Genomic DNA, 55,678 nt, shown 5'->3' on the forward strand with positions numbered 1-55,678 from the left:
GCGACCTCGAACAGGTGCGGCAGGCGTACCGCTTCGCGGACGAAGCCCACCTCGGCCAGCTGCGCAACAGCGGTGAGCCCTACATCACCCACCCCATCGCCGTGGCGGGACTGTGCGCCGAGTGGAAACTGGATGCCCAGGCCCTGATGGCCGCGCTGCTGCACGATGCCATCGAAGATTGCGGTGTGACCAAGCCAGAGTTGATCGAGCGTTTTGGCGCGCCCGTGGCCGAGTTGGTGGACGGCTTGACCAAGCTGGACAAGCTGCAATTCAGCACGCGCGAGGAAAACCAGGCGGAGAGCTTTCGCAAGATGCTGCTGGCCATGGCGCGCGACGTGCGCGTCATCCTCATCAAGCTGGCCGACCGCAGCCACAACATGCGCACGCTGTCCGACGTGCCGCGCAGCAAATGGGCCCGCATCTCCTCCGAGACGCTGGAGATCTACGCTCCGATCGCTTACCGGCTCGGCCTGAACCAGACCTACCGCGAGCTGCAAGAGCTGTCCTTCAGCCATTTGCGCCCCTGGCGCCATGCCGTGCTGTCCAAGGCCCTGGAGCGCGCGCGCAGCCGCCGGCGCGATCTGATCGGCAAGGTACAGAAGGAAGTCGAGGCCGCCTTCGAGGCCGCCCACATCCCGGTACGCTTGGCTGGCCGGGAGAAAACCTTGTATTCCATCTACAAGAAGATGGACGAGAAGCACCTGAGCTTCGCGCAGATTTCGGACATGTATGGCTTTCGCGTCATCGTGCCCAGCCTGGCCGATTGCTACACCGCCCTCGGTGTGCTGCACCAGCTCTACAAACCGGTTCCAGGGAAGTTCAAGGACCTGATCGCCATCCCCAAGGCCAACGGCTACCAGTCCCTGCACACCATGCTGGTGGGGCCCTCGGCCGTGAACGTGGAATTCCAGATCCGCACGCAAGCCATGCACGTGGTGGCCGAATCAGGCGTGGCGGCACACTGGCTCTACAAGGCCAATGAACCGGACAGTCCGGTGGCCGCGCGCCTGGGCGCGCAGTGGCTGCAATCGCTGCTGGACATCCAGAACGAAACCCGCGACGCCGCGGAATTCCTGGACCACGTGAAGGTGGACCTGTTCCCCGAATCGGTCTACGTCTTCACGCCCAAAAGCAAGATCATCTCGTTGCCACGTGGCGCCACGGTGGTCGATTTCGCTTACGCCATCCACAGCGACGTGGGTGACCGTGCCGTCGCCGCGCGCATCAATGGCGAGCAGGTGCCGCTGCGCACCGAGTTGCAAAGCGGCGATGCGGTGGAGATCGTCACCGCCACGGTCCCCGCGCCCAATCCGGCCTGGCTGAGCTTCGTGCGCACGGGCCGCGCGCGCAGCAAGATCCGCCACCACCTCAAAACCCTGGCCCAGGCCGACAGTGAAAAACTGGGCGAGAAACTCCTGCTGCAAGCCCTGCGCGGCGAGGGGGTGGAACGCTTCCCGGCGGACGATGAAGCCGGCAGCACCGCGCTGTGGAGCAAGCTGCTGCACTTCACGGGCAACCGCAGCCGTGCCGAACTGCTGGAGGACATCGGCCTGGGCAAGCGCGTGGCGGACATCGTGGCCAAGCGCTTGGCCATCCTGATCGCCGAAGGTTTGGAAGGCGCGAAACGGCCTGACGCGATCCGCGTCAGCCAGGAACAGTTCCTGCGCCGACAAGAGCGTCAAGCCCCGATCACGGTGGATGGCAGCGAAAGCGCCTCGGTGCGTTATGCCCCCTGCTGCCGTCCTATTCCCGGCGACGCCATCATTGGCTACCTGGGTCGGGGGGAGGGTTTGGTGGTGCACACCGCCGACTGCGCCACCGCCCGCAAGCTGCTGAACAAGGACAGCGACCGCTTCATTGGCGTCGAATGGTCGGACGAACCGACGCGCGCCTTCCAGACCGCCATCGTGGTCACGCTCAATAACGGCAAGGGCGTGCTGGCGCGCGTGGCCTCGGCCCTCGCCGGGGCGGAAGCCGACATCGTCCACATCGACATGGGCCAGGAAGGCCCGCAGGAAGTGACCGATTTGCGCTTCATCATCGCCGTGCGCGACCGTGTGCACTTGGCCGCGGCGCTGCGCGCGCTCAAGCGCACTCCGGCGGTGTTGCGCGCGCGGCGGGCGAGCTCCAGTTGAACAGGCGACTGCATCCACAGTCCATCACTCCTCACGCAGGCCCTTGGGCTTTTGGGGATCCCGACAATTTGGATTTGCGCAGCAAATCGTATGAGGAGCGGTCCCCAAGCCCAAGGGCCTGCGTGCCGCCTGCCACTCAGGCTCCCGATTTGGGGTAGCTCACTTCCAGCACCTCGATCTCCTCGACGCCAGCCGGTGTCACCAGCTTGAGCACATCACCCACGCGCGCCTTCAGCAGCGTACGCGCCACCGGCGAGATCCAGCTCACCTGGCCGCGCAGATTGTCCGCCTCGTCGATGCCCAGGATGGTGATGGTGCGCTCCACTCCCGCGCCATCGGCGTAAGTCACCGTCGCGCCGAAGAACACCTGATCGCTGCCATGGTGCACGCTCGGGTCCGCCACTTCAGCGATCTCCAGGCGCTTGGTCAAGAAGCGGATGCGCCGGTCGATCTCGCGCAGGCGCTTCTTGCCGTAGAGGTAGTCCCCGTTCTCGGAACGGTCGCCGTTGCTGGCCGCCCAATGCACCACCTCCACGACCTTGGGGCGCTCCTCGTCAATCAGCTGCATCAACTCGGCGCGCAGCCGCGCGTAGCCGGCGGGTGTGATGTAGTTCTTGCCACCCGCGGGCAGGGCGGGCAGGCCGATGTCCTCGTCGTCATCGGCGTCGGTTTCGCGGGTGAAGGCTTTGCTCATGGCGCAAGAATCGGGCGAGTCGGGCAAATGGGGCGATCAAAGGAAATATCCCAAAAGGAAAAAGCCCGCAACCTTGCGGTTGCGGGCTTTTTTTTTGGTGCGGCTGGCAGGAATTGAACCCACGACCCCTTGGTTCGTAGCCAAGTACTCTATCCAACTGAGCTACAGCCGCGAAGCTGCGCATTGTAGCAGAAGTTTTTCGGCTTTCGCGCTCAGTCTTCCAACAACAGGCTGCTGGCGATGGCGGCCGCGGCGGTGCGGGTCTCCACGCCCAGCTTCTCGAAGATGTGCTCCAGATGCTTGTTGACCGTGCGCGGGCTCATGCCCAGGATGTCGCCGATGTCGCGGTTGGTCTTGCCCTTGGCGAGCCAGGACAGGACTTCGGTCTCGCGCGGGGTGAGCGCCGCGCCGCTCAGGCGGCGCTGAGACGGATCACGGGCCACGGCCTCGGCGGCGGCGAGCGGCAGATGCCGCAGCAACACCATACGCTCGCCCGGTCCGCCCGGCCCCAGGTGACGGGCCTGCAACTGACTGCCGTCGGACAAGGTCACCAGCGCCTCGCCCTGCTCCAGCAGCTGCAGCAGCCAGTGGCGCACGGCGGCCTCCCCTTCAGCGAGCGCCGGGATCTGCTGCAACCAGCGCGTGGCTTGGGGTGAACGCCAGGCCACGCGGCCCTGGCTGTCGAGCAGCAGCACCCCCAGACCGGCCACGTCCACGGCTTCGCGCGCCAGCCGGCTCACGTGCGCATTGCGCAGGTGCGTGGCCAGCCGCGCCAGCACCTCGGGGATGCGCAGGGGCTTGACCACGTAGTCCACGCCGCCGCAGGCAAAGCCCTGCAGGATCTGCTCGGTCTCGGCCAGACCCGTCATGAAGATCACGGGCACATGGGCCCAAGACGGTTCGGCCTTGAGCCGGCGGCAGAGGGAGAAACCGTCTTCCCCGGGCATGAGCGCGTCCAACAGCACCGCGTCGGGCACGCCCATCTCGAAACGCTCCAGCGCCTCGGTGGCGTCGCGCGCGACCAACACGGTGTAGCCCTCCAGGGCCAAGGCGTCGCACAGCATGCGCAGGGTTTCGGGCGCATCGTCCACCACCAGCACCACGTGGGATATCGGTGAAGCAGCGGCAGCGGACTCAGACAGGGGCAGCATCTTCGGTCTCTCTCAGACGGGCGATCAGCGCGTGAAAGTCGAAACGGTCCACGTAAGCGACCAGGACCTGCAGCGTCTCGGCCAAGGCTGGTGCCTGCTCGGCGTATCCCCGCAGCAGGCTGCGCAGGCCACTGGCATTGCCCTGGCGGGCCAGCGCGATCAGGCGCTCACGCAGTTCCTCGGGCAGGGGCAGGGCCCCCACCGAGGCCAGCGCTGCGAGGGGCTGGGCGTCGACGCGTTGCGCCTCGTGCACCCATTCGAGCTGAAGCACGCGCGCCAGCAGGTCCAGCAGCTCGGACTCGATCACGGGTTTGTTGACGAAACCACGTGCGCCCACGGCGGCCAGCAGCTCGGGGCGGTTCTCGAAGGGATCGGCCGAAACCAACAGGATGGGCAAGATGGGCGCGACGTCACGCATCAACTGCGCAGTCTGCCAACCATTGAGGTCGTCCATGTTGATGTCGAGCAACACCGCATCGGGCAGGCGCTGCTGCACGATCTCCAGCGCCTCGCGTCCGCTCGCGGCTTCGCGCACGACGAAACCCAGAGGCAGCAGCAGGCTGGCCAGCAACTGGCGTTGCACGGGCTGGTCGTCCACCACCAGCAGGGTGCGGCGCGGGTCCAGGTAACCCGCGATGGGCCGCAGGGCATTGGCAACCGGGCGGGCCGGCGGTTCGATCTCGCGCAGGTACAGGCGCACGCTGAAGGTGCTGCCGTGGCCAACCTCGCTTTGCAAGATCAACTCGCCCCCCATCAGCTCGGTCAGCAGATGGGTGATGGCCAAGCCCAGGCCCGTGCCGGCCTCGCTGGAACGACGGCCCGCGCTGCCGCGCTCGAAGGGCATGAAGATGCGCTCCTGGTCCTGCGGTGCGATGCCGATGCCGGTGTCCTCGATATCGAAGCGCAGCACCTCGTGCCGGCAGTCCACGCGGAACACGATGCGCCCCCGATCCGTGAAACGCACCGCGTTGGCCAGCAGATTGATGAGGATCTGACGCAAGCGCTTGGCGTCGGCGCGCACCCAAGCGGGGACTCGGCCCAGGGTTTCGAGCCGGAAGGCCAACCCCTTGCCCTCGGCCTGGGGCTGGACCATGCGCGCCAGCTCGGAGAGGAACTCCTGGAAAGGCAAGGGGGCCGGATCGAGTCGCAGGCGGCCGGCCTCGATGCGCGCCAAGTCCAGCAGCCCATCGATCAGCGCGTGCATGTGTTGGCCGCTTTGCTGGATGGTGGTGACCGCCTCGCGGGCGCCCCCCTTCAGCGCGTTGCCGCGCAAAAGGATTTGCGCGTAGCCCAGGATGCTGTTGAGCGGCGTGCGCAACTCGTGCGTCATGCCCGCGACGTAACGGGTCTTGGCTTGGCTGGCGGATTCCGCGGCTTCCTTCGCGCTCTGCAACGCCTCGTCGGTGCGCTGGTGGGCATCGATTTCCTTCTGCAGCAACTGGGTCTGGCGCTCGGACTCATCGTGCGCCATGCGCCGGCTCTCGGTGGCCAGCACCACCCACCAGGCGCAGACGGCGGCCAACACGGCCATCAGAGAGAAGGCCTTGATGAAGGGCAGGCGCAAGGCCTCGGCATGCGCCGCGCCTTGCAGGCTTTCCTGCACGTAGACCACGCCCAGCAGAAACGCCATCAGCGCGGACAGCCCGAGAAAAACGGCGAAGTACTGCGCGACGCGGAAGTTGAAGCGGTTGTTCAAGCTGGCCGGCAGCACCCAGGTCAGGGCCAAGCGCACTTGGTCGGCCGCGCGCGCCTCGCTCTTGCAGCGATCGTGGCAGCGTGACTCGAGCGAACAGCACAAGGAACAGATGGGGGAGCCGTAGGCCGGGCAATGCGCCATGTCGGCGCTCTCGAAGTGGTTGTCGCAGACGCTGCAGCGCACCAGCTCGCCCGGCTTCCAAGGCGAAGGGTCGTGGCGCGCGAGGTAGTAACGCCCCCGCGTGGCCCAGGCCAACAGCGGTGCGGTGAGCATGGCCGTGAACAGCGCGATGAAGGGCGCGAAGGCCTCGGCCCAGACGCCCAGCAGGCCCGCGTAAGCCACGCAGGCCACGGCCGCCGCCAGCAGCATCGCGCCCAGGCCCACGGGGTTGAGGTCGTACAGGTAAGCGCGGCGGAACTCCACGCCCGGCGGGCTGAGCCCCAGGGGCTTGTTGATCACCAGATCGGCCACCAGCGCGCCGACCCAGGCGATGGCCACGTTGGCGTACAGGCCCAGCACGTGTTCGAGCGCGCCGAACACGCCCAGCGTCATCAGCAGCATGGCGATGATGACGTTGAACACCAGCCAGACCACGCGCCCCGGGTGGCTGCGCGTGATGCGCGCGAAGAAATTGCTCCAGGCCAGCGAGCCCGCGTAGGCATTGGTCACGTTGATCTTGACCTGGGAAATGATGACGAAGATCACCGTCAGCCACAAAGCCAGCGTCGGGCTGTCGACCGCGCGCATGTAGCCCACCAAGAACATTTGCGTGGGTTCAGCCGCCTGGCCAGGCGAAGCGCCGTACTGCAAGGCGACAAAGGCCAGGAAGGCGCCAGCCAGCATCTTGAGCATGCCCATGACGATCCAACCTGGGCCGGCCAGCAGCACGCAGCCCCACCAGCGCCAGCGGTTGGTGCGCGTGCGCTCGGGCATGAAGCGCAGGTAGTCCACCTGCTCGCCCACCTGCACGATGAGCGAGAACGCCACGGTGGCGGCGGCGCCGAACATCAGCGGCTCGAACTCGCTGCTGCCCGAGGTCAGCCCCGACAGGCTGGTGAAATCGCGGTAGAGCTGCGGCTGCTCCAAGGCGAACCAGGCGAAGGGCCACAGCAGCAGCACGACCCAGACCGGCTGGGTCCAGGTCTGCAAGCGCGAGATGAAGGTGATGCCGTAGAGCACCAGGGGAATGATGACCAGCGAGGACAGCACGTAGCACCAGACCAGCTGCCAGCCCAAGGCCATTTCCAGTGCCAGGGCCATGATGGCCGCCTCCAGCGCGAAGAAGATGAAGGTGAAGCTGGCGTAGATCAGCGAGGTGACGGTGGAGCCCAGGTAACCGAAGCCCGCGCCGCGCGTGAGCAGGTCCATGTCGAGGCCGTGACGCGCCGCATACACGGAGATCGGCAGGCCGGTCAGGAAGGTGATCAGCCCCATCACCAGGATGGCCCACAGCGCGTTGCCAAAACCGTAACTCAGCGCGATGGCGCCCCCGATCGCCTCCAGCGCCAGGAAGGACATGCCCCCGAACGCGGTGTTGGCGACGCGCCACTCGCTCCATTTGCGTGCGCCGCGCGGGGTGTAGCGCAGGGCGTAGTCCTCCAGGGTCTCGTTGGCAACCCAGGAGTTGTAGTCGCGGCGGATCGGGAAGATGCGCTGCCGGGCGGTATTCATGAATGCGCCTCTTTCTGGGGACACGGGCATGCCCACGCGGGTGCACAAGCAAGAAGTGTTCTCGCGCTGGCGTACGTCGGCGATACGTTGATTGACGTATGGGACGGTGGCGGGGCTCTCCCTAATCTTCGGACAGCGGTGACGTCGTGTCGCGCGGCACCTGGCTGAAGGTGAAGGCCGGTGCTCTTGGTTCCCACCATTCTCAGCAGGAGTGCCCCATGAAGAAATCGTCCGTCCCCACCCCGCCGCAGGCCGCCGGCCTGCAGCGCCGCCAGTTGCTGCAGGGCCTGGGAGCCCTGTCCATCGCCGGCCTGCCCGCGCTCGGCCACGCGGCCGCGCCGCCCACCGCGGCGGTCAACACGACCAAGCTGGCCGTGACCGACACCGAAGTGACCGTGGGGCAGCTGCATTCCTCCACCGGCACCATGGCCATCTCCGAGACGGGCTCCATCCAGGCCGAGCAACTCGCCATCGACCAGATCAACGCCATGGGCGGCATCCTGGGCCGCAAGATCAAGGTGATCAAGGAAGACGGCGCCTCCGACTGGCCGACCTTCGCCGAGAAGTCCAAGAAGCTGCTGGTCAACGACCACGTGGCCGCCGTCTTCGGCTGCTGGACCAGCGCCTCGCGCAAGGCGGTGCTGCCGGTGTTCGAGAAGGAAAACGGCCTGCTGTACTACCCCACCTTCTACGAAGGCCTGGAGCAGAGCAAGAACGTGATCTACACGGGCCAGGAAGCCACGCAGCAGATCATCTACGGCCTGGATTGGGGTTCGAAAGAGAAAAAAGCCAAGACCTTCTTCCTGGTCGGCTCCGACTACATCTGGCCGCGCACCTCGATGAAGATCGCGCGCAAGCACATTGAGTCGGTGGGCAAGCTGGGCAAGGTGGTCGGCGAGGAGTACTACCCCCTGGGCAACACCAACTTCAACTCCCTGATCAACAAGATCAAGGTCGCCAAGCCGGACTGCATCTTCGCCGCCGTGGTGGGAGGCTCCAACGTGGCTTTCTACAAGCAGCTCAAGGCCGCGGGCATCACCGGCGCCAAGCAATTCCTGCTCACCCTGTCGGTGACCGAGGACGAAATGACCGGCGTGGGCGGCGAGAACTTCGAAGGCTTCTACAGCTCGATGAAGTACTTCCAGTCGCTGGACAACGAGAACAACAAAAAGTTCGTCGCCGCCTTCAAGGCCAAGTACGGCAAGGACGCGGTGATCGGCGACGTGACGCAAGCCGGTTACCTCGGCCCCTGGCTGTGGAAGGCCGCGGTCGAGAAGGCGGGCAGCTTCGACGTGGACAAGGTCGTGGCCGCTTCGCCCGGCATCGAACTCAAGACCGCGCCCGAAGGCTACGTGAAGCTGCACGAGAACCACCACCTGTGGAGCAAATCGCGCATCGCGATCGGCAACAAGGACGGCACCTTCAAGGTGGTGTCCGAGTCGCCCAAGCTGATCGAGCCCGATCCCTTCCCCAAGGGTTACCAGTAAGCAGGTACCGGACTCCGCGAGGGGTCGGGGTGGCGGCCCGGGTTGGAACGGGGAATGGTCGCCACCCCGTTTTTCCGCTTCGCGCCCGCGGACCCACACGGACGCGGGCACACGCTCAGACAGGCAGGTGACACATGGAATTCTCGGAAATACTCAACATCACCCTCATGCAGGGCTTCGCGGGACTGAGTCTGTTCTCGGTGCTGCTGCTGATGGGCCTGGGCCTGGCCATCATCTTCGGCCAGATGGGCGTGATCAACATGGCGCATGGCGAATTCATGACCATCGGCGCCTACACCGTCTTCCTCCTGTCCACGCTGACGGAGAAATTCGCGCCAGACCTCGTGCCCTTCTATTTCCCCGTCTCCATCATCGTGGCCTTTGTGCTGGCCTTCGTCGCGGGCTGGCTGGTGGAATGGGGCCTGATCCGTTTTCTCTACAAACGTCCGCTGGACACCCTGCTCGCCACCTGGGGCTTGAGCCTGGCGGTCCAGCAGGTGTTCCGCTCGGCCATCGGCCCCAAGGAAGTCAGCCCCACGCTGCCCGAGTGGCTGATGGGTTCCTGGGCCCCGCATGAAGGTCTGGACATCCCGATCAACGGACTGTTCGTGCTGGCGCTCACCGCCGTGGTGACGGGCGGTGTGCTCATCGCTCTGTACAAGAGCCGCTGGGGCCTGCGGGTGCGCGCCACGGTGAGCAACCGCACCATGGCCAATGCCATCGGCATCAACACCAGCCGGACCGACCGGCTCACCTTCGCCATCGGCTGCGGCATCGCCGGCGTGGCGGGCGCGGCTTTCACCACCATCGGCTCCACGGGCCCAACCAGCGGTTCGCTCTACATCGTCGACTCCTTCCTCGTCGTGACCTTCGGCGGCGCGGCCAGCCTGCTGGGCACCGTGGCCTCGGCCTTCGGCATCGCGCAGACGCAGTCCATCGGCGAGTTCTTCATCACCGGCTCCATGGCCAAGGTGCTCACGCTCTCGCTGATCGTCGTGATTCTCATGATCCGCCCGCAGGGCCTGTTCGCCAGCAAGGTCCGCCGCTGATCCCGCCTTTCACCTCCGGAGTCCTCTCATGAACCAATTCACCGCGTGGATCACCCGCAAGGGCCTGGGCAAGGTGCTCATCCTGGCCCTGGTGCTGCTGGTGCTCTTTCCCCTGACCTTCGACATCTTCCGCCTCAACCTCGTGGGCAAGTACCTCAGCTATGGCTTCGTGGCGCTCGGCCTGGTCATGCTCTGGGGCTACGGCGGCGTGCTCAGCCTGGGCCAGGGCGTGTTCTTCGGCCTGGGCGGTTACGCCATGGCCATGTTCCTCAAGCTGGAGGCCAGCGACCCGGTCAGCACCAAGATTCAATCCACGCCGGGCATTCCCGACTTCATGGACTGGAACCAGCTCACCGCCTTGCCGCTGTGGTGGGAGCCCTTCAAGCACCTGCCCTTCGCGCTGATCGCGGTGGTGCTGATCCCGACCCTGCTGGCCTTTGTCATTGGTTATGCCATGTTCAAGCGCCGCGTCGGCGGCGTGTACTTCGCCATCATCACCCAGGCCGTGGCCTTGATCCTGACCGTGCTCATCGTCGGCCAGCAGGGCTACACCGGCGGCATCAACGGCATGACCGACCTCAAGACCCTGATGGGCTGGGACATCCGCACCGACGGCGCCAAGTACCTCCTGTACTACCTCTGCGCCTTCCTGCTGCTGGGCACCATCCTGCTGTGCCTCTGGATCCAGAAGAGCAAGCTGGGCACTCTGCTGCTGGCCATGCGCGACAAGGAAGACCGGGTGCGCTTCTCGGGCTACGACGTGGCCATGTTCAAGGTCTTCGTCTTCTGCCTGGCCGCCGCGCTGTCGGGCATCGGCGGGGCGCTGTTCACGCTGCAGGTGGGCTTCATGTCGCCGTCCTTCGTGGGCATCGTGCCCTCGATCGAGATGGTGATCTACGCGGCGGTCGGCGGGCGCATGAGCCTGGTTGGCGCGGTCTACGGCACGCTGCTGGTGAACTTCGGCAAGACCTACTTCTCCGAGACCTTTCCCGACCTCTGGCTGTTCCTGATGGCCGCGCTCTTCATCGGCGTGACCATGGCCTTCCCCGAGGGTCTGGCGGGCCTGTGGGCGCAGAAGGTGGTGCCGTGGTGGCGACGCAAGCAGGCCGAGCGCCAGGCCATCCGCGCCGCGGTGCGCCGCGACGCCAACAGCCCAAACAGCCCCACCACCCCGGCCAGTCCTGTCGAAGGGCAAGGCGCGGCGCCCGGGCCACGCGCCACCGCCCCAGGCCCCACCACGACGCTCAGCGGCCAGCGCGCCTGAGCCGCCCAACCGGATACCCCAGGAGCCCCACCATGAGCAACACCAACTTTGCCCTGGCCGTGGAAGACCTCACGGTCTCCTTCGACGGTTTCAAGGCCATCGACAACCTCACCCTCTACATCGACAAGAACGAGCTGCGCGTGATCATCGGCCCCAATGGCGCGGGCAAGACCACGCTGCTGGACCTGATCTGCGGCAAGACCAAGGCCAGTGGCGGCAGCATCAAGTTCAAGAACGAGGAACTCACCGCGCTGGACGAACACATCCGCGTGCGCCGCGGCATCGGCCGCAAGTTCCAGACGCCCTCGATCTACGAGAACCTCAGCGTGTTCCAGAACCTCGAGGTGTCCTTCCCCTCGGGGCGCTCGGTGTTCGGCGCGCTGGGCTTCAAGTGCACCGACGAGGTGAAGGCCCGCGTGCAGGTCGTGGCCGAGGAGATCGGCCTGGCCGAGGTGCTGGACAAGGAAGCGGGCCTGCTCTCGCACGGCCAGAAGCAGTGGCTGGAGATCGGCATGCTGCTGATGCAGGAGCCCGAGCTGCTGATGCTGGACGAACCCATCGCCGGCATGAGCGCGCGCGAACGCGAACTCACGGCCGACCTGCTCCAGCGCATCTGCAAGAACCGCTCGGTGATCGTCATCGAGCACGACATGGAGTTCGTCAAGCAGATCGCGCACAAGGTCACGGTCATGCACCAGGGAAAGATCCTCGCCGAGGGCTCCATGGAAACGGTGCAGGCCGATCCCAAGGTGATCGACGTTTATCTGGGCCATTGAGGAGTCACACCATGCTCAAAGTCACCGACATGTACACGGCCTACGGCCAGAGTGAGGCGCTGCACGGCATCTCTTTCGAGGGGCGCAAGAACGAGACGGTCGCCATCATGGGCCGCAACGGCATGGGCAAGACCACGCTGTTCAAGAGCCTGATGGGCGTGCTGCCGCTCAAGTCCGGCCAGATCGAGGTCGACGGCCAGGACGTCTCGAAGGACGAAAGCTACCGCCGCGTTGCCAAGGGCATCGCCTACGTTCCCCAGGGCCGCATGATCTTCCCCACGCTGACAGTGGAGGAAAACATCCAGACCGGTCTGGAGAACGCCAAGGTCCGGCGCATCCCCGAAGAGATCTACGCGCTCTTTCCCGTGCTCTGGGACATGCGCCGACGCAAGGGCGGCAACCTCTCGGGCGGCCAGCAGCAGCAATTGGCCATCGCGCGCGCGCTCGTGACCGACCCCAAGGTGCTGCTGCTCGACGAGCCCACCGAGGGCATCCAGCCCTCGATCATCAAGGACATCGCCAAGGCGCTGAACGAGATCCGCAAGCTGCGCGAGATCACCATCGTCGTGTCCGAGCAAGTGCTCTCCTTCGCGATGGACGTGGCCGACCGCCTCTTCGTCATCGAAGGCGGCCGCTTGGTGCACGAAACACCGCGCGCGCAGACCGACGTGCAGCGCATCAAGTCCTACCTCTCCGTCTGACCACTTTCAACCGCCACCCTTAGGAGCAACACCATGGCTGACACCCTGATCAAAGTCGACCTCACCAAGCCCGCACCGAGCAACGAGATGGTGCACAACCGCTGGCACCCGGACATCCCGATCGCGGTCTGGGTCAACCCCGGCGAGGACTTCGTGCTGGAGACCTACGACTGGACCGGTGGCTACATCAAGAACAACGACAGCGCCGACGACGTGCGTGACATCGATCTGTCCACCGTGCATTACCTCTCGGGCCCCGTGGGCGTCAAGGGCGCCCAGCCCGGCGACCTGCTGGTGGTGGACCTGCTGGACATCGGCGCCAAGCAGGACAGCCTCTGGGGTTTCAACGGCTTCTTCAGCAAGAAGAACGGCGGCGGCTTCCTGACCGACCACTTCCCGCTGGCGCAGAAGTCCATCTGGGACATCAACGGCATGTTCACCAAGAGCCGTCACGTTCCAGGTGTGGAGTATGCGGGCCTGATCCACCCCGGTCTGATCGGCTGCCTGCCGGACAAGAAGATGCTGGACGAGTGGAACCGGCGCGAGGGCGAACTCATCGCCACCGATCCCAAGCGCGTGCCCGGACTGGCCAACCCGCCGTTCGCCGGCACCGCGCACTGCGGCAAGGCCCAGGGCGAAGTCAAGGGCAAGATCGCCTCCGAAGGTGCCCGCACCGTGCCGCCGCGCGAGCACGGCGGCAACTGCGACATCAAGGACTTGTCGCGCGGCTCGCGCATCTTCTTCCCCGTGTACGTGGACGGTGCCGGCCTCTCGGTGGGCGACCTGCACTTCAGCCAGGGCGACGGCGAGATCACCTTCTGCGGCGCCATCGAAATGGCAGGCTGGGTGCACATGCGCGTCAGCCTCATCAAAGGCGGCGTGGCCAAGTACGGCATCAAGAACCCCATCTTCAAGCCCAGCCCCATCACGCCCAACTACAAGGACTACCTGATCTTCGAAGGCATCTCGGTCGACGAGCAAGGCAAGCAGCATTACCTGGACGTGACCATCGCCTACCGCCAGGCCTGCCTGAACGCCATCGAGTACCTGAAGAAGTTCGGCTACAGCGGCGCCCAGGCTTACTCCATCCTCGGCACGGCGCCGGTGCAGGGCCATGTGAGCGGCGTGGTGGACGTGCCCAACGCGTGCGCCACGCTCTGGCTGCCGACCGAGATCTTCGACTTCGACATCAACCCCACGGCCGCCGGCCCGGTGAAGTTCATCGACGGCAGCATCCAGATGCCGATCTCGCCCGACGTGAAGTGAGCGTCAGTCAGCACCAGGAGCCCCGCATGCCCACCTACGACTACGCCTGTCCGGACTGCGGCGGCTTCGACGCGCTGCGCTCGGTCTCACAGCGCGACGAGCCCTGTGCTTGCCCGGACTGCGGCACGGCCGCCCCCCGGGTCTTCGTGGCCGCGCCGCGCCTGGCCTGCCTGAGCAGCGAGACACGAGCCGCGCACGAGACCAACGAGCGGGCCGCGCACGCGCCCCGCTCCTCGCGCGATGGCGACTACGGGCGAATGCGACATCCGGCGGGATGCGGGTGCTGCTCGGGGTCCTCGTCCAAGCGCAGTTCGACGGTGCGTGCCCCCGATGGCTCCAAGTCCTTCGCAGGCAAACGCCCTTGGATGATCAGTCATTAAAGCTCCCCCCAGGCTGCGCGCACCTTGTGCGCTCCGCCACCCCCTCAAGGGGCAACACCAGCGGCCCGGCCAAGCCGGTTCCGCGGTGTTCGCACATAAGACTCGCCCCCGCCCCGCATTGCGATGAATCAATGAGAGGATGAAACCATGATCCACGGCGACATATCCAGCAGCAACGACACGGTCGGCGTGGCCGTTGTCAATTACAAGATGCCGCGCCTGCACACCAAGGCGGAAGTCCTGGCCAACGCCCGCAAGATCGCGGACATGGTGGTGGGCATGAAGCAGGGCCTGCCCGGCATGGACCTGGTGATCTTCCCGGAGTACAGCACGCACGGCATCATGTACGACGCGAAAGAGATGTACGAGACCGCCGCCGCCGTGCCCGGCGAGGAGACGGCCATCTTCGCCGACGCCTGCCGCAAGGCGAAAGTGTGGGGCGTGTTCTCGCTGACCGGAGAGCGGCATGAGGAGCACCCGAACAAGGCGCCCTACAACACGCTCATCCTGATGAACGACCAGGGCGAGATCGTGCAGAAGTACCGCAAGATCATGCCCTGGGTGCCCATCGAGGGCTGGTACCCCGGCAACTGCACCTATGTGAGCGATGGCCCCAAGGGGCTGAAGGTCAGCCTCATCATCTGCGACGACGGCAACTACCCCGAGATCTGGCGCGACTGCGCCATGAAGGGCGCAGAGCTCATCATTCGCTGCCAAGGTTATATGTACCCGGCCAAGGATCAACAGGTGCTGATGGCCAAGGCCATGGCCTGGGCCAACAACAGCTACGTGGCCGTGGCCAACGCGACCGGCTGGGATGGCGTCTATTCCTACTTCGGCCACAGCGCCCTGATCGGGTTCGACGGCCGCACGCTGGGGGAATGCGGCGAGGAGGACATGGGCGTGCAGTACGCGGCCCTGTCCAAGAGCCTCATCCGCGACTTCCGCAAGAACGGCCAGAGCGAGAACCACCTCTTCAAGCTGCTGCACCGCGGCTACACGGGCAAGATCAACTCAGGCGAAGGCGACAGCGGCGTGGCTGCCTGCCCGTACACCTTCTACGGCCAGTGGATCAACGACCCCGAGGGCACGCGCAAGCAGGTGGAGTCGTTCACGCGCAGCACCGTGGGCACGCCCGAATGCCCGATCGAGGGCATACCGAACGCACCGGCGGTCCATCGCTGACATGCCCCGACACAAGCGCCGACCGTGATGAACGCGGGTGCCGATCCACTGGCGGCCTACCGCGTTGACGCCGCGCCCTGGTACCGGTCGTCAGCGCGCGAAGTCGAGCTGTACGAACGAGCCTGGGTGCACCGCCTGCCCCTGCTGCTCAAGGGCCCCACGGGCTGCGGCAAGACGCGTTTCGTCGAGCACATGGCCTGGAAGTTGGGGCGCCCCCTGGTCACCGTGGCCTGCAACGAAGACATGACGGCGGCCGACCTCGTGGGCCGCTGGCTGCTCGACGCGCAGGGCACCGTCTGGCAGGACGGTCCGCTGACGCTGGCGGCGCGCCACGGCGCCATCTGCTACCTCGACGAGGTGGTGGAGGCGCGCCAGGACACCACGGTGGTGATCCACCCGCTGACCGACGCGCGCCGTCTGCTGCCGCTGGACCGCAAAGGCGAACTGCTGCGCGCGCATGCGGACTTCCAGCTCGTCGTCTCTTACAACCCGGGCTACCAGAGCCAAGCCAAGGACCTCAAGCCCTCGACGCGGCAACGCTTCGCCGCGCTGGCCTTCGACTATCCGCCGCCGGAGGTGGAGACCGATATCGTGGCGCACGAAGCGGGCGTCACGATGGAACTCGCGGCGCGCCTGGTCGGCCTCGCCCGCCGCACGCGCGCCTTGCGCGAGCACGGTCTGGAAGAAGGCGCTTCGACCCGCATGCTGGTCTACGCGGGCCGCTTGATCCGCGACGGCATGGACCCGCGCGACAGCTGCGCCATGACCCTCACCCAGGCGCTGACCGATGACCCCGATCTGAGCGCCGCCCTGCGCGAGCTGGTGCATGCCACTTTCCCCTGACACCCAGGCACCCGGCTCGGACCCAGGTCTCACCGTGCCGAGGCTGCTGCTGCGCGCGCTCAGCCTGCGCGGCCTCACGGTGCAGCACCTGCCCACGGGTGCATCCGGTGCATCCGGTGCATCCGGTGCATCTGGTGCATCTGGTGCATCTGGTGCATCCAGCACAGCGCATCCCCAACCGTTACCCCTAGCGTTACCTGCCTCCACGCGCCCCATCCTCACGGCCACGCACCTGCTGCTGCCCGCGCTGACGCCAGCACTGCAGCGGGCCGCCGTGGCGCATGCCGCCGCCCATCTGCTGCATTCCGCGCCCGCTCAACCTCCGAATGGGCTGCGGCCTCTGGCCCAGGTCGTGGTCGGCGCCATCGAGGATGCGCGGGTCGAGCAACTGCTCGCGCGTGAGCTGCCCGGCGTGCGCGCCTGGTTCGATGCGCCGCTGCGCGCGGCCTGGCAGGCAGACGGATTGAGCTTCTTCGCCCTGCTGTCGCGCCTGGACCTGGCCCTGCATGACGAACGGTGTCCCGATGACCATCACTGGGTGAACAAGGCGCGCACCGCCTTCGATGCCGCTCGCCGCGCGCACGGGCTGGAGGACGCCGCGGCCTTTCGCCGGCTCGCGTCCATCCTCGCCAACGACCTCGGCCAGATGCGCGTGCGCCACGAGCCACGGCAGCTGGCCGTGCCCGCGCCGTATCGGGATGACCACAGCCACCTGTGGGCGCACAAGCGCAATGCCGAGGAAACACAGAACTTGCCCGCGCCCGAGGCACCTCCCCCCGTCGGGCGCCCCGCCACCGCATCGCCTCCCTTGACCCCATCACCGAGGGACGAAGCCGCAGCGGCTGGGCGAGACACGCCGACACTGCACCTCTACCCCGAGTGGGACCGGCGCCTCGAACGCCTGCGTCCCGACTGGTGCACGCTGCACGAGTGGGCGCCTGTGCAGGCCGTGGAAACGCCCAGCGATGCCGGTCTCGGGCGCACACGCCTCCCGTCGCGCCTCCCGCTGCCATCACGCCCGTCGGTTGGCCCCGGCCGCCGATTGCGCCGCCAATTCGAGGGCGATGAGCTCGACCTGGACGCGGCCATCGACGCCGTGCTGAGCCGCCGCCTGCAACAGACGCACGACGGACCGGTCTTCCAACGCCGGGCCCCTCAGCAGCCGCCCTGCAGTCTGCTGCTCCTGCTCGACAGTTCCCTGTCCACCGCGGACCAGGACGCCCAAGGACGCAGCCTGCTGGCGCTGGAACAAGTGGCCGCCTGGCAGCTCGCGCGCACCGTGCTGGCGGCTCGGGGCCGCATCGCGATCCATGCCTTCCACTCGGACTCCCGAGCGCGCGTGCATTACCGACGCCTGCTCGATTTCGGTCAAGCCCTGGATGCTCGCGCGCAAGCGCGGTTGGAAGCCCTGCAGCCGGCCTGGTCCACGCGCTTGGGGGCGGCCCTGCGCCATGCGACCCGGCTGCTGACCGCAGAACCCGCCGAACGACGCGCCGTGCTCGTGCTCAGCGACGGCGCGCCCAGCGACATCGACGCGCATGACCCGCGTGACTTGGTCGAAGACGCTCGTCAAGCCGTGCGGGAAGCCGCCCAGCGGGGCCTGCCGGTCTATGGCCTGATCGTTGACCCGGGTGCCGCCACCTGTGCGCGACGCATCTTTGGGGTGCATCGCCATCGCGTTCTTGCGCGCACCGCCCCCTTGCAACGCCAATTGGCGGCCTTGCATGCACACATTTCAGGCATTTGATTTGAAATTGCTCCGTTGTGGTGCATCATGCCCCTCGTGTGCCGCAGGAATGCAAGGGCACTGGCGGCATGCCTATTGCATACACGGCTGTTCAAAGAGGGAAGACATAGAACCATGGAACTCACGCCCCGTGAAAAAGACAAGCTGCTGATCTTCACCGCCGCCTTGCTGGCCGAGCGGCGCAAGGCGCGCGGCCTCAAGCTCAACTATCCGGAGGCCGTGGCCTTCCTCAGCGCCGCCGTGATGGAGGGCGCGCGCGACGGCAAGACCGTGGCGCAACTGATGAGCGAAGGCCGCACCCTGCTCACGCGCGACGAGGTCATGGACGGCGTGCCCGAGATGATTCCCGACATCCAGGTCGAGGCGACCTTCCCCGACGGCACCAAGCTCGTGACGGTCCACCAACCCATACCCTGAACCTCCGGTGCGGTCCGCCGCACAGGCTGGCCGCGCCCTCTGCTTCACACGCACACGACACGCAAGGACCCCGCATGAAACTGCACCGTCTCTCCCCCCTCTTGCTGCTTGGCGCCAGCCTGGCCGCGTCCGCGCATGTGGGCGCGGATGGCGGCGGGCACCATGGTTTCCTCGCCGGCTTCAGCCATCCTTTCTTCGGGCTGGATCACCTCGCCGCCATGCTGGCCGTGGGCGTCTGGAGCGCGCTGGCGGTGCGTCGCATCTGGGTCGCTCCGCTGGCCTTCGCGCTCACGCTGCTGGCCGGTGCCTTGCTGGCGCAGGCGGGCCTGACCTTCCCCGCCGTCGAGCCCATGATCGCGGCCTCGCTGCTGGTCGTCGGCCTGCTGCTGGCCTTGCGCGCCCAGCTGAGCGCGGCAGCCGCGGCGGCCCTGGTCGCGGTGTTCGCGCTGTTCCACGGCGCGGCGCACGGCAATGAACTCACAGGCGCACCCGCGCTGGCCGGCATGGTGCTGGGCACGGCCTTGCTGCATGGCGCCGGCCTGCTGCTGGGGCGCTGGCTGCACAACCGGCACGTGCTGCTGGCGCGCGCCGTCGGCCTCGTGGTCGCGGGCTTCGGTCTGTTCACGGGCGCCCTGCTCGTCGCGGGTTGAAACCATGATCCCCGGCGAACTGCTGATCGACGACGGCGCGCACCCGCTCAACCCCGAGCGGCGCACCCATACCGTGGTGGTGAAGAACACTGCCGACCGCCCCATCCAGGTCGGCTCGCACTACCACTTCGCAGAGACCAACGGCGCGCTGGACTTCGACCGCGCCGCCGCGCGCGGCATGCGGCTCAACATCGCCAGCGGCACGGCCGTGCGCTTCGAACCCGGCCAGCAACGCACGGTGGAGCTGGTGGACTTCAGCGGCGAGCGCCGGGTCCACGGCTTCCGTGGCCTCGTGCAAGGAAAACTCTGAAGCCTCACGCTCAACGGAATATCACGCCATGTCCTTCATCACCAAACGCGCCTATGCCGAGATGTACGGCCCCACCCAGGGCGATCGCGTGCGCCTGGCCGACACCGAACTGATCGTGGAGGTGGAGCAGGACTACACCCTGCGCGCCGGCGGCTACGGCGAGGAAGTGAAGTTCGGCGGCGGCAAGACCATCCGCGATGGCATGGCGCAGAGCCAGCGCACGCGGGACGGCACGGGCAGCGGCCCCGAGGCCGGCGGCGCGGTGGACACGGTGCTGACCAATGCCTTGATCATCGACCACTGGGGCATCGTCAAGGCCGACATCGGCCTCAAGGACGGGCGCATCGCGGCCATCGGCAAGGCCGGCAACCCCGACACGCAACCCGGCGTGGACATCGTCATCGGCCCGGGCACCGAGATCATCAGCTGCGAGGGCAACATCGTCACGGCGGGCGGCATCGACAGCCACATCCACTTCATCAGCCCGCAGCAGATCGAGGAAGCGCTGTGCTCGGGCGTGACCACCATGCTGGGCGGCGGCACCGGCCCAGCCACCGGCACCTTCGCCACCACCTGCACGCCCGGCGCGTGGAACATCGAACGCATGCTGCAGGCGGCCGACGCCTTCCCGATGAACCTGGGCTTCCTGGGCAAGGGCAACGCCAGCCTGCCCGCCGCGCTGCACGAACAGATCAACGCCGGCGTGATCGGCCTGAAACTGCACGAGGACTGGGGCACCACGCCCTCGGCCATCAGCAACTGTCTGGACGTGGCCGAGGCCACCGACACCCAGGTGGCCATCCACTCCGACACGCTGAACGAGTCGGGCTTCGTCGAGAACACCATCGCGGCCGTCAAGGGCCGCGGCATCTGCGCCTTCCACACCGAGGGCGCGGGCGGCGGCCATGCGCCTGACATTCTCAAGGTGGTGGGCGAGGCCAACTTCCTGCCCAGCTCGACCAACCCCACCATGCCCTACACGGTGAACACGTTGGACGAGCATGTGGACATGCTCATGGTCTGCCATCACCTGGACCCGGCCATCGCCGAGGACCTGGCTTTCGCGGAAAGCCGCATCCGCAAGGAAACCATCGCGGCCGAGGACATCCTGCACGACCTGGGCGCCATCAGCATGATGAGCAGCGACAGCCAGGCCATGGGCCGGGTGGGCGAAGTGATCATGCGCACCTGGCAGACCGCGCACAAGATGAAGGTGCAGCGCGGCGCCCTGGAAGGCGACGGCGCGCGCAACGACAACACCCGCGTCAAGCGTTACGTTGCCAAGTACACCATCAACCCGGCCATCGCCCACGGCATCAGCCACGAGGTGGGCAGCATCGCCCCCGGCAAATGGGCCGACCTGGTGATCTGGAAACCGGCCTTCTTCGGCGTCAAGCCCGCGCTCATCCTCAAGGGCGGTTTCATCGCCTTCGCGGCCATGGGTGACCCCAACGCCAGCATCCCCACGCCCCAGCCCGTGCACTACCGACCCATGTTCGGCGCCTTCGGCGGCGCGATCGCGCGGACCTCGCTGACCTTCGTGTCGCAGGCCGGCCTGGCCGCGGACATCGGCACGCGCTTTGGCTTGGCCAAACGGCTGTCGGCCGTGAAAAACATCCGCGGCGTGACCAAGCGCCACATGGTGCACAACAACTATGTGCCCAAGATGGAGATCGACGCACAGACCTACCAGGTGCGCGCCGACGGCGTGCTGCTGACCTGCGAGCCGGCCAGGAGCCTGCCCATGGCGCAGCGGTATTTCCTATTCTGAGGCTGCAATGTCAAGGATGCGGTCTCAGATGTGGTCGCGTATCCAATCGGCAAAGACGTTCTGTTCCATCTCGCCCGTGGCCACGGACAGCATGGTCAACACGCAATCGGCGTCACTTGCCTCCAACTCGTGCCCGTTGAGCATCAGGAACAATTCAACCGCGACAAAAGCCGTGCGTTTGTTGCCGTCGATGAAGGGGTGTTTGCGTGCCAAGCCACAACCGTAAGCTGCGGCCAGATCGGCGACGTCGGGCTGCCCATAGGCCGCCAGTTGCTGCGGGCGTGCCAATGCCGAGGCCAGGCCATTCGGGTCGCGAACGCCAGACATGCCGCCGTGTTCGGCCAGTTGCTCCGCGTGCACCGCATCCAGCACAGCGGGGTCGATCCAGACCCAATCCGGCACATTGCCGCCGCGCGTCATTTGGCCAGCTGACGCAGCACCTCGCGGCGCTTCTTCATGATGCGACGCGCGGCCTCCATCTGTGCCTCGAACTCCGGGCTGTAGGCCGTGAGCGTCACCCCGTTGGCCGCGTCGGTGACAAACAGCGTATCGCCCTTTTCCACCTTCAGGCGCGCCAGCACCTCCTTGGGCAGGATGACACCCAGGGAGTTGCCGATCTGGGTCAGTTTGAGTGCGGTCATGGCGCTGCCCATTCGTTATAACAGTTGTTATATTAGCCATCCTCCTTCCCCACCGCAAGCCACGTGATCACCGTCTCCAAACTGCTCTCCCAAGGCCAGGGCCTGGCCAAGGTCCTTGTGCAACGCGCGCCCACCATCGAACTGGACTGGGACGTGCGACAGAAAAGCCGCTTCGCCGCCACCGACTCCTCGGGCCGCGAGCTGGGCGTCTTCCTGCCACGCGGTACCGTGGTGCGCGGCGGCGACGTGCTGGTGGCCGAGGACGGATCACTCATCCGCGTCGTGGCTGCACCCCAGCCCGTGCTGCGCATCACCGCCTGCACCGAACACGGCTCGCCCTTCGACCTGACCCGCGCCGCCTACCACCTGGGCAACCGCCATGTGCCCATCGAGCTTCGGCCCGACCACCTGAAAATCGAACCCGACCATGTGCTGGCCGACATGCTGCGCGCCATGCACCTGATCGTGACCGAACAGCAGGACGCCTTTGAACCTGAAGGGGGCGCCTACGCGCAAGGGCATGGCGGTCATGGTCACGACCATGGGCACAGTCACGACCACGACCACGGCCACGATGACCACCACGGGCACGATCACGGCCACGCGCACACACATGCGCCAGGACAGGAAAGCCATAGCCACGCGGGTCATGCGCACGATGATCATGACCACGACCATGGACATGCGCACCACCACAAGCACTGAGGCGGCCTCACCCGCGCTGTCGCCGGCCAGCCTGCTGCACCTGATCTGGCTGGCCTCACCCGCACTGCCGGTGGGGGGGTTTTCGTACTCGGAAGTACTGGAAGCCGCGATCGACGCGGGCCTGGTGAACGGCGAAGCGCAGGCCGCCGACTGGCTGGTGGAACAACTGCACCTCACGCTCGCACGCTCGGACCTGCCTGTCATTGCCCAGGTCCTGCGCGCCTGGCGACGGGGCGACACCACATGCATCCGTGCCCTCAACAGCTGGCTGCTGCAGACCCGCGAAAGCGCCGAGCTGCGCCTGCAAACCGAACAGATGGGCCGTTCCTTGCGCGAATGGCTGCGCCACCTGCCTGGAGCCGACGCCACCGCGCTGGACTTCGCCGCCACCTTGGAACCCAGCTACCCCGTGATGTACGCGCTCTGTGCCGCAGGGCCGATGCAAGCGCAGTCCGATGCGCGCGCCGATGCTGGTACCGGGAACGCTGGCGAACGGGACGTGTTGCTGGCCTACGCCTTCGGCTGGGCTGAGAACATGATGCAGGCCGCGCTCAAGGCCGTACCCCTGGGACAAACCTCGGGCCAACGCATCCTGGCTCGGCTCGCCACTGAGATTCCCGCCGCCGTCGAACATGCGCTGCAGTTGCCCGACCAAGACCGCCAGGCCTACAGCCCCATGCTCGCCATCCTGAGCAGCCGGCACGAAACCCAGTACTCCCGACTTTTCCGCTCCTGAATTGCCGGAGCGCCAGCCAGCAAGGAAACACCATGAACACTCCCGCCCTGCATCACATCCCGAACCGCTCCAAGCCCCTGCCGCCCCTGCGCGTCGGCATCGGCGGCCCGGTCGGCTCCGGCAAGACCACCTTGCTTGAAATGCTCTGCAAGGCCATGCGCGAGAAGTACGACCTCGTCGCCATCACCAACGACATCTACACCAAGGAAGACCAACGCCTGCTCACCATCAGCGGCGCGCTGCCCGCCGAACGCATCATGGGCGTGGAAACCGGTGGCTGCCCGCACACCGCCATCCGCGAGGACTGCTCCATCAACCTCGAAGCCATCGACCGCATGCTGAAGGAGTACCCCAACGCCGACATCGTGTTCGTGGAATCCGGCGGCGACAACCTGGCCGCCACCTTCAGCCCCGAGCTGAGCGACCTGACCATCTACGTGATCGACGTCGCGGCCGGAGAAAAGATCCCGCGCAAGGGCGGCCCCGGCATCACCAAGAGCGACCTCTTCGTCATCAACAAGACCGACCTCGCCCCGCATGTGGGCGCGAACCTGGACATCATGAAATCCGACACGGAGCGCATGCGCGGTGCGAAACCGTTCGTGATGACCAACCTGAAAACGCTGGCGGGCTTGGATCAGGTGGTGGGGTTCATTGAGCAGCGGGGATTGCTCAAGGCCTGAAGCCGCTAACCATCCACCGGCTGCTCCGGCGTCTCCAAGATCAACTGATACAGCGCGAGGTCTAGCCAGCGCCTGAACTTGAAGCCGGCCTGCTGAACGACGCCGCAAGGCTTGAAACCGAGCTGCTCATGCAAGGCGATGCTGCCGCTGTTGGTGGCGTCGATGGCGCCGACCATCACATGCACCTGCTGCGCGCGGGCGCGTTCGATGATGGCCTGCAGCAGCTTGCGCCCCAGGCCCTTGCCACGGTGGGCGTGGTGCACGTAGACGGAATGCTCCACCGTGTACTTGAAGGCCGGGAAGTTGCGGAAGGTGCCGTAGCTGGCGAAACCCAGCAGTTCGCCTTGCCCATCGTCATCGTCGACAAAGCCGATGACCGGAAAGCCGCCCGCGCGCTTGGCCTGGAACCAGGTGCTCATGCTGTCCATGCTGCGCGGCTTGTAGTCGTACAGGGCCGTGGTGCGCACGATGGCGTCGTTGAGAATGGCGAGGATGGCTTCGCCATGGGCTTCGAGGGTGCAATCGATCAGTTGCATGGTGTGGTGGGTGGATGCGCGCAATCGGGCGCATCGGGCTCGGAGAGGACCGTCTGGTCACTTCGCCAGGTTCCGAGGCCCAGACGGATATCGAGTTGCGGGAGCCGCGAGCACTTCAGTGTTGATGTCCGCCGTCGCCATGCACATGGCCGTGGGCGATTTCCTCGGCCGTGGCGGCGCGCACGTCGAGCACGGTGCATTCCAGCTTCAGCGCCAGGCCGGCCAGCAGGTGGTTGCCGTCCAGGTGCACCTGCGGCCCCTTGATCTTGACCACCCGGAAATGCATGGGTTGGCCGTCATCGCTGCGGCCCTCGAGGTGCCCGCCGACTTTCACGCCGGGGGGAAATTCACTCTTGGGAATGACGCGCACCAGGCTCTCGTCACGCTCGCCAAAGGCATCCTCGACCGGCAGCGTGATCTTGAGCTGGAAGCCCTTTTCCTGGCCCTCCAGCGCCGCCTCGACCTTGGGGAAGATGTTGCCGTAACCGCCGTGCAGGTAGGCGCTGGGTTCGCTGCCGTCCTCGAGCAGTTGGCCGCTGCTGGCTTCGGTGAGGCGGTAACGCAGGGTTACCGCAGTGTCCTTGGTGATTTTCATGGTGAGTGCAGGCACAAAAAGGAAGTGAAATAATCGCGGGAATCTTCCGGAGGAAACCGATTATGAGCGACACCCAGCAACGCATCGACCAGCTCGTCAAGGGCAACGACATCCTGCTGTTCATGAAGGGCAGCGCCAGCTTCCCGATGTGCGGCTTTTCCGGCCGTGCCATCCAGATTCTCAAGGCCAGCGGCGTGGACCCGAAGACCGTGAAAACGGTCAATGTGCTGGAAGACGACGAAATCCGCCAGGGCATCAAGGAGTACAGCAACTGGCCGACCATCCCGCAGCTCTACGTCAAGGGCGAGTTCATCGGCGGCTCGGACATCATGATGGAGATGTACGAAAGCGGTGAGCTGCAAAAGGTGCTGGCCGCCACGGCCTGAGTCGCCCCAGTGGGGCGGCACGTCCGCCCTCCTCCCCTTCACTGATCGTTTCAAAAAAGCTGCAAGCCGGGCCTGCTTCCCGGCTTTGCCATCTTGAGCACTGGCCCGGCTTGTGCTTGAATGTTTCCAGGCCGATCATCCATCGCCTTAGCCGATCGGCTGTTGCCTGGAGAGTTGAACGATGGCGTCACCGCATTCCCTGGTTCCGCAAGGTTCCGCCTTGCGTTTGCCGATCGCACGCATGCGCAGCGTTTTCGAGCCCGGCGAGGTCGAGCGCAAGTTGGCCAAGCTGACCGAGCGCGAGCACGACAACCTGCGCAGCACCTATGCCCGCATGCTGGAGCGAGGGCCAGAACGCTTCCAGGTCAAGCCCGCGGGTGTGCCCGACATGAGCGCGCTCTACGACGATCTGCCCAATTTCACCGAGGTGCTGGACGACGTGAAGCGCCACGTGGCCCTGAGCCAGGACAGCGGCGATGGTCTGGAAATCACCCCCATGCTGCTGCTCGGTCCGCCGGGCGTGGGCAAGACCCACTTCGCACGACAGCTCGCCGCCTTGCTGGGCACGGGCATGAGCCTGGTGCCCATGAGCGCGATGACGGCGGGTTGGCTGCTCTCGGGCGCCTCCTCGCAGTGGAAGGGTTCGCGCCCGGGCAAGGTGTTCGAAGCCCTGGTGGACGGCCAGTACGCCAACCCGGTCATCGTGGTCGACGAGATTGACAAGGCGGCGGGTGAGGCGCAGTACGACCCGCTGGGTGCGCTCTACGGCCTGCTGGAGCACGACACGGCGCACGCTTTCGTGGACGAGTTCGCCGAGGTGGCCATCGACGCAAGCCAGGTCATCTGGATCAGCACGGCCAACGACGAGCGTGCCATCCCCGACCCCATCCTCAACCGCATGAACGTGTTCGAGGTGCCCGCGCCCACCCGGGAGCAGGCGCGCGCCATCGCGCAGCGGCTGTACCGCGCGATCCGCCAGGAACACGGTTGGGGCCAACGCTTCGCGCCCGAGGCGTCGGACGAGGTACTGGACGCACTGGCCGAACTCGCGCCCCGCGAAATGCGGCGCGCGCTGATGACAGGTTTCGGCAACGCACGCCTGGCCGAGCGCGACGCACTCGCGGCGGAAGACCTGCCGCGCCCAGGCCATGGCAAGACCCGCGCAGGTTTTCTGCAGTAGTTTTTCTGCGGTAACCGGCTCGGGTCAGCGACTCAGCGCTTGAGCTTGCCCAGCACGAACGCCGCCGCGTCGCCCACGGCCAGCGGCGTCGCCTCGGCGTCGCGGCGGTGCTGGTATTCGACCTTGCCTTCCTTGAGCGTGCGGTCACCGATGGTGACGCGGTGCGGCACGCCAATCAGTTCCCAGTCGGCGAACATGGCGCCAGGGCGCTCGCCGCGGTCGTCCAGGATCACGTCCACGCCAGCCGCGAGCAACTCGGCGTAGAGTTTTTCGGCGGCGGTCTTGACCTCAGGGCTGCGGTCCGGGTTGATAGGGCAAACCACCACGGTGAACGGCGCGATGGCGTCGGGCCAGATGATGCCCTTGGCATCATGGTTCTGCTCGATGGCCGCGGCCGGCAGACGCGTGATGCCGATGCCATAGCAGCCCATCTCGAAGAACTGGGGCTTGCCGTTCTCGTCCAGGAAGGTCGCGTTCATGGCCTTGCTGTACTTGGTGCCGAGGTAGAAGATGTGGCCGATCTCGATGCCGCGCTCGATCGCCAGCACGCCCTTGCCGTCCGGCGACAGATCGCCTTCGACGACATTGCGTAGGTCCGCCACCAGCGCCGGCTCGGGCAGGTCACGACCCCAGTTCACGCCGGTCAGGTGGAAGTCCACCTCGTTGGCGCCGCAAATCCAGTCGGCCAGCACAGACACTTCGCGGTCGGCGACGACACGCACCGGCTGCTTCAGGTTCAGCGGCCCCAAGTAACCCGGCTTACAGCCGAAGTGCGCGACGATTTCGGCCTCGGTCGCGAAGCGGAAGCCTTGCTCGAACCCCGGCAGCTTGCCCACCTTGACCTCGTTCATGTCGTGGTCACCGCGCAGCAGCAGCAGCCAAATCTGGCTCTTGGCGACTTCGCCCTTGTCGTTCAGCTCGTCCGTGGCCAGCACCAGGGATTTGACGGTGGTCTGCAGCGGTACGTTCAGCAGTTCGGCCACGTCCGCACAGGTGCTCTTGCCGGGCGTCGGCGTCTTGGTCAGCGGCTTGCTTGCGGCGGGGCGTGGCCCCTTGGGAGCGAGGGCTTCGGCCTTCTCGATGTTGGCCGCGTAGTCGCTCGTCGGGCAGTAGATGATGGCGTCTTCACCCGTGGCGGCGATGACCTGGAACTCTTCGGACAAATCGCCGCCGATGGCGCCGCTGTCGGCGGCCACGGCGCGGTAACGCAGGCCGAAACGGTCAAACGCGGCGCGGTAGGCCTGCGCCATGGCTTGGTAGCTGATCTGGGCGCTGGCCGGGTCGCGGTCGAAGCTGTAGGCGTCCTTCATGATGAATTCGCGCCCGCGCATCAGTCCAAAGCGCGGACGGCGCTCGTCACGGAACTTGGTCTGGATCTGGTACAGGTTGCGAGGCAGCTGTTTGTAGCTCTTGAACTCCTGGCGCGCGATGTCCGTCACCACCTCTTCGCTGGTGGGCTGGACCACGAAGTCACGCTCGTGGCGATCCTGAATGCGCAGCAGCTCGGGGCCCATCTTCTCGAAGCGCCCCGTCTCCTGCCACAGCTCCGCAGGTTGAATTACCGGCATGGTCAGCTCGATGGCACCCGCACGATTCATCTCCTCGCGCACGATGGCCGCCACCTTGTTGATCACCCGCAAGCCCATGGGCATGTAGGTGTAGATGCCGGCGCCCAGCTTCTTGATCATGCCGGCACGGGTCATGAGCTGGTGGCTCACAACCTCGGCGTCGGCGGGAGCTTCCTTGAGTGTAGAAATGAGGAACTGGGAGGCTTTCATGGGGAGAAGGGCGGAACTGGGGGCCTGAAGCAGACCTGATCACAAGAGGAGCCCACTTTGATCCGGCGCGAGGGCCGTGCATAATGGACTCAGTTTAAAAATTTGGGGTTTGATTATGCTTGACCGGGACGGCTTTCGGCCCAACGTCGGCATCATCCTGCTCAACCAGAAGAACCAGGTTTTCTGGGGCAAGCGCATCCGCACCCATTCCTGGCAGTTCCCGCAAGGCGGCATCGACCGGGGCGAAACCCCGGAACAAGCGATGTTCAGGGAACTGGGCGAGGAAGTCGGGCTCAAGCCGGAACATGTGCGCATCGTCGCCCGGACCCGCGACTGGTTGCGCTACGAGGTGCCGGACCGCTACATCCGACGCGAAGCACGGGGCCACTACAAGGGCCAGAAACAGATCTGGTATTTGCTGCAGTTGCTGGGGCAGGACTGGGACTTGAACCTGCGGGCCACCGATCATCCAGAATTCGACGCTTGGCGTTGGAACGATTACTGGGTCCCGCTGGAAGCCGTGATCGAATTCAAACGCGGCGTCTACGAAATGGCGCTGACGGAACTGGCCCGCTTTCTGCCGCGCGCTGAACAGCGCAACCGCTATCTGCGCCAGGGACAGCGTCCAACCCGGGAAGTGCGTGAAGGCCGCGACATGGGGCCGCGCGGCACGGGTCTGCCGACTCTGCATGGTCACGAACTGGAACTGCCCCCGGGCGCCAGCTTCGACCCCGATCCCCAAGCGGCGTATGTGCTGCCTCCGGAAACGCCGCATGGCGTGGACGAGGCCTGCGGCGAGCGCAAGGACACCTGAGCACGGGTGCCTAGCCCCACTCGACTGAACAGAGCCCATCTTTGAAAGAGGGGCCTGCGAGGACAAGCCACCCCAGGGCGTGCTGGCAGAGCTTGAATCAGACCGATGTCAGGTCGTCTTCATGAGCACCAGATTGTCCCGGTGCACCATTTCCGGCTCGGCCATGTAGCCAAGCAGGATTTCAATCTCGGACGAGGGCTTGCGGCAGAGCAGCCGGGCCTCGGCGCTGGCGTAGTTGGCCAGTCCTCGGGCGATCTCGACGCCCTGGTCATCCCGCACGGCAATGACCTCACCTCGAGAAAACTCCCCTTCCACCGCCGTCATGCCGATGGGCAGCAAGCTCTTGCCGTCCTCGCGCAGCTTGCGCACGGCGCCGGCATCCACGACCACGGCGCCGCGCAACTGCAGGTGGTCGGCCATCCACTGCTTGCGTGCCTGCGTCTTGCCGGTCTGGGCCACCAGCAGCGTGCCGATGGATTCGCCTTGGACCAAGCGCAGCAGCACGCTAGGCTCGCGGCCCCAGGCGATCACGGTGCTCGCACCGCTGCCCGCAGCGCGCTTGGCCGCGAGGATCTTGGTGATCATGCCGCCCTTGCCGATGCTGCTGCCCGCGCCACCGGCCATCTGCTCCAGGGCAGGGTCGCCCGCGCGTGCCTCGTGCACGAACTGCGCCGCCGGGTCCTTGCGCGGATCGGCGGTGTACAGGCCTTTCTGGTCGGTCAGGATCACGAGCACGTCAGCTTCGACCAGGTTGGCCACCAGGGCGCCTAGCGTGTCGTTGTCGCCGAACTTGATTTCGTCCGTGACGACCGTGTCGTTTTCGTTGATGACGGAGACCACGCCCAGGTCCAGCAGGGTCAGCAGGGTCGAGCGCGCATTCAGGTAACGCTCGCGGTCGGCCAGATCGGCATGCGTCAGCAGCACCTGGGCGCTGGGCAAGCCGTGGGCACGCAGGCGCGTCTCGTACATCTGCGCCAGCCCCATCTGCCCGACGGCGGCGGCGGCCTGCAGCTCATGGATTTCCTTGGGGCGGCGCGTCCAGCCCAGGCGCTTCATGCCCTCGGCGATCGCGCCGCTGGACACCATGATGACTTCGCGCCCGTCTTTCACCAGGGCGGCGAGCTGGCGACTCCACTCCTCGATCGCCGCTTCGTCCAGCCCCCGGCCCTCGTTGGTCACGAGGCTGGAGCCGACCTTGACGACAATGCGGCGCGCCTCGCGCAGCAGCGTCTGCGTTGCTTGCTGGTTCATGCTTCGTCAGGCAAATCCTTGAAACGCGGATCGATCTCCTCCGGCGCCGGTGCCTGCTCGGCCTTCTGCTGCGCACGCACCTGCTTGTACACGGTCTTGACGAGCACATCGCAGCCCTCGTGGGTCAGCGCGGAAATCTGGAACACGGGGCCCTTGTACTTGTAGCGCTTGACGAAATCCTGGACGCGGGCTTCGCGCTCTTCGACCGGGATCATGTCCAGCTTGTTGAGCACCAGCCAGCGGGGTTTCTCGTGCAAGGCCGCGTCGTACTTCTTCAGCTCGGCGACGATGGCCTTGGCCTGGGCCACCGGATCGCTGTCGTCGAAAGGCGCCAGGTCCACCACATGCAAGAGCAGACGTGTGCGCTGCAGATGGCGGAGGAACTGGTGCCCCAGGCCCGCGCCCTCGGACGCGCCTTCGATCAGGCCCGGAATGTCGGCCACCACGAAGCTCTGCTCCGGCCCAACGCGCACCACGCCCAGGTTGGGGTGCAGGGTCGTGAAGGGGTAATCGGCGATCTTGGGCCGCGCGTTGGAGATGGCGGTGATCAGCGTGGACTTGCCCGCGTTGGGCAGTCCCAGCAGGCCGACGTCGGCCAGCACCTTGAGTTCGAGCTTGAGGCTCTTCTTCTCGCCCGGCCAGCCCGGCGTCTTCTGGCGCGGCGCGCGATTGATCGCGCTCTTGAAGCGCAGGTTGCCGAAGCCGCCGTCTCCGCCTTTGGCGATGGTGATGACTTCACCCGGCGTCAACAGCTCGTACAGCACCTCGCCGGTTTCAGCATCGCAGATCAGCGTGCCCACGGGCATCTTGAGGGTGATGTCCGAACCGGCCGCGCCGAACATGTCCGAGCCCATGCCGTGCTCGCCCCGCTGCGCCTCGAAGCGGCGCGTGTAGCGGAAGTCGACCAGGGTGTTGAGGTTTGGATCGGCGACGGCATAGACATGGCCGCCGCGTCCGCCGTCCCCCCCGTTGGGACCGCCGAATTCCTTGTATTTCTCGTGCCGGAAGGAAACGCAGCCGTTCCCCCCGTCGCCCGCGGCGACGTCGATCAAGGCTTCGTCTACAAACTTCATGGCGCAGGAAATGTACGTTGATTTTCAACGATTAGAAATGACAAACCCTGCGCCCCACCGGCGGTGTGGGCGCAGGGTTTCTTGCGGGGAGCGCCCAAACAGGGGCGCTCAGGCCGCTGGCATCACGCCGCGGTCACGTTGACCGTGTGCTTGCTCAGCGCGCCCTTGGTCGCGAAGGACACCACGCCGTCCGCCAAAGCGAACAGGGTGTGGTCCTTGCCAACACCGACGTTCACGCCGGGGTGGAACTTGGTGCCACGCTGGCGCACGATGATGGCGCCGGCGCTGATCTGCTGGCCGCCAAAGACCTTCACGCCCAGCATCTTGGGCTTGGAATCACGCCCGTTTCGCGTCGAGCCGCCGCCTTTTTTCTGTGCCATGTCTGCTGCTCCTTATGCGGAGATGGCGCCGATCTGCAGCTCGGTGAACTGCTGGCGGTGCCCCTGGTGTTTCTGATAGTGCTTGCGACGGCGCAGCTTGAAGATGCGCACCTTGTCGTGCTTGCCATGTGCCACCACGGTGGCCTTGACAGTCGCGCCGGACAGCAGGGGCGTCCCGACCTTGAGCTCGGCGCCGTTTCCGACGGCCAGCACCTGGTCGATGACGATCTCCTGGCCCACGTCCGCAGCAATCTGTTCTACTTTGATCTTTTCGCCAGCGGCAACGCGATACTGCTTGCCACCGGTTTTTATGACCGCGTACATATTGACCTCTTGAGAAATCGGTTTCCGACTCCTTAACCCTGCTTCGATGTGAATCAGCGGGCATCAGGAATCCCCCGCAGACGGATTTCCACGGAGCCCAAGATTCTATCACGGCCGGCTGTTTTCGGCCAACGACCGCCCGTGGCCGGTGCGGGGGACTGACGCCATGGCATTCATCCGAAAACCGGGGCGATCATCAACAAGCCTCAACCCCGCTTCCTATAATCGCGCACTTCTTTCGTTCGCCCTCATCCACCGTCGTGTCTTCATCCCCCCCTCCCTCCCCGCTCAGCCTGATCACCGACGATATGCGGGAAGTGGACCGGGTCATCAGCGAGCGACTCGATTCGGGCGTGCCCCTGGTGGGTCAGGTTGCGCGCTACATCATCGGCGCGGGTGGCAAGCGCCTGCGCCCGGCCCTACTGCTGCTGGTCAGCGGCGCTTTGGATTACCGGGGGCCCCACCGTCATTCGCTCGCCGCCGTGGTGGAATTCATCCATACCGCGACCTTGCTGCACGACGATGTGGTGGACGACTCCAAGTTGCGCCGGGGCAACCCCACCGCCAACGAAACCTTTGGCAATGCGGCAAGCGTGCTGGTCGGCGATTTTCTGTATTCGCGGGCCTTCCAAATGATGGTGGAAGCGCAAAGCATGCGCGTCATGGAAGTGCTGGCCGAAGCCACGAATGTGATCGCCGAGGGTGAAGTGCAGCAGTTGATGAACATGCACAACGCCGATCTGAACGAGGCGGGTTACGTGCACGTCATCCGTTCCAAGACGGCAAAACTGTTTGAAGCCAGCGCTCGCTGTGGCGCCATCCTGGCTGGAGCGGACAAGACGCTTGAAGCCGCCTGCGCCGATTACGGCCAGGCTTTGGGCACCGCCTTCCAAGTCATCGACGACGTGCTCGACTACGCAGGCGACGCCCATGTCATGGGCAAGAGCTTGGGTGACGATCTGCGCGAGGGCAAGGCCACGCTGCCCCTGATCGCCGCCATGCAGCGTGGCACCGAATCCGAGCGCCAGCGGATACGCAGCGCCATCGAGAGCGGCCTCGGCGAAGACGAGACCCGCAACGCGCAGGTCCTACAGGAAGTGATAGCCGTCGTGCGTCGCACAGGCGCTTTGGAGGTGGCCCGCGCCGCCGCAAGCCGCGAGGCGGAACGCGCGATTGCCGCCCTCCAGGGCCTGTCCGTGAATCCGCACAGCGCCAGTTTGGTACAATTGGCGACTCAGCTGCTGGCGCGTCAGTCATGATGTGACGAGCAGCGTCAATGCACGGTTTCGTCGTGGATGCCGTGGGTTGAATCAGTCGGAATGTAGCGCAGTCTGGTAGCGCACTTCGTTCGGGACGAAGGGGTCGGAGGTTCGAATCCTCTCATTCCGACCAACCAATTCAAGGGTTAGCAGCCAAGCGGCCGCTAACCCTTTTCATTTGGCATGACGACGCGCTGTCTTCGCATCGGCATCGGCAAGACGTCAGAAATTCGCGCACTCAAGAAGGTGCTCTTTAGCACCATCGCACTGTGAAAACAGATGCCCCGTTACAGGCACCCCAGCGGTGAGCGATGATGAATGTCATGCCCTACAACGCCGCGTCAGTTGAATCCAGCACGCTTACCCCTGCCGTCAATTACGCTTGGGAGGGCGAGGACGCAGCGGGTCGCAGGGTGCGGGGTGAATTGCGCTGCGCCAATCCGCAAGAGGTCAGACTGGCCTTGCGTCGTCAGGGCATTTTGCCCACGAGGATTCAGCGGCGATGGTGGGCCACGCCGAAGCGCAGAATCAGTCCAAAGGACATTGCTGTCTTCACCCGGCAGTTCGCAGCGATGACGAAAGCGGGCGTCCCGCTGCTGCGCGGCTTCGACATCGTGGCGCGCGGACAAGCCAACGCCAGCCTGACCGCCCTGCTGCTGAACATCCGCACCGACGTGGAGGCAGGAACCCCGTTGAGCAAGGCCTTCGGCAGGTACCCGCGCCATTTCGACCGCCTCTACTGCAGCCTAGTCGAAGCGGGCGAGACGGCCGGCGTGCTGGACGCCATGCTCGAACGGCTGGCCCTTCATCTGGAAAAAGCGCTGGCGCTGCGCTCCAGAATCCGAGCGGCGTTGATGTACCCCGCAGTGGTGGTCGCAACGGCCACGCTCGTCGTGTCGATCATCATGGTGTTCGTGATTCCCGCTTTCCATGAAGTATTCCGCTCTTTCGGTGCGGACCTGCCCGGTCCAACACGGGTGCTGATTGGCATGAGCGAGTTCATGGCACGGTGGTGGCCCCTGCTACTGACGCTGCTGGTCACGGCATTGTGTGCAGCTGCACACGCGCTGCAACGCCAGCCTGGGCTGCAAGCCTGGCGGGATCGCACCTTGCTTGTCCTTCCAATCTTCGGTCCTCTGATCGAAAAGGCCTGTCTCGCGCGATGGACGCGCACGCTCGCCACCCTGCATGGTGCTGGGGTGCCGATGGGACAAGCCCTGGCGGCCGTGCGGGGCGCTGCGGGCAACCGCGTGTATGACACAGCGACCGGCCACGTTCAGCAGGAAATCGGCCTGGGCACCAGCCTGGCAATCGCGATGGAACGCAGCGGGGCGTTCCCGGACTTGGTGTTGCAAATGTGCGCGATTGGCGAGGAGTCCGGCGCAATCGACACGATGCTGGGCAAAGTGGCTGACTTCTACGAGACCGAGGTCAGTGATCTGCTCACGGGGCTGTCCAGTCTGATCGAACCCCTGATCATCCTGTTGCTGGGTTTGGTGATCGGCGGCATCGTGGTCGCACTCTACCTGCCCATTTTCCAACTCGGTCAGATTGTCTGAGGAGGCCGGCGCATGACCTTGGGCATCGGCTTGCAAGACGCGGACTTTGTCGGCGCTTTCGCTCTGTTGGGTTTGTTGATCGGCAGCTTCCTCAACGTGGTGGTGCATCGACTGCCCAGGATGATGGAGCGGCAATGGCAGGCCGAACTCAACGCGACAGCCGCCGCAAACCCCGACTCAGCCACTCCCAATGCACCCGCTCAGCTAGAGTTGTCGCTACTGAGACCGGGCTCCCACTGCCCACGCTGCGGTCATGTCTTGCGCTGGCATGAGAACATCCCTCTGCTGAGTTACGCTGTGTTGCGCGGTCGCTGCTCGGCCTGCCAAGGCTCCATCGGCCTGCGCTATCCCTTGGTGGAGCTAGGCACGGCCTTGCTGTTCGCCGGGTGCGCCGCGCTCTCAGGCGGCACGCAACTGCCCAACGTGCTCAACGCGCTGGCTTGGTGCGGCTTCTGCGCCACCCTGCTGGCCCTGGCCTTGATCGATCTGGACACCTACCTGCTGCCCGACCCACTGACCCAGCCATTGCTCTGGGCTGGCCTGGGCGGGGCCGCACTGGGCTGGACCGGAACAGCCCTGACAGATGCCTTTTGGGGCGCCGCGGCCGGCTACTTGAGCCTGTGGCTGCTGGCGGCGGCCTTCCACTGGATCACAGGCCGCGAGGGCATGGGCCACGGTGATTTCAAGTTGCTTGCGGCGCTCGGAGGCTGGCTGGGTTGGGCGACCTTGCCGCCGATGTTGTTGCTGGCATCCAGCCTGGGCGCGCTGGTCGGGCTGGCCGTGTTGTGGCGGCAAAGGCGCGCGACGGTGCAGACCATGCATAGCGACTCCGCCCAGCCAACACCGCTCTACATCCCCTTCGGACCATTCCTCGCAGCCGCGGGGCTGGTGCTCATGGCGTCGGGCCATGACGCGTTTTACTCCGCCTTGGGGCTGCGCCTGACGGATGTTGGGCTCGTGCTGAAATAGCGCCCATGCCCCCGGCCAACCTCCACACGACTCAGCCCCTCGCCAGTCCATCGGTCACGTTGCGCCTGGGACTGACCGGTGGCATCGGCAGCGGGAAAAGCACGGTTGCGTCCATGCTGGCTGGACGGGGCGCCGTGGTGATCGATGCGGACGCGATCTCCCGTGCATCCACGGCACCGGGAGGGGCCGCGATCGATGCCTTGCGCGCGGCTTTTGGCTCGGAAATGATCGCTGCAGATGGCGCGCTGGATCGCGTGCGCATGCGGCAGCGTGTGTTCGCCGACCCGTCCGCGCGTCTGCAACTCGAAAGCATTGTCCATCCCTTGGTGCACGCACAAACCGAAGCGCGAACTGCCGAGGCGCTCGCCGCTGGGGCACCCTGCATCGTCTACGACGTGCCGCTGCTGGTGGAATCCAGCGCGGCAAACCGCCTCGACGGGCGCCGCACTTGGCGTGAACAGCTCGACCGGATTCTGGTCGTGGACTGCAGCCCAGCCACCCAGATCGCACGGGTTGAGGCGCGCAGCGGTTTGGCTCGCAGCGAGGTCGAGGCCATCATGGCGCAGCAGGCCCGCCGTGATCAACGGCTGAAAGCCGCCGACCACGTGATTTGTAACGAAGGTATCAGCCTGGCCGAGCTGGAAGTACAGATCACTGCTTTGGTGACATTGCTGGGCTTTTGACACGGTATTTGCCCGCAGAGCCCATCCCTCGGACCATTTGCCCGGCTATGATTGCCGCAGAGTCCGCGCCCACTGATGTGATCACTTACGAATACCCCTTCAACGAACGCATACGGACCTACCTCCGACTGGAGAGTCTGTTTCGCCGCCTGCTCGAACTGGTCGCGCGCGAGGAAGCGCTGGACCACCACTACGCACTCGCCAGCCTGTTCGAGGTGATGGAAGTCGGCATGCGCTCCGACCTGCGCGCCGAAGTGCTGCGCGATCTCGAAAAGCAGAAGCAGATGCTCAACGGCTACCGCGACAAGCCTGGCATCGCGCAAGCCGTGCTGGACGAAGTCCTGCAGCAGCTCGACGAAAGCTACGGCCAGCTCACCAGCCTGACGGGCAAGACCGGGGCCATGCTGATGGAAAACGAGTGGCTGATGGGCATCCGCAGCCGCATCAACATCCCTGGCGGGGCCTGCGCCTTCGACCTGCCGGCCTACTTCGCCTGGCAAAACGAGAGCGCCGAGCGTCGCCGCGCTGACTTGCACCGCTGGATCAGCCCCCTGACGCCCTTGGCCGCGGCCATCACCCTGCTGCTCACCCTCCAGCGTGATTCGGGCGTGCCGCAGAAGGTGCTCGCCAATGGCGGGCAGTACCAGCAGACCCTGCCGCAGGGGCGTGCCTTCCAATTGCTGCGCTTGGTGATCGACCCAGCGCTGGGGCTCATCCCCGAAATCAGCGGGAACCGCCTGATGCTGTCCATCCGCCTGATGCGCAAGGACGACAACGACCGCCTGCACGCCTGCACCGAAGACACAAGCTTTGAGCTGACTCTCTGCGCTTAAAAGAGTCGAGGTTTCCGTGATGAATCGCCCCCCGAGCGAAACGAAGCCGCCGCATCAGACCCGTGTGGTGCCTTGCCCGCGCTGCGGTGGCGACAGCATTTACGCAAGCAGCAACCCTTACCGCCCGTTCTGTGGCGAACGCTGCAAGAAGATGGACCTGGGCGCCTGGGCCAGTGAAAGTTTTCGCGTGCCCACCGAGACGCCTCCGGAAGACGAGCAGTACGGTGACCCGCGCCTGCAGTGAAACGACAGCAGGTTCGGCGCGGATGTTCACATCCGCGTGCAGCGTGCGGCCCGTTCCGCAGCGGCGCGCAGGCGGTCCTTGAGAGCCGCCGGGGCCAGCACCTCGAAATCCACCTCCAGCGCCAGCAGCCAGTACACCAGCGGGTCCAGCCCGTGTGCGCCCCACTCCAACAGGCAGCGCTGGGCGTCCAGCGGCTGCACCACGCCAGCCGAGGGCGGGATGCGGCGCACCATGACCTCGTGGGACGCATGCAGCACGACGCGGGCCTGTTCGGGGTAGGGCGCCACCGCCAGGGACCGCGACACGTAGGCACGCAGGTCCCCGCCCTCGGGCCCGGCACGCGGCGCGAAATGCGCGCCCACCACGGGCTCGCCCACGATGCGGTCAAGGCGGAAGGTGCGCCAGTCCTTCCTCGTGAGATCCCAGGCCACCAGATACCAGCGCTGCCCCGTGTGCACCACGCCCTGCGGCTCCAGCTGGCGCACCGCACCGCGTCCATGGATGTCGGTGTAGCTCAGCTCCAAGCGCAGTTGGTCACGGCAGGCCGCCGCCAGCGTGGCCAGCAGGGTGGCATCCACGGTGGGGCCTGTGCGGTCCAGGGGCAAGATGGCCGAACGCAGCGCGTCCACGCGTCGGCGCAAGCGCGCGGGCATGGCCTGCTCCAGCTTCACCAGCGCCCGCAAGGCGGGCTCCTCGATGCCGCCCACCGCGCCGGCCGTCGCGGTGCGCAAGGCGATCGACACCGCCAACGCCTCGTCATCGTCCAGCATCAAGGGTGGTAGTGCCTGACCCGCGCGCAAGGCGTACCCGCCCGCGACACCACTGCTTGCGTGCACCGGATAACCGAGCTGGCGCAGCCGGTCAATGTCGCGCCGCAGTGTGCGTGGGTGCACGGCCAGACGCTCGGCCAGCTCAGCGCCAGCCCAATGGCTGCGGGTCTGCAACAGGGACAACAAGCGCAGCAGGCGAGAAGACGAGCTCAGCATGGCCGAACTGTAGCTTTGATTGAGGGCCAAAATTGTCCGCAATGCAACCTACAGTGCGGCCACCTTTTGACCCCTACCAAGGAGCTTTCCATGTCCCTCGTCCTCTACTGGCACCCCATGTCCAGCGCCACCCCCATCGCCTGCGCCCTGACCGAACTGGGCGTGCCGCACGAGCGCGTGAAGATCGACATCCACGCGGGCGAGCAACGCCGCCCGGACTACCTGGCGCTCAACCCCAACGGCAAGGTCCCAACCCTCACCGTGAACGGCGCACCGATGTTCGAAGCCCTGGCCATCCACCTTTGGCTGGGCCACAGCTTCGGCGTGGAACGCGGGCTGTGGCCCAAAGGCGGCACGCCCGAACACCTGCAGGCCATGTCCTGGTGCACCTGGGCTTATGTCACGTATGGGGCGGTGTTGGTGCGCCTGCAGATCGCCACGCAGGGGGAGGACGCACTGCGCCACCCGGTCCATGCCGAAGCGGCCCGCCAGGTGCTGGATCAATTGCTGGCCCTGCTGGACGCGCGCCTGGCCCAGCAGCCCTGGATGCTGGGGGCCGACTACTCGCTGGTCGACCTGGTGGTGGGTTCCGTCATGGGCTACAGCGTCTACCTCGGCGCGCCGGTGGACGCGCACCCGCACGTCAAGGCCTGGCTGACGCGCGTGCAAGCGCGGCCAGCGATGCAGATCAGCGCCTGAGCGAGGCGCGCGATTCGGCTTCGGCTTGCAGCCAATCCAGCACCGGATAGGCCCCCGGCAGCACAGGGGAGACGGTGAGCGGGAAGGTCTGCCAGGCCATCTGCTGGCCTTCGCGCATCTCGAATTCGCCCGACCAGGCGCGCACCTTGCACCAGTGCAGGCGCACCAGGGCGTGCGGGTAGTCGTGCTCGGTGACCTTCCAGACCTCGGCGTCGGCGATGGCCACGCCCAGCTCCTCGATCAGTTCGCGGCGCAGGGCCTGGGCCACGGTTTCACCCGCCTCCAGCTTGCCGCCGGGGAACTCCCAGTAACCGGCATAAGGCTTGCCCTCGGGCCGGCTGGACAGCAGCAAAGCACCGTCATCCCGGATCAGGATGCCGACGGCGACCTCGGTGTGCTGGCGCGGTTCGCTCATGAGAACCGCCCAAGGGTCGTGAGCGTACCGGCCAGGCGCCCCTTGGGCGCGACGTGGACGGCAAGAAGCAAGGCGCGGCCCGTCGTCATGCGCCGTGCCGCCCAGCGTAATCACGCGCGAATTGGTAGGCCACGCGCCCACTGCGCGAACCGCGCTCCAGCGCCCACACCAGGGCCTCGGGCTGCGCCTGGGTGATGGCGGCCTCGCTGACTCCGAAGGAGCGCAACCACTGCGCGGCGATGCTCAGGTACTCGTCCTGGCTGAAGGGGTAGAAACTCACCCACAAGCCGAAACGCTCGGACAGGGAAATCTTTTCCTCCACCACCTCGCCCGGATGGATCTCGCCATCCTCGCTGGTGGTGTAAGTCAAGTTGTCCTTCATGTGCTCGGGCAGCAGGTGACGGCGGTTGCTGGTCACGTAGATCACCACGTTCGGCGTGGCGGCGGCGACCGAGCCGTCCAAAATGGACTTGAGCGCCTTGTAGCCGCCTTCGCCATCTTCGAAGCTCAGGTCGTCACAGAAGATGATGAACTTCTCGGGCCGCTGGGCGATCACCTCGACGATGTCGGGCAAGTCCACCAAATCGCTCTTGTCGACCTCGATCAGGCGCAGACCTTGGTCGGCATAGGCGTGCAAGCAGGCGCGGATCAGCGAGGACTTGCCCGTGCCGCGCGCGCCCGTCAGCAGCACATTGTTCGCGGGCAGGCCGCGCACGAACTGCTCGGTGTTACGCAGGATCTTGTCCTTCTGCGGTTCGATTTCCTTCAGGTCATCCAGTTGCATGCGCCCGACGTGGCGCACCGGCTCGATGAGCCCCTGGCCCGAACTGCGCTTGCGGTAACGGAAGGCGATGGACGCGGCCCAGTCCGGCTGGGCGAAGGCGCCCGCGGGCAAGGGCAAGATGGCTTCCACACGGGCCAGCACCTGCTCCGCGCGTTCCAGCAGACGTAGGAATTGTTCGTTCATGGTGAGAGTTTATTCGCGGGCACCCGCAGAACCGGCTTTGCCGGGCGGCTGGGTGCGCCCCCTGCGAGCGGGGTGGCTTGGCGACCGACACGCAGGACGCGCAGCCCGGGGATGTTCAACTCCGATAGTCGGCGTTGATGGACACGTAATCGTGGCTGAAGTCACAGGTCCAGACGGTGTCGGCGGCCTGTCCACGCCCCAGCACCACGCGCACGGTGATCTCGCTTTGCTTCATCACGCGCTGACCATCCTCTTCGCGGTAGTCCGGGTGACGTCCGCCCTTCACGGCCACGTGCACGTCATCGAGGTAGAGGTCGATGCCGCCTTGATCCAGGTCGGTGATGCCGGCATAACCCACGGCGGCCAGGATGCGGCCCAGGTTGGGGTCGCTGGCATAAAACGCGGTCTTCACCAGAGGCGAATGCGCGATCGCGTAGGCGGCCAGGCGGCATTCCTCGGCGGTCCGGCCGCCCTCCACCCGCACGGTGATGAACTTGGTCGCCCCTTCACCGTCGCGCACCAGGGCTTGGGCCAATTGGCGTGCCACGGCCAGCAGCGCGCTCTTGAGCGCGCGGCCCTCGGCGCTGTCCAACGAGGTGATTTCCGCGTGCCCGGCCTGGTTGCTGGCGATGAGGATGAAAGAGTCGTTGGTCGAGGTGTCGCCGTCCACCGTCACGCGGTTGAAGGAACCCTCGGCGAGTTCGAACGCGAGTTGGCGGGCCACGGCGGGGCTGACTTTCGCATCGGTGGCGAGGTAGCCCAGCATGGTCGCCATGTTGGGACGGATCATGCCCGCGCCCTTGCTGATGCCCGTGATGCTGATGGTCGCACCGCCGATGTCGGCACGCGCGCTGACGGCCTTGGGCAAGGTGTCCGTGGTCATGATGCCCTCGGCGGCACGCAGCCATTGCGCGCCCGAGGCTTCGCCCTTGGCATCGGCCAGTGCGGCAGGCAGGCCCGCAACAATGCGTTCGACCGGCAGCGGCTCCATGATGACGCCGGTCGAGAACGGCAAGACCTGCTCGCGTGCAACGTTCAAATGTTTGGCCAGCGCATCGCAGGTTTCGCGCGCGCGGCGCAGACCGTCGGCACCGGTACCGGCGTTCGCGTTGCCCGTGTTGATCACCAAGGCACGAACGCGGTTGTTGACCTGGGCCAGATGCTCGCGGCAGATCTGCACCGGCGCGGCGCAGAAACGGTTCTGCGTGAACACGCCAGCCACCGTCGCGCCCTCGTCCAGCAGAAAGACCGTCAGATCCTTGCGATTCGCCTTGCGAACACCGGCTTCGGCCACGCCGATGCGCACGCCCGCGATGGGCAACAGATCCACCGGATTCGGCGCGGTCAAGTTAACGGGCATAGCAGAACTTTCTGAGTCGGGGAGTCTTTGCGCAGGACGCCGTGGAACCGGCTTTGCCGGGCCACTGGCGTCGCCCCCTGAAAGGGGGGTGGCGGAGCAAACGAAGGGAGCGCAGCCTGGGGGTTAGCTCAATCTCCCGTGGCAATGCTTGTACTTCTTGCCGCTACCACAGGGGCAGGGGTCGTTGCGACCCACCTTGGGCACGGCGGCCACCGCGGTGGCGGCATCCAGCCGGGTCTCGGCCTCGCCGGTTTCCGTGGGCGCGGTGTAACGCACATTGCTCAGGTGTTCGCCCTGCTGCTCCAGCGCCTCGGCCGCCTGGCCGATCTGCTCGCTGGACTGCACGCGCACCGTCATCAGCATGCGGGTCACGTCGTTCTTGATGGCGTCGAGCAGGAGGCCGAAAAGCTCGAAGGCCTCGCGCTTGTATTCCTGCTTGGGCTGCTTCTGCGCGTAACCGCGCAGGTGAATGCCCTGGCGCAAGTAGTCCAGCGCGCTCAGGTGCTCGCGCCAGTGGGTATCGATGCTCTGCAACAGCACCATGCGTTCGAACTGCGTGAACTGCTCGGTGCCGACCAGGTCCACCTTGGACTTGTAGGAGGCGTGGGCGGCGGCGAGCACCTGCTCCAGGATGTCCTCGTCGCTGATGGCGTCGGCCTGCTCCACGGTCTGGCGCAAGGGCAAGTTCAGCTGCCATTCGTCATGCAACGCCTTTTCCAGGCCGGGCAAGTCCCACTGCTCCTCCACCGATCCCTCGGGCACGTACTGGTGCACGAGGTCGGTGAAGCAACCTTCGCGCAGGCCGGCGATCTGGGCCGAGAGGTCGGGCGCGTCGATGATGGCGTTGCGCTGCTGGTAAATCACCTTGCGCTGATCGTTCGCCACGTCGTCGTATTCGAGCAACTGCTTGCGGATGTCGAAGTTGCGTGCCTCGACCTTGCGTTGCGCGCTTTCGATGCTGCGCGTGACGATCCCCGCCTCGATGGCCTCGCCCTCGGGCATCTTGAGGCGCTCCATGATGGCGCGCACGCGGTCGCCCGCGAAGATGCGCATCAGCGCGTCGTCCAGGCTCAGGTAGAAGCGCGACGAGCCCGGGTCACCCTGACGGCCCGAGCGGCCGCGCAGCTGGTTGTCGATGCGCCGACTTTCATGCCGCTCGGTGGCAATGATGCGCAGGCCGCCAAAGGCCACCACTTTTTCGTGCTCTTCAGACCACTGCGCGCGCAGCGCCTCGATCTTCTTCTGCTTCGCCGCCGCGTCCAGCGCCGGATCGGCTTCCACGGCCTCCACCGTTTTTTCGACATTGCCGCCCAGCACGATGTCCGTGCCACGGCCCGCCATGTTGGTGGCGATGGTGATGGCTTTCAGACGTCCCGCCTGGGCGATGATGTCCGCTTCGCGCGCATGCTGCTTGGCGTTGAGCACCTGGTGCGGCAGCTTGGCGGCGTCCAGCAACTTGTCGATGATCTCGGAGTTCTCGATCGAGGTCGTGCCCACCAGCACAGGCTGACCGCGCTCATAGCATTCGCGGATGTCGGCGATGGCGGCTTGGTACTTCTCTTGCGTGCTTTTGTAGACACGGTCGAGCTGATCCTGGCGCCGGCTGGGCCGGTGCGGCGGAATCACCACCGTCTCCAGGCCGTAAATTTCCTGGAACTCGTAGGCCTCGGTGTCGGCCGTGCCGGTCATGCCGCCCAGCTTGCCGTACAGACGGAAATAGTTCTGGAAGGTGATGCTGGCCAGGGTCTGGTTCTCGGCCTGGATCTTCACGCCTTCCTTGGCTTCGACGGCCTGGTGCAGACCATCACTCCAGCGCCGGCCCGTCATCAGGCGGCCCGTGAATTCGTCAACGATGACAACCTGTCCCTCCTGCACGACGTAATGCTGGTCGCGGTGATAGAGGTGCCGCGCGCGCAGGCCCGCGTTCAAGTGGTGCATCAGCGAGATGTGGGCCGGGTCGTACAGGCTCGCACCCTCTGGCAGCAGGCCCGCCTGGGCCAGCAAGGCCTCGGCCTTCTCGTGACCAGACTCGGTCAAGAAGACTTGGTGGCTCTTCTCGTCCACCGTGAAGTCGCCGGGCTTGATGACACCCTCGCCCGTGCGCGGATCGGCCTCACCCTCCTGGCGGGTGAGTTGCGGGGCGAGCTTGTTGATGGCCAGGTAGAGGGCCGTGTGGTCCTCGGCCTGTCCACTGATGATGAGCGGCGTGCGTGCTTCATCGATCAGGATGGAATCCACCTCGTCCACGATGGCGTAGTGCAGGCCGCGCTGCACGCGGTCCGCCGCCTCGTAGACCATGTTGTCACGCAGGTAGTCGAAGCCGTATTCGTTGTTGGTGCCGTAGGTGATGTCGGCGGCGTAGGCGGCCTGCTTCTGCTCCCGCGGCATCTGCGGCAGGTTAATGCCCACCGTCAGGCCCAGGAAGTTGTAGAGCCTCTCCATCCAGCGCGCGTCTCGGCTGGCGAGGTAATCGTTCACCGTCACCACGTGCACGCCCTGACCGGCCAGGGCGTTCAGGTACACCGCCAACGTGGCGGTCAAGGTCTTGCCCTCGCCCGTGCGCATCTCGGCCACCTTGCCCTGGTGCAGCGCCATGCCGCCGATCAGCTGCACATCGAAGTGACGCATCTTCATCACACGCCGCGAAGCCTCACGCACCACGGCGAAGGCTTCGGGCAACAGCTTGTCGAGGCTCTCGCCTTGAGCGACTCGCTGGCGGAATTCGGACGTCTTGGACTGCAGGGCCGCGTCGTCCAGTTGGGTCAGGGCCGGTTCCAGCGCATTGATGCGCGTGACCACGGCGCGGTACTGCTTGAGCAGGCGCTCGTTGCGGCTGCCAAAGATTTTGGTGAGGATGTTGATGCCCATGAACGCGACGCGTCCCGGCCAGCCTCCGCGCCGCTTGGGCGGGACGGGCCCGGGACTCTTATCCGGTGACCGATAGATTGAGTGTGAAAGCTCGCCGCCCGCGTGCTAGGCCGACGGGCGCGGCTGAACGGCGCATTCTACCCGTCGGGTAGAACACCTCTTAGAGCCGAGGGGTCAGCGCGGAGCCACCAGCGGGACCGGCGCTTTGCCCGCGACCGGGGCCTGGGCCGCTGCGACCGCGGCGTGAGCGGCGTCGAGATGGGCGGATTCCAGAGGCGCGGCGTCCGTGCCCGTTTCAACGACGCGCCCAGGCTTGGGCGGCAAGTCGCTCGGCTGGATGGTCGCCGCGAAACGCAACTGCTGGTCCAACCGGCTGCGGCTGGCGTTCATGAATTTGTTGGGGTCCTGCGGCACGCCACGCACCAGCACCTCGAAGTGCATGTGGGGGCCCGTCGAGCGGCCCGTGTTGCCGGACAAGGCCACATGCTGTCCACGCTTGACGAGGTCACCCTTCTTGACCAGCAACTTGGAGTTGTGGGCATACCGGGTGATCATGTCCTTGCCATGGTCGATCTCAACCAGATTGCCGTAGTCAGGCCGCAGCTCGGAAGTGACGACCACGCCGCCAGCCGCCGCGAGCACGGGCGTGCCCAGCGGGGTCTGGTAATCGATGCCCGTGTGCAGGGCCGCTCTACCCGTGAACGGGTCAATGCGCCAGCCAAACCCGGAGCCAAAGCCAAACTCCACGGGATGTGAAGTCGGGATCATCATGGTGCGCACCTTCTGCTCGAACAGGCGAGACTCGGCCACGGCCATCATGTCCGTGCGACGGCGCGTGGCACGCTCCAGATCGGACATGATTTTTTGCAGTTCTTGCATGGACAAGGGGCGGCTATCCAAGCCCTCGACCAAAGCGCCGCCCTGACCCGGCTTGGCGCGCACCTGAGCAGGGTCAATGCCGGCCATGCCGGCCACGCGCTCGCTCAGGGATTCAAGCTGTAGCAGCTTGGCTTGCATCTCGCCAATGCGACGTGCCATGGCATCGAGGTTGTCACGCATGAACCGCTCGCGCAGGGCCATCTCGTCCTGCACCATCCAGCGGACCAAGGAGCCGATCACCGGCCAATTCTCGCGGGCGCCTTTCAAGAACACCCAGTGGTACAGGCCCGCAGCGGCCATGAGCAGCACGAGCATCGCCGTCACACCCGCGAGCAGCAACTGCGTGCCACTCAAATGGATGGAGGGCCGCTTGGACACCCAGGAGGGGTCCGTGATAATCACATGCATCGTCTTCCCTTTCCGTTGCAGGCCAGTTCGAAGCGCCAGGCCTCGCTGTCCGGCGGCGAAACGCCGGCATCACGCCCTTGATTATCGGCAAACGCCGCTTTGCATGAACGCCCATCCGTCGCGCCATCACCCGCCTCTGAGCCTGCAAGAGGCTGCCCAAGCATCGCCGGTATTGGCACGCTTGAGCGAACTGAGCCGGGAATCACAAGCCCGGCTACTTGCCATTCGACCGATATTACCAGCGGTGTTACATTTTGCGGTGCAGGCAGGCCCCATCGAGGGGCGCAATTGGTGTCTGATTGTTAAAAATAATGCAGCCGCCGCGAAAATTCGACAGTTGATACCCGCATTCGAGGCACAACTGCGCATTCGGGGACTGGCAGTGGACAGCATCCGGATCAAGGTGCAGTCATCAGCCGATTGACCAAACGCACAACCGCAAAGCAAAAAACCCGTCACGCTGGCAAACAGTGTGCGGGCTTCACATATTGAGTGGCAGCAGCTTGCGCCAGTCTGCGTGGTGCCGCCTGTCGGATTCGAACTGACGACCTACCGCTTACAAGGCGGTTGCTCTACCAACTGAGCTAAGGCGGCACGGCCCGCATTCTAGTTCCATATCTGCTGGGTACGCTGGCACGCCCCTCTGCCGCTCCCAAGAACGCGCGGACCGGTCACCGTCGTTCAATCCGTGAAGACGATAGCCCATATTGTCGCGTTGGGCACTCCGCCTCAGCGCCTAATCTGATATGAGCAACAAGACCCAAACGCTGGCCGTTGTTCCAGGTTAGCCACAATTAACGAAGGAAAACCATAACTTCAGGGTTTTTACGCGACTGATTGCAAAGAGACATCTGGTGGAATGCATCGGGCTTCCTTGCATGAGGAAGTGACTATGGATTCCTACCAATGACTAACTTGTGGAGACATTCATCGTGAAAAAAACTCTGATAGCAGCCGCCGCCCTGGCCGCCACCACCGGCGCAATGGCGTTTGACGTTTCCCTGCGTGGCCGGCTGGACGCCGGCTATGCCGACACCACCTACACCCGTGGCGACGGCAAGTACACCGACTCCGGCGTCGTGTCGCACAACGCTGCGTCCAGCATGTTCAATATCCAAGGCAGCGAGGATCTGGGCGACGGCATGACGATGAGCTTCAAACTGGAATCCGACGTTTACACCGCCAACGGCAACACGGGTGTCAGCGGCGCTGGCACGACCGGTCTGACCCCTTACAACAGCTACCCCGGCGACACCACCGGCGGGCTCTTCAACCGCGCCTCCCGTATCGATCTGACGACTGGTTACGGTTCCATCGGTTTCGGCCGCGACTACACCCCGCTGTTCACGCTGGCCGCCGCCACTGACCTCAACGGTCTGTCGCGCATCTCCACGGTGAACTCACCCGGGGCAGGCGTCGGGACAACTCTGCCGAACCAGATTTTCTACAAAACGCCGGTTCTTTTCGGCGGCATGGTGGTCAATGCGAGCCTCTGGATGGACGACAACTCGAAGGAGGACAGCATCTCACTCAACACCACCACGGGTGCCGCCACGACCACTGCCGGCAAGACGACACGCACAAGCAAGGGCGGAACCCTCACCGTCACCTACGGCAGCCCGCTTTCGACCTATCTCGCCGCGGGCGTGGGTCAAGTCAAGTTCCAGGGCGGGGCGTCGGCGGGCGGCGCGGTGACCTTGTCGGCGCTTCCGGCCTCTGGCCTGTACCCAGGCTCCCCGATCATTGCAGGCCATAAAACCCAAACCATCACCGGCGCGACCCTGGCTGCCAGTACAGTGATGGGGCCCATCAAGCTGGCGGGCAACGTGATCACCTACGACTCGACCTACGACAAGAATAATCTGCAAACTGCAGCGTTCGGGGACCTTGAGTTTTCCGGATCCGAAGTCAACTTCGGCGCCCAGTACACGATGGGAGCGATGCGCTTGGCTGCGCAGGTGGGCGTGAACCAGCGCAAGGCCGAATTGAACAACTCTGTCGAGCAGAAAGGTACCGATTTTGTGCTGGGTGCTTACTACGATCTGTTCAAGAACACCTACGTTTACGTCAAGACCGGTGTGGTGAACTCGTTTGACGAGAAGAAGCCCAGCGGCACCGGCTACCTCACCACGATGGGCAAGCAGGACGACACGTCCAGCGCCATCGGTTTTGTGACCAACTTCTGATCCTCCTTGATCGCTCGCGGGCCGAGCCCCGCTTGCGAACTGAAGCTTCACCCCCTGCCGCGGGAACGCGGCAGGGGGTTTTCTGTTCGGGTAACACGGCCAAGCAGGGAGGCCGAAAGGGATCTGCGGTGCGACGATGGATTAAGACGTATGCCATCCACGTGACACAACGCCGCACACGGGTAGCCTGATGCTCGGCCGTCTTGTGAGGACGCCCAACAAAAAACCCCTGCCATGGCCTCACGGCCAGTGCAGGGGTTTGACGTTCAGACCTTGAGCTGACTTGCGTCAGCCGACGATCAGAACTTGACGCTCAGACCGAACAAGGTGGTCGTGACGGAGTCGTTCGCCTTGACATCCGAGGACACGACCTTGATCTTCTCGTCGAGCGACGTGGAGATGTAACGGGCGTAAACGGCCGTGTTCTTGCTCAGCGAGTAGTCCAGGCCAATGGCAAACTGCTTTTCGTCGCCGCCCAGCGTCTTGGCGTACGTTTCGAACTTGTCGTCATACGTCAGAGTTTGGTATTGCAGACCCAGCTTCAGCGCTTCAGACAGCGGAACCGTGGCTTGCACGTTGTAGCCCGTGTTCAACGTGTCGCCGTCGTACGACAGTTGATGGTAGCCGCCGCCGATGGTGGCAAAGCCAAAGTCGTACGCCACACCGGCAGTGATGTAGTCACGCTTGGCGCCGGCGATTGTTTGAGCAGCGGTAGGAGCAGCAGCAGCATGGAAAGCGCTGCTCTCATCTTCGCTGCGGCTGTTGAAGGCTGCGGCGACGGTCAGGCCACCGGTCTTGAAGATCGCGCCGGCGTCAATCAGGGAGCTCGTCGCTTGCCCGTCCTTGCCATTGCCCGTCTTCTCCGAGGCAGGCACGTAGTTCAGAGACACGACGAGGCCGCTCAGGCTGGGCGAGTCATAACGGATGGAGCTGTTGTAACGGGTTTCGGCAATACCGAACAGACTGACGGTCTTCACGGTATTACTGTTGGTGTTGGAGGTGGAACCGGTGGTGTTGTCGTTGCCAATAACGTTGGTGCCGCCAGCGGTGGTGCCGCCCGCCGTAGCGCGGCCGCCATCCTTGGTGCCGAACATGCCGTAACGGACAGCGCCGTTGACGTTGTGGACCACAGCGTTGGGCGTGCCCAGACGCAGGGTACCGAAGCCACCTTGCAGACCCGCGAACTTCTCGCCGCCCAGGAAAACGCCATTCGATTCAAAAGGCGAGAAGTCATGCTCGTACAGGAAGATGGCCTTCAAGCCGTCGCCCAAGTCTTCGCTGCCCTGGAACGTGACGTTGGTGGTGCCACGGCCATCACGGCCGACGGTGGTCGTGGAGTTCGCGCCGGTGTCGGTCAGACGCACGGTGGTATCGACTTCGCCAGTGATCTTCAGGTCAGCCATCGCGCCAACAGCAGCCGTCAGGGCCGCCACGGCAATCAGGGTCTTTTTCATGTGGAAAGTTCTCCAAAGGTTAAACAAGAGGTCCCAAGACTGGGTTCTTCAAGAGGCCGATACAGCAGCAGGCCGTGAAGCCGTGCGAGACTGGGTTGGACCCCTGGTTCACCTCCTCAAGCAAGGAAGTTGGGCGCTATTCCACCAGAAGCCCCCACCCAAGACAACGTGAAAACCCTGAAGTCACCGCTTTGTCATACGCGATGTGGTTCTGAGGCAACAAATGCCGAGGGCCAAATTTCCAGGGGTGATAACCATATCGCCAAGTTGGTGGCTCAACACTTTCCCCTCGTTACACACGGCGTGTCGTGCCGCCTGTCTTGACCAAAGTCAGTGACCGGCCAGTCAGCGTCGCTGTCCCAGTCACCAGTGCGTTGATTGCAAAAGAGGGCCTGGGTTCTGTCGCACCTTCGCGCCAACGCCAGCTGTGTGAGATCTCTGTCTGAGATGGCAGGTTGCATGCCACCTTCACCCCCAACGTCGCCACAACGTCGCCCCGTTTGATCTGGATCAGCTTGCAGGATGCCCCGAGCTGACGCGCCGAGGCACAATCCCCCCATGCGTTCAAGCCCGATGCCCGAGTCTTTCTCCGACGCCCTGCTCACCGCCGCCGACACGGCGCTGCGCACCCTGTTCGCGCCGCCTCGCGCGGCCCGCCCCACACCTCGCCCCATACCTCGCACTACGCCCTCTGCACCGGGCTCCGCACAGGCTCAGGAACTGAGCGCGCAAGACCAGCGTTTGTCGGCCTCCTTGATGCGTGTGAACCACGTGGGTGAAGTCTGTGCCCAGGCCCTGTACACAGCGCAAGCCTTGGCCACGCCAGACCCCGTGCTGCGTCGGCACTTCATGCGTGCCTGCAACGAAGAAACCGATCACTTGGCCTGGACCCGCCAGCGTCTGGACGAACTGGGCTCACGCCCCTCCCTGTTGAATCCGCTGTGGTATGCCGGGGCCTTCGGCATTGGGCTGGTGGCGGGCCGCATGGGCAATGCCATCAGCCTGGGATTCGTGGTGGAAACGGAGCGCCAAGTGGAAGCGCACTTGGACAGCCACCTTGAACGCCTGCCGGCCGGCGACGCGGCCTCGCGCGCGATCGTGGCCCAGATGAGCAAGGACGAGGCCGGTCACGCATCAGAAGCGCTGGACGCGGGCGCCGCCGAGTTGCCTGGCCCCGTCAAGGGCCTGATGCGGATGGCCGCCAAGGTGATGACGACCACCGCGCATCACCTCTGATTTATCAGCGAGGCGGGGAATGGCCCCACAGGCGCCGCCAGCCGGGGTCGCTGCGATCTCAGGCGATGCGGGAAACGATCAAGACCGCGAAAAACAGCAACGCGGCGATGATGGTCCACTTGAGCGTGAGCAGGCCCCAACGGCGGTAGCGGGACTGACCGGTGCCCGCGTAAAAGGCAAAGCAGACGGCCGCGCCCATCAGCAGCAAGAGCATGGCCCAGCGAAACAGCAGCATCGGTAAAAGACTCGCTAGTTGTTGTTGTGGAAAAAAACTGCTCAGACGGACGCGGCGAGGGATTTACCAGGCGCGCGCCAGTTGCGCGTAACCCTTGGGCGCGAGCTTTTCGTTCTCGAAAGTCACGACCTCCCAGGCGTCTTCTTGCGCCAGCAGCTCCCGCAACAGCTTGTTGTTCATGGCATGGCCCGAACGGAAGGCGGAATAGCTGGCCAGCAAGGGCTTACCCAGGATGTAGAGGTCACCCATGGCATCAAGGATCTTGTGCTTCACGAACTCGTCGTCGTAGCGCAGGCCTCCGGCGTTGAGCACCTTGTAGTCGTCCATGACGATGGCGTTGTCCATGCCGCCACCCAGGGCCAGACCGTTGGCGCGCATCATCTCCACGTCCTTGGTGAAGCCGAAGGTGCGCGCGCGGGCGATGTCACGCGAGTAGTTGTGCACGCTCAAATCAAACTCGACGCGCTGGCCGGTGGAGTCGACCGCGGGATGATGAAAGTCAATCTCGAAGCTGAGCTTGTAGCCGTGGAAGGGGTCCAGGCGCGCCCATTTGACGTTCTGCCCCTCGCCCTCACGCACCTCGATCGGCCGCTTGACGCGCACGAACCGCTTGGGCGCGTTCTGCAACTCGATGCCCGCGCTTTGCAGCAAAAAGACGAAGCTGGCGGAGGAACCGTCCAGAATGGGCACTTCCTCGGCCGTGATGTCGATGTAGAGGTTGTCGATGCCCAGGCCGGCGCAGGCCGACATCAGGTGTTCCACCGTGTTCACCCGCGCCCCCCCATGGCTCAGGGTGGAGGCCATGCGGGTGTCGCTGACGGCCAGCGTGCCCACCGGAATGTCCACCGGCTCGGGCAAGTCCACGCGACGGAACACGATGCCCGTGTCCGGCTGCGCCGGACGCAGCGTGATTTCCACGCGCTGCCCGCCATGCAAGCCCACGCCCACCGCGCGGGTCAGGGATTTGAGGGTACGTTGTTGCAACATGGCCGCTATTTTAAGTAAGTAGGCCCTCACGGGCCCTGTTCAACGGCAGAAACCTTGACTATCGCGGCAATAGTTTGCTTGTGATGACAAACGATCCCGCCTCTGAACACATCTCGCGATTGACGGAATGGAAAGCGTAGCGAGCGGGTCGAGGTTGCGGCGAAGCGCGCAGCCGTACTTCTTGTACGGCGAGCACTGCAGCTGCAAGATCGGCCCGCGCAGTCGCTTTACATCCGTCAATCCGCTTGCTTGCGCAGGAACGCGGGGATCTCCAGGTCTTCCATCCCCCCCGCCGACAGCGCGTCGACCTTGGCCGCGGCCTGGGTACGGTCGCGGGTGCGCCAGACGGCGGGTGAAGCCATCTGGTTGTAGTCGGCCTGCGGCGCTGCGGGCGGCGTCATGCCGGGCAGATTGCCCTGCGCGGCGGCGGCACGCTCGGCCACCCGGGCCTGGGCGGCGGCGCGCGCGGCACTGGACGAGGCCGCCAGGGACGCGGCACTCGGCTGGCTCAGGGGCGCGTTGTAGGGCTGGGACGGCGCAAATGGCTGGGCCGCGGGTTGGGACATCGGCTGGCCCAGGGGCTGGGTCAGCGTCGGCGGCGCGGACACAGGCGCCGCGTTGATCGGGTTGTTCAGCGTCGGGACCTGCATGGGCGCACCGACGGCATCGTGCGTGCCGGTGCGCAGCACCTGCAAGGGAGGCGCCGTGCGGCGCCCACCCTGGCGGATGGACAAGCCGGTGGCCACGACGGTCACGCGCAGGTCTTCGCCCAGGGTGTCGTCGTACGCCGTGCCGAAGATCACCATGGCCTCGGGGGCCGCGTAGGCGCGGATGGTGTTCATGGCCAGCTTGGTCTCGGCCAGCTTGAAGTTCTCCTTGGACGCCGTGATCAACACCAGCACGCCGCGCGCGCCCGACAGGTCAATGCCTTCCAGCAGCGGGCTGGCCACAGCCTGCTCGGCGGCGATGCGCGCACGGTCCGGGCCGCTGGCGCGGGCCGTGCCCATCATGGCCTTGCCCGGCTCGCCCATGACGGAGCGCACGTCGTTGAAGTCCACGTTCAGTTCGCCGGGCGTGGTGATGATCTCGGCAATACCGCCCACTGCGTTCTTGAGCACGTCGTTGGCGTAGGAGAAGGCTTGGGCCTGGGTGATTTCATCGCCCAGCACTTCGAGCAGCTTCTCGTTGAGCACGACGATGAGCGAATCGACATTGGCTTCCAGCTCGGCCAGGCCCGCGTCGGCGTTGATCATGCGGCGCCCGCCTTCCCATTCGAAGGGCTTGGTCACCACGGCCACGGTCAAGATGCCCATCTCGCGCGCGATGCGCGCGATCACCGGCGCCGCGCCCGTGCCCGTGCCGCCGCCCATGCCCGCGGTGATGAACAGCATGTGCGCGCCGTTGACGGCCTCGCGGATTTGGTCTTCCGCCGCCTCGGCCGCCTCGCGCCCCTTCTCGGGTTTGCTGCCCGCGCCCAACCCGCTGCGGCCCAGCTGAATCTTGCGCGCCGCGCTGCTGCGGCCCAGGGCCTGGGCGTCCGTGTTGGCGCAGATGAATTCCACGCCCTGCACGTCGCGCTCGATCATGTGCTCGACCGCGTTGCCGCCGCCGCCGCCCACGCCAATGACCTTGATCTGCGTGCCGCGGTCGAATTCGGATTCGTCGATGATTTCGATGTTCATGCTGCTCATAGCTTGCTCCTTGCTATCCGTGTCAGTTGCCTTGATTGATTGAATTTCCGTCTTGCCTTTCGGCTTGTTGTTCTCATGCGTCGGCCCTCATCCGCTGGCACGCGCCCGTCGCCAGCGACGCCGCGGACTTCGGCCCGGGCTGCCTCGGGCACATCGGTAAAGGTAAAGCGTCGTCACGTTCGGGCCTTGCCTCAGAAATTGCTGATGAACCAGTCCCGCAGACGCGTGACCTTGCTCTTGACCGAATGCAGGGGATTGCCCGTGCCCACGCGGTAACCGCGCAAACGGGCCAGCCGAGCCTCCTCCAACATGCCCATCACGGTGGCGGCGCGAGGCTGGCCGACCAGCTCGGCCCCCTTGCCGCTGAACTTCGGCACACCGCGCCGCACGGGCTTGAGAAAGATGTCCTCGCCCAGCTCGATGATGCCGGGCATCAAGGCGCTCCCGCCCGTGAGCACGATGCCGGAGGACAGCACTTCCTCGCAGCCGGACTCACGCAGCACCTGCTGCACCAGGGTGAAGATTTCCTCCACGCGCGGCTCGATGACACCCGCCAGGGCCTGCTTGCCCAGCATGCGGGGGCCACGGTCGCCCAGGCCGGGCACCTCGAGCTGGCCGTCCGGATCGGCGAGCAGTTGCTTGGCGCAGCCGTTCTCCACCTTGATGTCCTCGGCGTCCTTGGTCGGTGTGCGCAGCGCCATGGCGATGTCGCTGGTGATCAGGTCACCCGCGATCGGGATCACCGAGGTGTGGCGGATCGCGCCGCCCGTGAACACGGCCACGTCGGTCGCACCCGCGCCGATGTCCACCAGGGCCACGCCCAGCTCTTTTTCATCCTCGGTCAGCACCGAGAGGCTGGAAGCCAGCGGATTCAGCATCAGCTGCTCCACCTCCAGCCCGCAGCGGCGCACGCACTTGACGATGTTCTCCGCCGCGCTGGCCGCGCCGGTCACGATGTGCACCTTGGCCTCGAGACGGATGCCGCTCATGCCCACCGGCTCGCGCACGTCCTGGCCGTCGATGATGAATTCTTGCGGCTCCACCAGCAGCAGGCGCTGATCGTTCGGGATGTTGATGGCCTTGGCCGTCTCCACCACGCGCGCCACGTCGGCCTGGCTCACCTCGCGGTCCTTCACGGCCACCATGCCGCTGGAATTGATGCCGCGGATGTGGCTGCCCGTGATGCCGGTGTAAACACTGGTGATCCTGCAATCGGCCATCAATTCAGCCTCGCGCAGCGCCTGCTGGATGCTGTGCACCGTGGCGTCGATGTTCACCACCACGCCGCGCTTGAGCCCCGTTGAGGGCGCGATGCCCAAGCCCACCAGCCGCAGTTCGCCCGCATGCGGGCCCTCGTGCATGACCTCGGCCACCACCGCCATCACCTTGGAGGTGCCGATGTCGAGGCCGACGACCAGATCCTTGTATTCCTTTGCCATAGAGGTGCGCGTCCTTCGCTTGTGCCTTACTTTGTCCGCGCCTTGT

The 55,678-nt window shown here is 65.3% G+C and carries 55 protein-coding genes and 3 tRNA genes (1 of these 58 cut by a window edge); 32 read left to right on the top strand and 26 right to left on the bottom strand.

The window, feature by feature from the left end; translation table 11 throughout:
* The coding region (locus HGR_RS00830) for a RelA/SpoT family protein (RefSeq protein ID WP_006296139.1) at nt 1-2,135 on the top strand (2,135 nt) is incomplete at its 5' end.
* 136 nt (nt 2,136-2,271) lie between these two features.
* Here HGR_RS00830 and greB read toward each other — a convergent pair.
* The 4 genes from greB to HGR_RS00850 form a co-directional block, all read right to left on the bottom strand.
* A complete protein-coding gene (gene greB / locus HGR_RS00835; RefSeq protein ID WP_006296140.1) occupies nt 2,272-2,829 on the bottom strand; it encodes a transcription elongation factor GreB in 558 nt (185 codons plus the stop codon).
* A gap of 95 nt (nt 2,830-2,924) precedes the next feature.
* A tRNA-Arg gene (locus HGR_RS00840) sits at nt 2,925-3,001 on the bottom strand.
* A 40-nt stretch (nt 3,002-3,041) separates the two neighbouring features.
* Nucleotides 3,042-3,980 carry a response regulator transcription factor gene (locus HGR_RS00845; RefSeq protein WP_006296141.1) on the bottom strand — a complete coding sequence of 313 codons (939 nt, stop codon included), beginning with the start codon at nt 3,978-3,980 and terminating at the stop codon, nt 3,042-3,044.
* Nucleotides 3,964-7,347, bottom strand: coding sequence for a hybrid sensor histidine kinase/response regulator (locus tag HGR_RS00850; RefSeq protein WP_006296142.1), 3,384 nt, complete (start codon nt 7,345-7,347; stop codon nt 3,964-3,966). The genes HGR_RS00845 and HGR_RS00850 overlap by 17 nt, the downstream gene beginning before the upstream one ends.
* Before the next feature lie 218 nt (nt 7,348-7,565).
* Between HGR_RS00850 and urtA the strand changes: the two genes are divergently transcribed.
* The 14 genes from urtA (at nt 7,566) to ureC (ending at nt 21,193) form a co-directional block, all read left to right on the top strand.
* On the top strand, nt 7,566-8,834 hold the full coding sequence (gene urtA, locus HGR_RS00855; protein WP_006296143.1) for an urea ABC transporter substrate-binding protein: 1,269 nt from the start codon (nt 7,566-7,568) through the stop codon (nt 8,832-8,834).
* A 134-nt stretch (nt 8,835-8,968) separates the two neighbouring features.
* On the top strand, nt 8,969-9,883 hold the full coding sequence (gene urtB / locus HGR_RS00860) for an urea ABC transporter permease subunit UrtB (protein ID WP_006296144.1): 915 nt from the start codon (nt 8,969-8,971) through the stop codon (nt 9,881-9,883).
* Nucleotides 9,884-9,911: 28 nt separating this feature from the next.
* Entirely contained in the window at nt 9,912-11,147 is a 1,236-nt protein-coding gene (urtC, locus tag HGR_RS00865) for an urea ABC transporter permease subunit UrtC (RefSeq protein WP_006296145.1), read from the top strand.
* Nucleotides 11,148-11,179: 32 nt separating this feature from the next.
* Nucleotides 11,180-11,923 carry an urea ABC transporter ATP-binding protein UrtD gene (urtD, locus tag HGR_RS00870; protein WP_006296146.1) on the top strand — a complete coding sequence of 248 codons (744 nt, stop codon included), beginning with the start codon at nt 11,180-11,182 and terminating at the stop codon, nt 11,921-11,923.
* Nucleotides 11,924-11,934: 11 nt separating this feature from the next.
* A complete protein-coding gene (urtE, locus tag HGR_RS00875) occupies nt 11,935-12,624 on the top strand; it encodes an urea ABC transporter ATP-binding subunit UrtE (protein WP_006296147.1) in 690 nt (229 codons plus the stop codon).
* Nucleotides 12,625-12,657: 33 nt separating this feature from the next.
* Entirely contained in the window at nt 12,658-13,890 is a 1,233-nt protein-coding gene (fmdA, locus tag HGR_RS00880) for a formamidase (protein WP_006296148.1), read from the top strand.
* Between the two features lie 26 nt (nt 13,891-13,916).
* On the top strand, nt 13,917-14,270 hold the full coding sequence (locus tag HGR_RS00885; protein ID WP_006296149.1) for an FmdB family zinc ribbon protein: 354 nt from the start codon (nt 13,917-13,919) through the stop codon (nt 14,268-14,270).
* Between the two features lie 147 nt (nt 14,271-14,417).
* Nucleotides 14,418-15,455: an aliphatic amidase gene (locus HGR_RS00890; RefSeq protein ID WP_006296150.1), complete on the top strand. Its 1,038-nt coding sequence runs from the start codon at nt 14,418-14,420 to the stop codon at nt 15,453-15,455.
* Between the two features lie 27 nt (nt 15,456-15,482).
* Entirely contained in the window at nt 15,483-16,298 is an 816-nt protein-coding gene (locus HGR_RS00895) for a CbbQ/NirQ/NorQ/GpvN family protein (RefSeq protein ID WP_006296151.1), read from the top strand.
* The gene (locus HGR_RS00900) at nt 16,282-18,045 is read left to right on the top strand and encodes a nitric oxide reductase activation protein NorD (protein WP_138922348.1); all 1,764 of its coding nucleotides are present in this window, start codon (nt 16,282-16,284) and stop codon (nt 18,043-18,045) included. The genes HGR_RS00895 and HGR_RS00900 overlap by 17 nt, the downstream gene beginning before the upstream one ends.
* Nucleotides 18,046-18,159: 114 nt before the next feature.
* Nucleotides 18,160-18,462 (top strand): urease subunit gamma, encoded by a 303-nt coding sequence (locus HGR_RS00905; RefSeq protein WP_006296153.1) that lies wholly within the window; start codon nt 18,160-18,162, stop codon nt 18,460-18,462.
* Between the two features lie 74 nt (nt 18,463-18,536).
* A complete protein-coding gene (locus HGR_RS00910) occupies nt 18,537-19,112 on the top strand; it encodes a HupE/UreJ family protein (RefSeq protein ID WP_006296154.1) in 576 nt (191 codons plus the stop codon).
* 4 nt (nt 19,113-19,116) lie between these two features.
* Complete coding sequence (locus HGR_RS00915) at nt 19,117-19,422, top strand: urease subunit beta (protein ID WP_006296155.1); 306 nt, start codon at nt 19,117-19,119, stop codon at nt 19,420-19,422.
* Between the two features lie 28 nt (nt 19,423-19,450).
* Complete coding sequence (ureC, locus tag HGR_RS00920; protein ID WP_006296156.1) at nt 19,451-21,193, top strand: urease subunit alpha; 1,743 nt, start codon at nt 19,451-19,453, stop codon at nt 21,191-21,193.
* Nucleotides 21,194-21,217: 24 nt separating this feature from the next.
* On the opposite strand, the gene HGR_RS00925 is transcribed toward ureC, so the two are convergent.
* Both HGR_RS00925 and HGR_RS00930 read right to left on the bottom strand, forming a co-directional pair.
* Entirely contained in the window at nt 21,218-21,613 is a 396-nt protein-coding gene (locus HGR_RS00925; RefSeq protein WP_006296157.1) for a type II toxin-antitoxin system death-on-curing family toxin, read from the bottom strand.
* The gene (locus HGR_RS00930) at nt 21,610-21,834 is read right to left on the bottom strand and encodes an AbrB/MazE/SpoVT family DNA-binding domain-containing protein (protein WP_039851904.1); all 225 of its coding nucleotides are present in this window, start codon (nt 21,832-21,834) and stop codon (nt 21,610-21,612) included. Before HGR_RS00930 ends, HGR_RS00925 begins: the two co-directional genes overlap by 4 nt.
* A 63-nt stretch (nt 21,835-21,897) precedes the next feature.
* Here HGR_RS00930 and ureE point away from each other — a divergent pair, with 63 nt between their 5' ends.
* The 3 genes from ureE to ureG are packed head-to-tail and all read left to right on the top strand — an operon-like array spanning nt 21,898 to nt 23,958.
* Nucleotides 21,898-22,539 (top strand): urease accessory protein UreE, encoded by a 642-nt coding sequence (gene ureE, locus HGR_RS00935; RefSeq protein WP_006296159.1) that lies wholly within the window; start codon nt 21,898-21,900, stop codon nt 22,537-22,539.
* Nucleotides 22,517-23,275: an urease accessory protein UreF gene (locus HGR_RS00940; protein ID WP_138922351.1), complete on the top strand. Its 759-nt coding sequence runs from the start codon at nt 22,517-22,519 to the stop codon at nt 23,273-23,275. The genes ureE and HGR_RS00940 overlap by 23 nt, the downstream gene beginning before the upstream one ends.
* Nucleotides 23,276-23,307: 32 nt before the next feature.
* Nucleotides 23,308-23,958: an urease accessory protein UreG gene (gene ureG, locus HGR_RS00945; RefSeq protein WP_006296161.1), complete on the top strand. Its 651-nt coding sequence runs from the start codon at nt 23,308-23,310 to the stop codon at nt 23,956-23,958.
* Between the two features lie 5 nt (nt 23,959-23,963).
* Here ureG and HGR_RS00950 read toward each other — a convergent pair whose 3' ends face one another.
* Together HGR_RS00950 and HGR_RS00955 are read right to left on the bottom strand one after the other, a co-directional pair.
* Nucleotides 23,964-24,494, bottom strand: coding sequence for a GNAT family N-acetyltransferase (locus HGR_RS00950; protein WP_039851899.1), 531 nt, complete (start codon nt 24,492-24,494; stop codon nt 23,964-23,966).
* A 115-nt stretch (nt 24,495-24,609) separates the two neighbouring features.
* Complete coding sequence (locus HGR_RS00955) at nt 24,610-25,089, bottom strand: FKBP-type peptidyl-prolyl cis-trans isomerase (RefSeq protein ID WP_006296163.1); 480 nt, start codon at nt 25,087-25,089, stop codon at nt 24,610-24,612.
* Between the two features lie 62 nt (nt 25,090-25,151).
* Here HGR_RS00955 and grxD point away from each other — a divergent pair, with 62 nt between their 5' ends.
* Both grxD and HGR_RS00965 read left to right on the top strand, forming a co-directional pair.
* Nucleotides 25,152-25,475 carry a Grx4 family monothiol glutaredoxin gene (grxD, locus tag HGR_RS00960; RefSeq protein WP_006296164.1) on the top strand — a complete coding sequence of 108 codons (324 nt, stop codon included), beginning with the start codon at nt 25,152-25,154 and terminating at the stop codon, nt 25,473-25,475.
* 181 nt (nt 25,476-25,656) lie between these two features.
* On the top strand, nt 25,657-26,655 hold the full coding sequence (locus HGR_RS00965; RefSeq protein WP_006296165.1) for an AAA family ATPase: 999 nt from the start codon (nt 25,657-25,659) through the stop codon (nt 26,653-26,655).
* A gap of 32 nt (nt 26,656-26,687) precedes the next feature.
* On the opposite strand, the gene HGR_RS00970 is transcribed toward HGR_RS00965, so the two are convergent.
* The gene (locus tag HGR_RS00970) at nt 26,688-28,433 is read right to left on the bottom strand and encodes a proline--tRNA ligase (protein WP_006296166.1); all 1,746 of its coding nucleotides are present in this window, start codon (nt 28,431-28,433) and stop codon (nt 26,688-26,690) included.
* Nucleotides 28,434-28,548: 115 nt separating this feature from the next.
* On the opposite strand from HGR_RS00970, the gene HGR_RS00975 reads away from it, so the two are divergent.
* On the top strand, nt 28,549-29,247 hold the full coding sequence (locus tag HGR_RS00975) for an RNA pyrophosphohydrolase (protein ID WP_006296167.1): 699 nt from the start codon (nt 28,549-28,551) through the stop codon (nt 29,245-29,247).
* Between the two features lie 108 nt (nt 29,248-29,355).
* Here the strand turns inward: HGR_RS00975 and proB are convergent, their stop codons facing one another.
* From proB to rplU, 4 genes are all read right to left on the bottom strand, one after another.
* On the bottom strand, nt 29,356-30,498 hold the full coding sequence (gene proB, locus HGR_RS00980) for a glutamate 5-kinase (RefSeq protein ID WP_006296168.1): 1,143 nt from the start codon (nt 30,496-30,498) through the stop codon (nt 29,356-29,358).
* On the bottom strand, nt 30,495-31,571 hold the full coding sequence (gene cgtA, locus HGR_RS00985; RefSeq protein WP_006296169.1) for an Obg family GTPase CgtA: 1,077 nt from the start codon (nt 31,569-31,571) through the stop codon (nt 30,495-30,497). The genes proB and cgtA overlap by 4 nt, the downstream gene beginning before the upstream one ends.
* A gap of 122 nt (nt 31,572-31,693) precedes the next feature.
* Nucleotides 31,694-31,951 carry a 50S ribosomal protein L27 gene (gene rpmA, locus HGR_RS00990; protein WP_006296170.1) on the bottom strand — a complete coding sequence of 86 codons (258 nt, stop codon included), beginning with the start codon at nt 31,949-31,951 and terminating at the stop codon, nt 31,694-31,696.
* Nucleotides 31,952-31,963: 12 nt separating this feature from the next.
* A complete protein-coding gene (gene rplU, locus HGR_RS00995; protein WP_006296171.1) occupies nt 31,964-32,275 on the bottom strand; it encodes a 50S ribosomal protein L21 in 312 nt (103 codons plus the stop codon).
* A 308-nt stretch (nt 32,276-32,583) separates the two neighbouring features.
* Between rplU and HGR_RS01000 the strand changes: the two genes are divergently transcribed.
* The 7 genes from HGR_RS01000 to HGR_RS01030 all read left to right on the top strand — a co-directional run bounded on the left by HGR_RS01000 (nt 32,584) and on the right by HGR_RS01030 (nt 37,822).
* Nucleotides 32,584-33,534 (top strand): polyprenyl synthetase family protein, encoded by a 951-nt coding sequence (locus HGR_RS01000; RefSeq protein ID WP_006296172.1) that lies wholly within the window; start codon nt 32,584-32,586, stop codon nt 33,532-33,534.
* Nucleotides 33,535-33,590: 56 nt separating this feature from the next.
* Nucleotides 33,591-33,667, top strand: a tRNA-Pro gene (locus HGR_RS01005).
* A 190-nt stretch (nt 33,668-33,857) separates the two neighbouring features.
* Complete coding sequence (locus tag HGR_RS01010; RefSeq protein WP_039851901.1) at nt 33,858-35,093, top strand: type II secretion system F family protein; 1,236 nt, start codon at nt 33,858-33,860, stop codon at nt 35,091-35,093.
* 12 nt (nt 35,094-35,105) lie between these two features.
* On the top strand, nt 35,106-36,062 hold the full coding sequence (locus HGR_RS01015) for a prepilin peptidase (RefSeq protein WP_006296174.1): 957 nt from the start codon (nt 35,106-35,108) through the stop codon (nt 36,060-36,062).
* 5 nt (nt 36,063-36,067) lie between these two features.
* Entirely contained in the window at nt 36,068-36,745 is a 678-nt protein-coding gene (gene coaE, locus HGR_RS01020) for a dephospho-CoA kinase (RefSeq protein ID WP_006296175.1), read from the top strand.
* A 77-nt stretch (nt 36,746-36,822) separates the two neighbouring features.
* A complete protein-coding gene (zapD, locus tag HGR_RS01025; protein WP_039851908.1) occupies nt 36,823-37,578 on the top strand; it encodes a cell division protein ZapD in 756 nt (251 codons plus the stop codon).
* Between the two features lie 19 nt (nt 37,579-37,597).
* Entirely contained in the window at nt 37,598-37,822 is a 225-nt protein-coding gene (locus HGR_RS01030; RefSeq protein ID WP_006296177.1) for a DNA gyrase inhibitor YacG, read from the top strand.
* A 26-nt stretch (nt 37,823-37,848) separates the two neighbouring features.
* Here the strand turns inward: HGR_RS01030 and HGR_RS01035 are convergent, their stop codons facing one another.
* A complete protein-coding gene (locus HGR_RS01035) occupies nt 37,849-38,808 on the bottom strand; it encodes a helix-turn-helix transcriptional regulator (RefSeq protein ID WP_006296178.1) in 960 nt (319 codons plus the stop codon).
* Between the two features lie 90 nt (nt 38,809-38,898).
* Between HGR_RS01035 and HGR_RS01040 the strand changes: the two genes are divergently transcribed.
* Entirely contained in the window at nt 38,899-39,507 is a 609-nt protein-coding gene (locus HGR_RS01040) for a glutathione S-transferase family protein (protein ID WP_006296179.1), read from the top strand.
* Here HGR_RS01040 and HGR_RS01045 read toward each other — a convergent pair.
* The 5 genes from HGR_RS01045 to HGR_RS01065 all read right to left on the bottom strand — a co-directional run bounded on the left by HGR_RS01045 (nt 39,497) and on the right by HGR_RS01065 (nt 46,404).
* Nucleotides 39,497-39,922: an NUDIX domain-containing protein gene (locus tag HGR_RS01045; RefSeq protein WP_006296180.1), complete on the bottom strand. Its 426-nt coding sequence runs from the start codon at nt 39,920-39,922 to the stop codon at nt 39,497-39,499. The genes HGR_RS01040 and HGR_RS01045 overlap by 11 nt on opposite strands.
* Nucleotides 39,923-40,007: 85 nt before the next feature.
* Complete coding sequence (locus HGR_RS01050) at nt 40,008-40,889, bottom strand: ATP-binding protein (RefSeq protein ID WP_006296181.1); 882 nt, start codon at nt 40,887-40,889, stop codon at nt 40,008-40,010.
* 115 nt (nt 40,890-41,004) lie between these two features.
* Nucleotides 41,005-42,249, bottom strand: a complete 1,245-nt coding sequence (gene argJ, locus HGR_RS01055; protein ID WP_006296182.1) for a bifunctional glutamate N-acetyltransferase/amino-acid acetyltransferase ArgJ — start codon at nt 42,247-42,249, stop codon at nt 41,005-41,007.
* A gap of 123 nt (nt 42,250-42,372) precedes the next feature.
* The gene (gene secA, locus HGR_RS01060) at nt 42,373-45,117 is read right to left on the bottom strand and encodes a preprotein translocase subunit SecA (protein WP_006296183.1); all 2,745 of its coding nucleotides are present in this window, start codon (nt 45,115-45,117) and stop codon (nt 42,373-42,375) included.
* 174 nt (nt 45,118-45,291) lie between these two features.
* Entirely contained in the window at nt 45,292-46,404 is a 1,113-nt protein-coding gene (locus HGR_RS01065) for a M23 family metallopeptidase (protein WP_006296184.1), read from the bottom strand.
* Nucleotides 46,405-46,507: 103 nt separating this feature from the next.
* Between HGR_RS01065 and HGR_RS16955 the strand changes: the two genes are divergently transcribed.
* Complete coding sequence (locus HGR_RS16955) at nt 46,508-46,828, top strand: hypothetical protein (protein WP_081463404.1); 321 nt, start codon at nt 46,508-46,510, stop codon at nt 46,826-46,828.
* Nucleotides 46,829-46,922: 94 nt separating this feature from the next.
* On the opposite strand, the gene HGR_RS01070 is transcribed toward HGR_RS16955, so the two are convergent.
* Nucleotides 46,923-46,998 (bottom strand) — tRNA-Thr (locus HGR_RS01070).
* 323 nt (nt 46,999-47,321) lie between these two features.
* Here HGR_RS01070 and HGR_RS16665 point away from each other — a divergent pair.
* Nucleotides 47,322-48,590, top strand: coding sequence for a porin (locus HGR_RS16665; RefSeq protein ID WP_006296185.1), 1,269 nt, complete (start codon nt 47,322-47,324; stop codon nt 48,588-48,590).
* Nucleotides 48,591-48,889: 299 nt separating this feature from the next.
* On the opposite strand, the gene HGR_RS01080 is transcribed toward HGR_RS16665, so the two are convergent.
* Nucleotides 48,890-50,044, bottom strand: a complete 1,155-nt coding sequence (locus HGR_RS01080; protein WP_006296186.1) for a porin — start codon at nt 50,042-50,044, stop codon at nt 48,890-48,892.
* A 558-nt stretch (nt 50,045-50,602) separates the two neighbouring features.
* Between HGR_RS01080 and coq7 the strand changes: the two genes are divergently transcribed.
* Complete coding sequence (gene coq7 / locus HGR_RS01085; RefSeq protein WP_138922349.1) at nt 50,603-51,280, top strand: 2-polyprenyl-3-methyl-6-methoxy-1,4-benzoquinone monooxygenase; 678 nt, start codon at nt 50,603-50,605, stop codon at nt 51,278-51,280.
* Nucleotides 51,281-51,338: 58 nt separating this feature from the next.
* Here coq7 and HGR_RS17475 read toward each other — a convergent pair whose 3' ends face one another.
* The 5 genes from HGR_RS17475 to HGR_RS01105 all read right to left on the bottom strand — a co-directional run.
* Nucleotides 51,339-51,515, bottom strand: coding sequence for a hypothetical protein (locus HGR_RS17475; protein WP_006296188.1), 177 nt, complete (start codon nt 51,513-51,515; stop codon nt 51,339-51,341).
* Nucleotides 51,516-51,578: 63 nt separating this feature from the next.
* Nucleotides 51,579-52,502 (bottom strand): UDP-3-O-acyl-N-acetylglucosamine deacetylase, encoded by a 924-nt coding sequence (gene lpxC / locus HGR_RS01090; protein ID WP_006296189.1) that lies wholly within the window; start codon nt 52,500-52,502, stop codon nt 51,579-51,581.
* A gap of 236 nt (nt 52,503-52,738) precedes the next feature.
* On the bottom strand, nt 52,739-54,184 hold the full coding sequence (ftsZ, locus tag HGR_RS01095) for a cell division protein FtsZ (protein ID WP_039851915.1): 1,446 nt from the start codon (nt 54,182-54,184) through the stop codon (nt 52,739-52,741).
* A 200-nt stretch (nt 54,185-54,384) separates the two neighbouring features.
* Nucleotides 54,385-55,632: a cell division protein FtsA gene (ftsA, locus tag HGR_RS01100; protein WP_006296191.1), complete on the bottom strand. Its 1,248-nt coding sequence runs from the start codon at nt 55,630-55,632 to the stop codon at nt 54,385-54,387.
* A gap of 26 nt (nt 55,633-55,658) precedes the next feature.
* A protein-coding gene (locus HGR_RS01105) for a cell division protein FtsQ/DivIB (protein WP_006296192.1) crosses the window boundary here: on the bottom strand, nt 55,659-55,678 show its final stretch. 889 nt of this gene lie beyond the right edge of the window; only the last 20 of its 909 coding nucleotides appear in the window; its start codon lies beyond the right edge, outside the window; the stop codon is at nt 55,659-55,661.

It is taken from the genome of Hylemonella gracilis ATCC 19624 (assembly GCF_000211835.1).
Classification (GTDB): domain Bacteria; phylum Pseudomonadota; class Gammaproteobacteria; order Burkholderiales; family Burkholderiaceae_C; genus Hylemonella; species Hylemonella gracilis.

Bases quoted from the DNA above. Each gene is read 5' to 3' on its own strand.
- greB (WP_006296140.1), bottom strand. From the start codon at position 2,829: ATGAGCAAAGCCTTCACCCGCGAAACCGACGCCGATGACGACGAGGAC.
- HGR_RS00845 (WP_006296141.1), bottom strand. From the start codon at position 3,980: ATGCTGCCCCTGTCTGAGTCCGCTGCCGCTGCTTCACCGATATCCCAC.
- HGR_RS00850 (WP_006296142.1), bottom strand. From the start codon at position 7,347: ATGAATACCGCCCGGCAGCGCATCTTCCCGATCCGCCGCGACTACAAC.
- urtA (WP_006296143.1), top strand. From the start codon at position 7,566: ATGAAGAAATCGTCCGTCCCCACCCCGCCGCAGGCCGCCGGCCTGCAG.
- urtB (WP_006296144.1), top strand. From the start codon at position 8,969: ATGGAATTCTCGGAAATACTCAACATCACCCTCATGCAGGGCTTCGCG.
- urtC (WP_006296145.1), top strand. From the start codon at position 9,912: ATGAACCAATTCACCGCGTGGATCACCCGCAAGGGCCTGGGCAAGGTG.
- urtD (WP_006296146.1), top strand. From the start codon at position 11,180: ATGAGCAACACCAACTTTGCCCTGGCCGTGGAAGACCTCACGGTCTCC.
- urtE (WP_006296147.1), top strand. From the start codon at position 11,935: ATGCTCAAAGTCACCGACATGTACACGGCCTACGGCCAGAGTGAGGCG.
- fmdA (WP_006296148.1), top strand. From the start codon at position 12,658: ATGGCTGACACCCTGATCAAAGTCGACCTCACCAAGCCCGCACCGAGC.
- HGR_RS00885 (WP_006296149.1), top strand. From the start codon at position 13,917: ATGCCCACCTACGACTACGCCTGTCCGGACTGCGGCGGCTTCGACGCG.
- HGR_RS00890 (WP_006296150.1), top strand. From the start codon at position 14,418: ATGATCCACGGCGACATATCCAGCAGCAACGACACGGTCGGCGTGGCC.
- HGR_RS00895 (WP_006296151.1), top strand. From the start codon at position 15,483: ATGAACGCGGGTGCCGATCCACTGGCGGCCTACCGCGTTGACGCCGCG.
- HGR_RS00900 (WP_138922348.1), top strand. From the start codon at position 16,282: ATGCCACTTTCCCCTGACACCCAGGCACCCGGCTCGGACCCAGGTCTC.
- HGR_RS00905 (WP_006296153.1), top strand. From the start codon at position 18,160: ATGGAACTCACGCCCCGTGAAAAAGACAAGCTGCTGATCTTCACCGCC.
- HGR_RS00910 (WP_006296154.1), top strand. From the start codon at position 18,537: ATGAAACTGCACCGTCTCTCCCCCCTCTTGCTGCTTGGCGCCAGCCTG.
- HGR_RS00915 (WP_006296155.1), top strand. From the start codon at position 19,117: ATGATCCCCGGCGAACTGCTGATCGACGACGGCGCGCACCCGCTCAAC.
- ureC (WP_006296156.1), top strand. From the start codon at position 19,451: ATGTCCTTCATCACCAAACGCGCCTATGCCGAGATGTACGGCCCCACC.
- HGR_RS00925 (WP_006296157.1), bottom strand. From the start codon at position 21,613: ATGACGCGCGGCGGCAATGTGCCGGATTGGGTCTGGATCGACCCCGCT.
- HGR_RS00930 (WP_039851904.1), bottom strand. From the start codon at position 21,834: ATGACCGCACTCAAACTGACCCAGATCGGCAACTCCCTGGGTGTCATC.
- HGR_RS00940 (WP_138922351.1), top strand. From the start codon at position 22,517: ATGCGCACCACCACAAGCACTGAGGCGGCCTCACCCGCGCTGTCGCCG.
- ureG (WP_006296161.1), top strand. From the start codon at position 23,308: ATGAACACTCCCGCCCTGCATCACATCCCGAACCGCTCCAAGCCCCTG.
- HGR_RS00950 (WP_039851899.1), bottom strand. From the start codon at position 24,494: ATGCAACTGATCGATTGCACCCTCGAAGCCCATGGCGAAGCCATCCTC.
- HGR_RS00955 (WP_006296163.1), bottom strand. From the start codon at position 25,089: ATGAAAATCACCAAGGACACTGCGGTAACCCTGCGTTACCGCCTCACC.
- grxD (WP_006296164.1), top strand. From the start codon at position 25,152: ATGAGCGACACCCAGCAACGCATCGACCAGCTCGTCAAGGGCAACGAC.
- HGR_RS00965 (WP_006296165.1), top strand. From the start codon at position 25,657: ATGGCGTCACCGCATTCCCTGGTTCCGCAAGGTTCCGCCTTGCGTTTG.
- HGR_RS00970 (WP_006296166.1), bottom strand. From the start codon at position 28,433: ATGAAAGCCTCCCAGTTCCTCATTTCTACACTCAAGGAAGCTCCCGCC.
- HGR_RS00975 (WP_006296167.1), top strand. From the start codon at position 28,549: ATGCTTGACCGGGACGGCTTTCGGCCCAACGTCGGCATCATCCTGCTC.
- proB (WP_006296168.1), bottom strand. From the start codon at position 30,498: ATGAACCAGCAAGCAACGCAGACGCTGCTGCGCGAGGCGCGCCGCATT.
- cgtA (WP_006296169.1), bottom strand. From the start codon at position 31,571: ATGAAGTTTGTAGACGAAGCCTTGATCGACGTCGCCGCGGGCGACGGG.
- rpmA (WP_006296170.1), bottom strand. From the start codon at position 31,951: ATGGCACAGAAAAAAGGCGGCGGCTCGACGCGAAACGGGCGTGATTCC.
- rplU (WP_006296171.1), bottom strand. From the start codon at position 32,275: ATGTACGCGGTCATAAAAACCGGTGGCAAGCAGTATCGCGTTGCCGCT.
- HGR_RS01000 (WP_006296172.1), top strand. From the start codon at position 32,584: ATGCGGGAAGTGGACCGGGTCATCAGCGAGCGACTCGATTCGGGCGTG.
- HGR_RS01010 (WP_039851901.1), top strand. From the start codon at position 33,858: ATGCCCTACAACGCCGCGTCAGTTGAATCCAGCACGCTTACCCCTGCC.
- HGR_RS01015 (WP_006296174.1), top strand. From the start codon at position 35,106: ATGACCTTGGGCATCGGCTTGCAAGACGCGGACTTTGTCGGCGCTTTC.
- coaE (WP_006296175.1), top strand. From the start codon at position 36,068: ATGCCCCCGGCCAACCTCCACACGACTCAGCCCCTCGCCAGTCCATCG.
- HGR_RS01030 (WP_006296177.1), top strand. From the start codon at position 37,598: ATGAATCGCCCCCCGAGCGAAACGAAGCCGCCGCATCAGACCCGTGTG.
- HGR_RS01035 (WP_006296178.1), bottom strand. From the start codon at position 38,808: ATGCTGAGCTCGTCTTCTCGCCTGCTGCGCTTGTTGTCCCTGTTGCAG.
- HGR_RS01040 (WP_006296179.1), top strand. From the start codon at position 38,899: ATGTCCCTCGTCCTCTACTGGCACCCCATGTCCAGCGCCACCCCCATC.
- HGR_RS01045 (WP_006296180.1), bottom strand. From the start codon at position 39,922: ATGAGCGAACCGCGCCAGCACACCGAGGTCGCCGTCGGCATCCTGATC.
- HGR_RS01050 (WP_006296181.1), bottom strand. From the start codon at position 40,889: ATGAACGAACAATTCCTACGTCTGCTGGAACGCGCGGAGCAGGTGCTG.
- argJ (WP_006296182.1), bottom strand. From the start codon at position 42,249: ATGCCCGTTAACTTGACCGCGCCGAATCCGGTGGATCTGTTGCCCATC.
- secA (WP_006296183.1), bottom strand. From the start codon at position 45,117: ATGGGCATCAACATCCTCACCAAAATCTTTGGCAGCCGCAACGAGCGC.
- HGR_RS01065 (WP_006296184.1), bottom strand. From the start codon at position 46,404: ATGCATGTGATTATCACGGACCCCTCCTGGGTGTCCAAGCGGCCCTCC.
- HGR_RS16955 (WP_081463404.1), top strand. From the start codon at position 46,508: ATGAACGCCCATCCGTCGCGCCATCACCCGCCTCTGAGCCTGCAAGAG.
- HGR_RS01080 (WP_006296186.1), bottom strand. From the start codon at position 50,044: ATGAAAAAGACCCTGATTGCCGTGGCGGCCCTGACGGCTGCTGTTGGC.
- coq7 (WP_138922349.1), top strand. From the start codon at position 50,603: ATGCGTTCAAGCCCGATGCCCGAGTCTTTCTCCGACGCCCTGCTCACC.
- HGR_RS17475 (WP_006296188.1), bottom strand. From the start codon at position 51,515: ATGCTGCTGTTTCGCTGGGCCATGCTCTTGCTGCTGATGGGCGCGGCC.
- lpxC (WP_006296189.1), bottom strand. From the start codon at position 52,502: ATGTTGCAACAACGTACCCTCAAATCCCTGACCCGCGCGGTGGGCGTG.
- ftsZ (WP_039851915.1), bottom strand. From the start codon at position 54,184: ATGAACATCGAAATCATCGACGAATCCGAATTCGACCGCGGCACGCAG.
- ftsA (WP_006296191.1), bottom strand. From the start codon at position 55,632: ATGGCAAAGGAATACAAGGATCTGGTCGTCGGCCTCGACATCGGCACC.